This is a genomic window from Ferruginibacter lapsinanis, from assembly GCF_020783315.1.
GTDB classification, from domain to species: domain Bacteria; phylum Bacteroidota; class Bacteroidia; order Chitinophagales; family Chitinophagaceae; genus Ferruginibacter; species Ferruginibacter lapsinanis.
Genome location: NZ_CP086063.1, coordinates 1,720,172 through 1,777,842, shown reverse-complemented (window position 1 = coordinate 1,777,842; position 57,671 = coordinate 1,720,172). Strand labels below are relative to the sequence as shown.

At 36.4% G+C, this 57,671-nt stretch carries 44 protein-coding genes (2 of these 44 running past the window's edge); 16 read left to right on the top strand and 28 right to left on the bottom strand.

The window, feature by feature from the left end; translation table 11 throughout:
• Positions 1 to 7, bottom strand: the start of a protein-coding gene (locus LK994_RS07690; protein WP_229759489.1) for a tetratricopeptide repeat protein. Its footprint begins 1,415 nt before the window's first position; only the first 7 of its 1,422 coding nucleotides appear in the window; its start codon is at positions 5 to 7; its stop codon lies off the left edge, out of view.
• A gap of 157 nt (positions 8 to 164) precedes the next feature.
• On the opposite strand from LK994_RS07690, the gene LK994_RS07685 reads away from it, so the two are divergent.
• Positions 165 to 524 (top strand): hypothetical protein, encoded by a 360-nt coding sequence (locus LK994_RS07685; protein WP_229759488.1) that lies wholly within the window; start codon positions 165 to 167, stop codon positions 522 to 524.
• A gap of 69 nt (positions 525 to 593) precedes the next feature.
• On the opposite strand, the gene LK994_RS07680 is transcribed toward LK994_RS07685, so the two are convergent.
• The 4 genes from LK994_RS07680 to LK994_RS07665 all read right to left on the bottom strand — a co-directional run bounded on the left by LK994_RS07680 (position 594) and on the right by LK994_RS07665 (position 5,042).
• Positions 594 to 1,265, bottom strand: coding sequence for a hypothetical protein (locus LK994_RS07680; RefSeq protein ID WP_229759487.1), 672 nt, complete (start codon positions 1,263 to 1,265; stop codon positions 594 to 596).
• Between the two features lie 126 nt (positions 1,266 to 1,391).
• Positions 1,392 to 3,224 carry a membrane protein insertase YidC gene (yidC, locus tag LK994_RS07675; protein WP_229759486.1) on the bottom strand — a complete coding sequence of 611 codons (1,833 nt, stop codon included), beginning with the start codon at positions 3,222 to 3,224 and terminating at the stop codon, positions 1,392 to 1,394.
• A 108-nt stretch (positions 3,225 to 3,332) separates the two neighbouring features.
• Complete coding sequence (locus LK994_RS07670) at positions 3,333 to 3,959, bottom strand: 50S ribosomal protein L25 (protein WP_229759485.1); 627 nt, start codon at positions 3,957 to 3,959, stop codon at positions 3,333 to 3,335.
• Positions 3,960 to 4,088: 129 nt separating this feature from the next.
• The gene (locus tag LK994_RS07665; RefSeq protein ID WP_229759484.1) at positions 4,089 to 5,042 is read right to left on the bottom strand and encodes a ribose-phosphate pyrophosphokinase; all 954 of its coding nucleotides are present in this window, start codon (positions 5,040 to 5,042) and stop codon (positions 4,089 to 4,091) included.
• Positions 5,043 to 5,112: 70 nt separating this feature from the next.
• On the opposite strand from LK994_RS07665, the gene radC reads away from it, so the two are divergent.
• Together radC and LK994_RS07655 are read left to right on the top strand one after the other, a co-directional pair.
• Positions 5,113 to 5,817, top strand: coding sequence for a RadC family protein (gene radC / locus LK994_RS07660; protein WP_229759483.1), 705 nt, complete (start codon positions 5,113 to 5,115; stop codon positions 5,815 to 5,817).
• A 20-nt stretch (positions 5,818 to 5,837) separates the two neighbouring features.
• Complete coding sequence (locus tag LK994_RS07655) at positions 5,838 to 6,263, top strand: four helix bundle protein (protein ID WP_317206727.1); 426 nt, start codon at positions 5,838 to 5,840, stop codon at positions 6,261 to 6,263.
• 61 nt (positions 6,264 to 6,324) lie between these two features.
• Here the strand turns inward: LK994_RS07655 and LK994_RS07650 are convergent, their stop codons facing one another.
• The 9 genes from LK994_RS07650 to LK994_RS07610 all read right to left on the bottom strand — a co-directional run bounded on the left by LK994_RS07650 (position 6,325) and on the right by LK994_RS07610 (position 22,212).
• Positions 6,325 to 6,639: a DUF3467 domain-containing protein gene (locus tag LK994_RS07650; protein ID WP_229759481.1), complete on the bottom strand. Its 315-nt coding sequence runs from the start codon at positions 6,637 to 6,639 to the stop codon at positions 6,325 to 6,327.
• 84 nt (positions 6,640 to 6,723) lie between these two features.
• Positions 6,724 to 8,382, bottom strand: coding sequence for a RagB/SusD family nutrient uptake outer membrane protein (locus LK994_RS07645; protein WP_229759480.1), 1,659 nt, complete (start codon positions 8,380 to 8,382; stop codon positions 6,724 to 6,726).
• Between the two features lie 18 nt (positions 8,383 to 8,400).
• The gene (locus LK994_RS07640; RefSeq protein ID WP_229759479.1) at positions 8,401 to 11,526 is read right to left on the bottom strand and encodes a SusC/RagA family TonB-linked outer membrane protein; all 3,126 of its coding nucleotides are present in this window, start codon (positions 11,524 to 11,526) and stop codon (positions 8,401 to 8,403) included.
• Positions 11,527 to 11,768: 242 nt separating this feature from the next.
• Entirely contained in the window at positions 11,769 to 13,091 is a 1,323-nt protein-coding gene (locus LK994_RS07635) for a DUF4302 domain-containing protein (RefSeq protein ID WP_229759478.1), read from the bottom strand.
• A gap of 107 nt (positions 13,092 to 13,198) precedes the next feature.
• Positions 13,199 to 14,110 carry a substrate import-associated zinc metallohydrolase lipoprotein gene (locus LK994_RS07630; RefSeq protein WP_229759477.1) on the bottom strand — a complete coding sequence of 304 codons (912 nt, stop codon included), beginning with the start codon at positions 14,108 to 14,110 and terminating at the stop codon, positions 13,199 to 13,201.
• A 27-nt stretch (positions 14,111 to 14,137) separates the two neighbouring features.
• On the bottom strand, positions 14,138 to 15,652 hold the full coding sequence (locus LK994_RS07625) for a RagB/SusD family nutrient uptake outer membrane protein (protein ID WP_229759476.1): 1,515 nt from the start codon (positions 15,650 to 15,652) through the stop codon (positions 14,138 to 14,140).
• A 10-nt stretch (positions 15,653 to 15,662) separates the two neighbouring features.
• Positions 15,663 to 19,067, bottom strand: a complete 3,405-nt coding sequence (locus LK994_RS07620; RefSeq protein WP_229759475.1) for a SusC/RagA family TonB-linked outer membrane protein — start codon at positions 19,065 to 19,067, stop codon at positions 15,663 to 15,665.
• Positions 19,068 to 19,253: 186 nt separating this feature from the next.
• Positions 19,254 to 21,377 carry a ComEA family DNA-binding protein gene (locus tag LK994_RS07615; protein ID WP_229759474.1) on the bottom strand — a complete coding sequence of 708 codons (2,124 nt, stop codon included), beginning with the start codon at positions 21,375 to 21,377 and terminating at the stop codon, positions 19,254 to 19,256.
• The gene (locus LK994_RS07610) at positions 21,364 to 22,212 is read right to left on the bottom strand and encodes a PorV/PorQ family protein (RefSeq protein ID WP_229759473.1); all 849 of its coding nucleotides are present in this window, start codon (positions 22,210 to 22,212) and stop codon (positions 21,364 to 21,366) included. Before LK994_RS07610 ends, LK994_RS07615 begins: the two co-directional genes overlap by 14 nt.
• 86 nt (positions 22,213 to 22,298) lie before the next feature.
• On the opposite strand from LK994_RS07610, the gene LK994_RS07605 reads away from it, so the two are divergent.
• The 9 genes from LK994_RS07605 (at position 22,299) to LK994_RS07565 (ending at position 34,037) form a co-directional block, all read left to right on the top strand.
• A complete protein-coding gene (locus LK994_RS07605; RefSeq protein ID WP_229759472.1) occupies positions 22,299 to 23,174 on the top strand; it encodes a bifunctional 5,10-methylenetetrahydrofolate dehydrogenase/5,10-methenyltetrahydrofolate cyclohydrolase in 876 nt (291 codons plus the stop codon).
• Positions 23,175 to 23,176: 2 nt separating this feature from the next.
• The gene (locus LK994_RS07600) at positions 23,177 to 23,794 is read left to right on the top strand and encodes a 7-carboxy-7-deazaguanine synthase QueE (protein WP_229759471.1); all 618 of its coding nucleotides are present in this window, start codon (positions 23,177 to 23,179) and stop codon (positions 23,792 to 23,794) included.
• 86 nt (positions 23,795 to 23,880) lie between these two features.
• On the top strand, positions 23,881 to 25,818 hold the full coding sequence (locus LK994_RS07595; protein WP_229759470.1) for an OmpA family protein: 1,938 nt from the start codon (positions 23,881 to 23,883) through the stop codon (positions 25,816 to 25,818).
• 26 nt (positions 25,819 to 25,844) lie between these two features.
• Entirely contained in the window at positions 25,845 to 26,945 is a 1,101-nt protein-coding gene (dprA, locus tag LK994_RS07590) for a DNA-processing protein DprA (protein ID WP_229759469.1), read from the top strand.
• A gap of 108 nt (positions 26,946 to 27,053) precedes the next feature.
• A complete protein-coding gene (guaB, locus tag LK994_RS07585) occupies positions 27,054 to 28,550 on the top strand; it encodes an IMP dehydrogenase (RefSeq protein WP_229759468.1) in 1,497 nt (498 codons plus the stop codon).
• A 61-nt stretch (positions 28,551 to 28,611) separates the two neighbouring features.
• Entirely contained in the window at positions 28,612 to 29,763 is a 1,152-nt protein-coding gene (locus tag LK994_RS07580; protein ID WP_229759467.1) for an Lnb N-terminal periplasmic domain-containing protein, read from the top strand.
• Positions 29,753 to 30,553, top strand: a complete 801-nt coding sequence (locus LK994_RS07575; RefSeq protein WP_229759466.1) for an alpha/beta fold hydrolase — start codon at positions 29,753 to 29,755, stop codon at positions 30,551 to 30,553. Before LK994_RS07580 ends, LK994_RS07575 begins: the two co-directional genes overlap by 11 nt.
• 113 nt (positions 30,554 to 30,666) lie before the next feature.
• Positions 30,667 to 33,312 carry a PKD domain-containing protein gene (locus LK994_RS07570; protein ID WP_229759465.1) on the top strand — a complete coding sequence of 882 codons (2,646 nt, stop codon included), beginning with the start codon at positions 30,667 to 30,669 and terminating at the stop codon, positions 33,310 to 33,312.
• 245 nt (positions 33,313 to 33,557) lie between these two features.
• The gene (locus tag LK994_RS07565) at positions 33,558 to 34,037 is read left to right on the top strand and encodes a hypothetical protein (protein ID WP_229759464.1); all 480 of its coding nucleotides are present in this window, start codon (positions 33,558 to 33,560) and stop codon (positions 34,035 to 34,037) included.
• A gap of 132 nt (positions 34,038 to 34,169) precedes the next feature.
• On the opposite strand, the gene sov is transcribed toward LK994_RS07565, so the two are convergent.
• Together sov and ruvA are read right to left on the bottom strand one after the other, a co-directional pair.
• The gene (gene sov / locus LK994_RS07560; RefSeq protein ID WP_229759463.1) at positions 34,170 to 41,417 is read right to left on the bottom strand and encodes a T9SS outer membrane translocon Sov/SprA; all 7,248 of its coding nucleotides are present in this window, start codon (positions 41,415 to 41,417) and stop codon (positions 34,170 to 34,172) included.
• Positions 41,418 to 41,505: 88 nt separating this feature from the next.
• Positions 41,506 to 42,090, bottom strand: coding sequence for a Holliday junction branch migration protein RuvA (ruvA, locus tag LK994_RS07555; protein ID WP_229759462.1), 585 nt, complete (start codon positions 42,088 to 42,090; stop codon positions 41,506 to 41,508).
• Positions 42,091 to 42,219: 129 nt separating this feature from the next.
• Between ruvA and LK994_RS07550 the strand changes: the two genes are divergently transcribed.
• Complete coding sequence (locus LK994_RS07550; RefSeq protein WP_229759461.1) at positions 42,220 to 43,218, top strand: beta-ketoacyl-ACP synthase III; 999 nt, start codon at positions 42,220 to 42,222, stop codon at positions 43,216 to 43,218.
• A 417-nt stretch (positions 43,219 to 43,635) separates the two neighbouring features.
• Here the strand turns inward: LK994_RS07550 and LK994_RS07545 are convergent, their stop codons facing one another.
• Genes LK994_RS07545 through LK994_RS07535 form a run of 3 tightly spaced genes read right to left on the bottom strand, consistent with a single transcriptional unit; the run spans position 43,636 to position 45,984 of the window.
• Entirely contained in the window at positions 43,636 to 44,244 is a 609-nt protein-coding gene (locus LK994_RS07545) for a Crp/Fnr family transcriptional regulator (protein ID WP_229759460.1), read from the bottom strand.
• 50 nt (positions 44,245 to 44,294) lie between these two features.
• Complete coding sequence (locus LK994_RS07540; RefSeq protein WP_229759459.1) at positions 44,295 to 44,789, bottom strand: DinB family protein; 495 nt, start codon at positions 44,787 to 44,789, stop codon at positions 44,295 to 44,297.
• Between the two features lie 13 nt (positions 44,790 to 44,802).
• Entirely contained in the window at positions 44,803 to 45,984 is a 1,182-nt protein-coding gene (locus tag LK994_RS07535; RefSeq protein ID WP_229759458.1) for a THUMP domain-containing class I SAM-dependent RNA methyltransferase, read from the bottom strand.
• 66 nt (positions 45,985 to 46,050) lie between these two features.
• On the opposite strand from LK994_RS07535, the gene LK994_RS07530 reads away from it, so the two are divergent.
• On the top strand, positions 46,051 to 46,806 hold the full coding sequence (locus tag LK994_RS07530; RefSeq protein ID WP_229759457.1) for an NYN domain-containing protein: 756 nt from the start codon (positions 46,051 to 46,053) through the stop codon (positions 46,804 to 46,806).
• A 6-nt stretch (positions 46,807 to 46,812) separates the two neighbouring features.
• On the opposite strand, the gene rfbD is transcribed toward LK994_RS07530, so the two are convergent.
• Genes rfbD through LK994_RS07495 form a run of 7 tightly spaced genes read right to left on the bottom strand, consistent with a single transcriptional unit; the run spans position 46,813 to position 54,076 of the window.
• Positions 46,813 to 47,673, bottom strand: a complete 861-nt coding sequence (gene rfbD, locus LK994_RS07525) for a dTDP-4-dehydrorhamnose reductase (protein ID WP_229759456.1) — start codon at positions 47,671 to 47,673, stop codon at positions 46,813 to 46,815.
• 8 nt (positions 47,674 to 47,681) lie between these two features.
• Positions 47,682 to 48,236: a dTDP-4-dehydrorhamnose 3,5-epimerase gene (rfbC, locus tag LK994_RS07520; protein ID WP_229759455.1), complete on the bottom strand. Its 555-nt coding sequence runs from the start codon at positions 48,234 to 48,236 to the stop codon at positions 47,682 to 47,684.
• A 23-nt stretch (positions 48,237 to 48,259) separates the two neighbouring features.
• Positions 48,260 to 49,267, bottom strand: coding sequence for an SDR family oxidoreductase (locus LK994_RS07515; RefSeq protein WP_229759454.1), 1,008 nt, complete (start codon positions 49,265 to 49,267; stop codon positions 48,260 to 48,262).
• 26 nt (positions 49,268 to 49,293) lie between these two features.
• Positions 49,294 to 50,583, bottom strand: coding sequence for a nucleotide sugar dehydrogenase (locus tag LK994_RS07510; protein WP_229762278.1), 1,290 nt, complete (start codon positions 50,581 to 50,583; stop codon positions 49,294 to 49,296).
• Between the two features lie 30 nt (positions 50,584 to 50,613).
• Positions 50,614 to 51,594, bottom strand: a complete 981-nt coding sequence (locus LK994_RS07505) for a UDP-glucuronic acid decarboxylase family protein (protein ID WP_229762277.1) — start codon at positions 51,592 to 51,594, stop codon at positions 50,614 to 50,616.
• A 16-nt stretch (positions 51,595 to 51,610) separates the two neighbouring features.
• Positions 51,611 to 52,933: a UDP-glucose dehydrogenase family protein gene (locus LK994_RS07500; RefSeq protein WP_229762276.1), complete on the bottom strand. Its 1,323-nt coding sequence runs from the start codon at positions 52,931 to 52,933 to the stop codon at positions 51,611 to 51,613.
• Positions 52,934 to 52,945: 12 nt separating this feature from the next.
• The gene (locus tag LK994_RS07495; protein ID WP_229762275.1) at positions 52,946 to 54,076 is read right to left on the bottom strand and encodes a DegT/DnrJ/EryC1/StrS family aminotransferase; all 1,131 of its coding nucleotides are present in this window, start codon (positions 54,074 to 54,076) and stop codon (positions 52,946 to 52,948) included.
• Positions 54,077 to 54,190: 114 nt separating this feature from the next.
• Between LK994_RS07495 and LK994_RS07490 the strand changes: the two genes are divergently transcribed.
• Complete coding sequence (locus tag LK994_RS07490) at positions 54,191 to 55,447, top strand: 3-deoxy-D-manno-octulosonic acid transferase (RefSeq protein WP_229762274.1); 1,257 nt, start codon at positions 54,191 to 54,193, stop codon at positions 55,445 to 55,447.
• Here LK994_RS07490 and LK994_RS07485 read toward each other — a convergent pair.
• On the bottom strand, positions 55,420 to 56,148 hold the full coding sequence (locus LK994_RS07485) for a hypothetical protein (RefSeq protein ID WP_229762273.1): 729 nt from the start codon (positions 56,146 to 56,148) through the stop codon (positions 55,420 to 55,422). The two genes, LK994_RS07490 and LK994_RS07485, sit on opposite strands and share 28 nt — an antisense overlap.
• A 111-nt stretch (positions 56,149 to 56,259) precedes the next feature.
• Between LK994_RS07485 and LK994_RS07480 the strand changes: the two genes are divergently transcribed.
• Positions 56,260 to 56,832: a thymidine kinase gene (locus LK994_RS07480; RefSeq protein ID WP_229762272.1), complete on the top strand. Its 573-nt coding sequence runs from the start codon at positions 56,260 to 56,262 to the stop codon at positions 56,830 to 56,832.
• A 6-nt stretch (positions 56,833 to 56,838) separates the two neighbouring features.
• Here the strand turns inward: LK994_RS07480 and LK994_RS07475 are convergent, their stop codons facing one another.
• A protein-coding gene (locus LK994_RS07475; RefSeq protein ID WP_229762271.1) for an MBL fold metallo-hydrolase RNA specificity domain-containing protein crosses the window boundary here: on the bottom strand, positions 56,839 to 57,671 show its 3' portion. 571 nt of this gene lie beyond the right edge of the window; the window shows 833 of its 1,404 coding nt (coding positions 572–1,404); its start codon lies off the right edge, out of view; its stop codon occupies positions 56,839 to 56,841.

Below are 57,671 nucleotides of genomic sequence, written 5' to 3'. Positions count from 1 at the left end.
TACTCATTCGCTAATAGGTTACTGTAAAATACATCATTTTATATTAAAAATCAAGAAATTATATTTTTAACATATAAAACAGTTAAAGAAATGTAAAAAATAGATGCCCATGTTTTGTTTTTTTTATAAAAATTCTGTTATATTTGTACCGTAAACTCTTTACAATGAACAAATTCGCTAAAAGGCTGCTTATATTGACTGTACTCTTCAGTACGGTGAATGCCGTATTTGCCGATAGAGGGTTTGGCAAACGTAATAAGAACAGAGCTACATTGAACGTTAATACAAGCCCTTCTGTATCTTTAAGAAATGCAATTTCTTTTAACTTGAGAACGGGGCTTTCTTACAAAGGTTCATTGCTGACTTCCGTTCAAAGATCCGGTAATTTTATTACTACTAATTCTATTGTTACTTATCAAAAAGGAAATACTACTTACATCATTCCTTATAAAAATAAGTTTGTGATGCCTGAAATGCGTCAAGGTTATAGCGGTGTTAAGCTTGTTATCAAATCCAGAAAATAAAAACATTACGATATATAAAAAAAATCCCGATCAAATGATCGGGATTTTTTTTATATCACTACTTATCATTTAATTTTTATTCCCTAGTTGATTTTCCTGGTATGTCATTACTCTATACCCAGATTTTGGGAATTCAAATATCGAAGTTGATAAAGGATTAAAATCAATTTTTGCAACAGTATATTTAAACTTTAACTTCCCTGATTCGTATTCATATTGCATTGCCAAACCAGGTAAGTTTTTGAAAGTTTGATCATACTCTTTGTTGATCAAATTAATATCAGTTGTATAATATACCGTAAAGCTGGTTCCATCTTTCAATTTTGCAATAGCCTTTAAACAATTATATCCAGCTATAGTAGCTGTTTCGCCTGTTGTTTCAAAAACAGCTCCTTCATATTTTTTATTCTTTAGATCCCAATCGGCTTTGGTAAGAGTGATCATTAATTTCTGACCACTATATTCTTTTAGAATGACTGCTATAGTCTGGTTGCCTGTTTGTGTATTGTGAATGGTTGACTCTACCCCTAAAGCACTTGTCATAGAAGTACGGCTTAAGCCTCCCTTTAAATAAACAATTGAAGTGGCTCCATCTAATGCATCTGCCATCTGTGGCTCTTTATTGTTCGTTTGTATAACTATGTTATACGTTATTGTACCTTCTGATAATACTTTCTGAGCAAAGGCAGAAACACCACTTAAAAGCATTATTGCCAGTCCAAACATCTTTATCGTTTTCATTTTCAGATTTCTTTAGTTAAAGATAATAAAATCTCATGCCAAACACACGCTGCCACATAATTAAAAGACCTGCAACGGATCAAAAAGGTTGCAGGTCAATTTAATTTAACTATACTTTACAGTAATTTAATTTTGATTTCGCTTTTTCAAATCCTGTACTTTTTGGTTTGCTTCCTGCATTGCCTGAATTTTTTCCTGCAGTTTGCTTTGTTTAACAGGCTTTTTCCGATTCTCTTCTATCTGTGCTAATATTTTATCGTGGTCAATGATATACTTCTGAATTACTATCTGTAATATCAAGGTGATTGTATTAGAAACAGTATAGTACCAGGTAAGTGCTGCAGGTAAATTATTGAACACACCTAATAACAATACCGGGAAAATATATGGCATATATTTCATTACGGGATTCGAATCATCCTGCATACTGCTCATGCTATATATTGAGATAAGCAAACTTGTAACTACCGCTGTTAATGTAAAAAGACTTACATGATCGCCATAAAAAGGAATACTAAATGGTAAATTATAGATTGAATCATGAGCAGCTAAATCTTTTGCCCAAAGAAAATTCTGTCCTCTTAATGAAATATTAGACTGGAAGAAATAATAGAGTGACATGAATATTGGTATCTGTAATAATGCAGGCAAACATCCACCCAATGGACTAACTCCAGCACTTTTCCATAATTTCATTTGCTCCATGCCAAACCCTTGTTTATCCTCTCCGAATTTTGCTTTTAGTTTATCAATCTCAGGTTTCAATGCTTTCATCTTGGCTCCACTAACATAACTCTTGTATAATATTGGAGAAGTAAGTAAACGAATGAACAACGTCAATAATAAAATCACTATTCCTAAACTTGCAACATTTTGTCTCAAGAAATCGAATACCGGTAACAGTAAGTGACGGTTAATATATTTTACAAATGCAAAAACACCGCTACCATATGGTACAATATTTTCCATTTGATTATTGTAAGTTTTCAAAACATTGTAATCGCTGGGACCGTAGTACAATTGTAATGGAACCTGGGATTTTCCAGCCATATCAATTCTGCAATACGCCACTGCCTCTGTTAAAATATGCTTAGCTGTATCGGCTGGTATTGTCCATTTGATCTGTGCAGATTGAAATTTATTTTTAGCTGCCAATGTTGTAATAAAAAATTGTTGTTTAACAGCTAACCAATCTACTGCTTTATCAAATTTTTTCTCATCTCCATTACCTAGCATTGAAAAATCATACTTACTATCATCTACATAACAAATATGTGTTTGCTGTTTTTCGTATTTAATATCCTTTTCAACCTGCGGAGTTTGAGTTTGCCAAAGCAGGTTAATAGTATTTTGATTAACCAGTTTATCGGCACCATTCATAATGATAGCAAAATCTACCAGGTAACTATCCGGATGTATCGTATATTGATGGATGACTTCTTTACCTAAAGAATCTTTGATACTAAAACTTATCGTCTGACTTTTGTCTGCATTATCAACTTTAGCAGCAGCTGTAAAATTCAAATCTGCTGTTTCTGCGGTTTTATTTACCCCGGAATTTATTTTGTAAGATATTTTATTAAAATCTCCACTTTGTAATATCAATGGTTTCGCATCAAAGGTTTTAAACTTTTTTAATTCAACTGATTTCGGTTGTCCTCCCCTATTAGTAAATGAAATTTTTAACACTTCATTTTCTACAATAGTTAATTGTTCCGGAGTATTTAATGCTTGTTTAAATTCTGCTGCCGATTCGATTCTTTTAGCAGAATCTAATTTCAATGAGTCAAGTCTGGCCAATATTGTATCAACCTTTGGTTTAGCTCTTTCTATTGAATCAGCAATTCTTTTTTGCTCTGCCTCTAATGCCTTACTACCTCTGCTGTTGAAGTAAAACATTCCCATCATTAATAACCCTATCAACACAAATCCGATAACCGTATTTCTATCCATTCCCATAATATAAATTTAAAGTTGCAAAGGTATGTAAAGTTTATAGTTGTTTCTTATCGTTACAAAAAATGCCCCGTTTGATCGGAGCATTTTCTATATAAACATATTTTCAATTTATTTTTTTGCAGCAGCAGCTGGCGCAGCAGCAGCGGCTTTAGGTGCAGCAGCTTTAGGAGCAGCAGCCTCTTCTTGTTTCAACTGACGAGTCATTGTAACTGATGCAATAGGAATACGTGGAGAGTTCATTATTTCCATGTTTTCAGCAATAACATCTGATACTCTGATATTACCATTTAATTCAAGAGAAGAAATATCCAATTCGATATTTTCACGTAAATATTTAGGTAATAATTTCACTTTTACGCTTTTGATTTTCGTTACCAGTTTACCACCAGATTTAACTCCGGCAGGTACACCTGTAAATTTAAGCGGTAACGTTACAGTCACTTTTTTATCTTCTACCAGTTCCAGAAAATCTACATGTATTAATCTGTCACTTACTTTATCAAATTGTAAGTCTTTTAATACACATTTGTATGATTTGCCATCAACTTTTAATTCTACCACCATAAAATCAGGGGTATATACTAAATGTTTAAAAGCTGTTGCAGGAGCAGCAAAATTGATTTCGGTAGCACCTCCGTAAATTACAGCTGGCACTTTTTCCTCAAGGCGAAGTTGGCGGGTGGCTGATTTGCCAAATTCGGTCCTGATTTGTCCTTCGATTGTAATTGATTTCATTATTAAATTTTTTATGAGCGGCGAAGGTAAGAAAAAACGGGCAATTCGCAATAGACAATTTGCAAATTAATTTCATCAATACAAAATTCTTTGCCTCTTGTATTTTGTCAATTGCCAGTAACTTATTGTTTATTTCTTATTAGCGATCCTGCTACGCAGAAAAAGACTATTTATACTCTTGTTTTCCAATGCATTACGTATTGCGATAGCAAATAATTCTGCGGTTGAAACAACCTTTATTTTATTACTTAGGTGTTTTACCGGGATGGTATCGCAAACCACCAACTCTTCCAATACACTACTATCTATATTTTCATAAGCTTTTCCGCTCAAAACAGGGTGTGTACAAAACGCTCTAACGCTTCTGGCTCCTTTCTCCATCAACAAACCGGCACTTTTAGCTAATGTTCCGCCTGTATCACAAATATCATCTATCAATACTATATCCCTGTCCGTTACATCCCCAATTACCACCATACTGGCTATTTCGTTCGCTCTTTTTCTATGTTTATCACATATTACCATTTCGCATTCAAAATAAGTAGCAATTTCTCTTATACGGTTAGCACTTCCTACATCCGGAGCCGCAAAAGTTAAATTTTCAAGGTTCAGACTCTCAATATATGGAATAAAAATAGCAGATGCATCCAGGTGATCAACCGGAATATCAAAATATCCTTGAATTTGTGGTGCATGCAAATCCATGGTAACCACTCTGTCGGCGCCGGCAGCTGTAAGCATGTTGGCAACTAATTTTGATCCGATTGCAACCCTTGGCCTGTCTTTTCTATCTTGTCTTGCATAACCATAGTAGGGCATTACGGCAATTACTTTATAGGCTGACGCTCTTTTAGCAGCATCAATCATGAGTAATAGTTCCATTAAGTTATCTGTAGGAGCAAAAGTACTTTGTATTAAAAAAACAAATTGTCCACGGATACTTTCCTGAAACTCAACGCCTATTTCCCCATCGCTGAATCTTTGAATATTTACTTTACCCAGAGGTTCTCCGAATTTTTTGGCAATTGCTTCGGCAAGATACTGTGAGCCAGTGCCAGAGAAGATTTTAGCGTTGTAGTCCATGATTATTGGTTGATGGTGATGTTAAAAACTTTTGCAAAATTAATCTTTAATAACTGATGATAAACTTTATATGATAGAAAATTTCAACAAAGCATCCACGTCTATAAAAAATTGGGCTGAAGATGACAGGCCAAGAGAAAAATTAGCAATCAAAGGTTGCGAGGCATTAAGCGATTCTGAATTACTTGCCATCCTTATAAATAATGGCACTAAAGAGAAGTCAGCAGTAGAACTGGCTAAAGATATCTTACAACTTGGGAGTAACAACTTAAATGAGTTGGGAAAACTTTCTCTTAAAGATTTTACCAGCATAAAAGGCATAGGCCAGGCAAAGGCAATTACCATTGCTGCTGCATTGGAACTTGGCAGAAGAAGACAAGCTGCCAATGCTTTAGAGAAAATTGTAGTAAGAAAAAGTAACGATATCGCTGAATTTTTAAGAGCCAAGATAAAAGATTACAGCTATGAAGTTTTTGGAGTGTTGTTCCTGAATCAGGCCAATAAAATAAATCATTTTGAAATCATCAGTTCCGGCGGTATCACCGGAACTGTTGCCGACCCAAGAATTATCTTAAAAAAAGCTTTAGATGCTGATGCTACTTCGCTTGTGCTATGCCATAATCATCCTTCGGGAAATTTAAAACCAAGTCAGGCAGATGAAGCTATCACTTATAAAATAAAAGAAGCCGCAAAATACTTCGACATTAAAGTAATTGATCACATTATTGTTAGCGAAGATGGGTATTACAGCTTTGCGGATGAGGGGTGTATTTAGTTTTAGTGAATAGTTCTTAGTTGATAATTGATAGATTAAATATATGGCGACGATTCGAAGATTTGAAAGTCTGGCAAAAGGCTAAATCACTGTGTAGTGAAATATTCGAAATGACATCAAAAGGGAAATTCTCAAACGATTTTGCTTTGATAGATCAAATCAATAAATCATCCGGGTCAGTGATGGATAATATAGCCGAAGGTTTTGGACGAATGGGCAACAAAGAATTTATTAATTTTCTCACTTATGCTAATGCGTCATTACTAGAATGCAACTCTCAGGTTTATAGAGCGTTTGACAGAAACTATATTATACAAGAAGCCGGAGAACGGCTATTCAGGCTTATTGAGGAGATTGGCAAAATGATAAATACTTTAATTGTATACCTAAGAAAGTCTGATTTTAGAGGACAAAAATCCAAAGAGAGACCTACGACAAAAGAGTAACTTACAATAGAAGATAGCATTGATAAAATACGTCAATAAAAACCATAAACTAAAAACTATCTTACGCCTGTGCTGGTGGTCCTCCAAAAGTAAATGGCAATTCTACCTGATCCATATCTTGTATGTTACCATTAGATGCTTCAAACTTTTTAACGTTCTCGATCATAGCTTTCATAAACCTTTTTGCATGAAATGGAGTGAGTATGATACGGCTTTTAACTTTACTTTTCGGAGTACCGGGCATTACATTCACAAAGTCTATTACGAACTCTGCATGACTATGGGTGATGATGGCAAGATTGGCATATTCTCCTTCAGAAACCTCTTCACTGATCTCGATATTTAATTGATTGGGCTGTTCTAATTGATTACTCATTGAATTATTTTTTACAAAGATAATAGAATAAAAAAAGACAGTCACTGATATCAGTGACTGTCTTTTTTTATTCTATTAAAATTATTACGGATTCTTAACTATTGCAGAACCAGTTGCAGGAACATTGAAATCCAACTCATTTTGAGGCACATCCCAATAATCCATGTAATTGTATTCCATAAAACATGGTTTAGGTGTATCAGTAGCTGTTCCGGCTACTGCACTAGGCAAATACACTATTGCATTTGCTCTACCACCACCAGCTGAAGCAGGAGCTGTTACGCCCCATCTTCTTGCATCAAAAAATGCCAGTCCACGTATAGCTAATCCAATTCTTCTTTCTCTACGTAACTCTTCTTTGGCTTGAGCTAGGTTTAGACTAGTACCAGCAACATGAGCAAGTCCGGAATTTTGATAATCCCTTACTGCATCAATATATGCCAATCCGGTTTCAATCTGCGATTTGTTAATATAAGCTTCTGCCAACATCAATGCATTTTCTTCATAACTACAAGCAAAAGGAGTAAAACCTTCATTTGCAGCTGTAGTCAGAGAACCTCCATCTTCAATAGGAATAGCTCCCCATCTTGTTCCGAATTGCAAACCTCTTGCTCTTAGATCGGTAAAAGCACTCAGGTCATAGTAAGCATCGGTAGCAGGAGGATAAGGCAGTTCAACAACGTCTCTGGTAAACCTTGCATCACCAACTTTATAATCCTGAACAAACCTTTCACTTAAGAAAGCAAATTGTACATTAGGACCATGAAGTAAAAGCGGATGTAAAAAACTATTAGACAGATCGTTGTTACCATCTGATGTCATTCCAAATTTGAAATAATTGTCTGTAGATTTTAACCCGTTACTTGCCAAATCAATGATAGCTTGCCAATCGCCGGCAGTCATGTCAGCAGTCTTTTTATTTACTAATAAATTACGTGCCTTGTATGAATTAATTGCACGTTTCCACATTGCAGGTGACACAATATGACTATTATCATTAAAAGATAATACCATTTGACTCATTAATAAATCATAATCTTCATTACCGTCATCAGGCAGTGTAGCCAATTCTGCAGCGCATAAGTCAAAGTTTCTGTTTGCTTCTGCAATAATTGCATTATGATCAACATAATTATTGTTAACATCAATGGTATTGTAAATTAAACCTGCAAGATATGTAGAGCCAATTCTTGAATAAGACAATCCTTTCCACCAATAAGCCCAGGCTTTAAAAGCTGCTTTCTTAGTAGCTGCATCTCCTGATAATCCAACACCATCAATAGATGATAGCATAGTATTTGCCTGATTGATGAATAAATAACAAACTGTCCATTCATATAAGAAAGCGTTTCTATCCCCGGCAGCTCTACTATTAAATCCTTGTAAAGATACTTGTTGAGTTACACCAAAAGGATTGGTAACGACAGTTGAATTGGGTAAAGTAATTCTGTACACCTGATCAACCCAGCGCCATCCAAAGTTACCATAAGGTACAAAGGTTTCATCCCCCAGGACACTTTGTGTAGACATGGCAATCGCCAAAATGTTAGAATTACCAGCGTTAGGCACATCAAATATTGTTCTTTGAAGAATACCTGCTGCATATGAAATCATACCTGATTCCGTAGCCAATGATCCGGATGGAGTAGGATTATTAGGGTCATTTTGATCCAATAGTGACTTTTTACACCCACTAAAAATCAGCATGTTGATGGCTAATAAACTTAAAAATATTTTTTTCATAATTTAAATTTTTAATTGTTAAAGACCAACTCGTAAACTGATTTGGTATGATCTTAAATTTGGTACAGCAAAATAATCAGACCCATTGATTGCACCTGAATAGCCATCACGAGCCTCGTTACCTTGAGAATCGGAAGTTGTAGTTGCCTCAACATCTAATCCTGAGTATTTGGTTATTGTAGCCAGGTTTCTTCCTGAAACAGATATTGATAATGCTTTAACCCAATTCAGATTTAAAGCATTTTTCAAGTCGTAAGATACCGACACATCTCTTAATCTCAGGAATGAAGCATTTTCAACAAACCATGTAGAAGGTGAAACGTTATTATACAAAGAGTTGTAATATGCAACATATGCACCACTTGCTCCATTTACAGTAACTGCTTTGTCGTAGTCTTTAGATAATCTATCTCTGTATAACCACTGACGTGTAGTGTTGTATATTTTACCTCCATAACTCCAATCCCATTGGAAAGAGAAGCTAAGGTTTTGTTTGAAAGTAAATTCATTAATGAATGAAGCTCTGAATTTAGGAACTGAAGAACCAGCTGTTTTAGCATCGCTGGCATCAGTCATTTGAGCTTTTGCTGTAGCTTTTTCAACTACTATTCCGTCTACTAATTCGTAGTTTCCTTTATCAGCTTCTGCTATATATCTTGATCCATTAGGACGAGTTTGATCCAAACTGCTTAATGGAGCCTGGAAACTAAACAGACCTAATTCCTGTCCTTGTCTTACAGTAAAAATCCCTTGTACTATATCTGCACCACCTGCTATTTTAACAGCTTTGCTTTTTGCAGCACCCATTCTGTATCCAAAATTCCAGGTGAAATTTTTCTTAGACAATACATCTGCATCGATTGACAGGTCAAAACCTTTAGAATCAATATCAGTTAAGTTATCTAACTTTTTAGCATACCCTGAAGAAAGGGGTAAATCTTGATATTGTAAAGCTCCAACAGTTTTACGTGTCCAATAACTGAATGAAAGGCCAATTTTTGGGAAAACTGATGAAGATTTTGTTTTAAAAATCATATCTGTTCCAATCTCAAATTCTTTAGATCTTTCAACTGTTAAATTTGGATTTGCGTAAATAGAACTTGTACTGATAGTAGATAGATCACCCAATTGAGCAACAATAAATGTATTTTGTCTGCTATAGGTTGATGGCTGGATACCGGCTTCAGCATAAGCAGCTCTCAATTTCCACTCTGATACACTTTTTAAATTCCAAACTTCGGTAGGTCTGAAATAAATAGCTCCTCTAGGGAAGGTTGCTGCTTTTTGTCCAGCCCCAAAATTTGAAGAAAAATCAGAACGGAAACCTCCAGAGATACCTATCATATCTTTATAATCAATACTTTGATTGAACAATGTACCAAAGGTTATAAAAGTAGAATAGAAATCCAGCGCAGTTTTTGTAGTTGCTACTCCAATATTATAAGGAGGATACGCAGGCAATTCTGAACCTTTTGCATAATATTGTCTTTCATCATATCTTCTGTAATCATAAGATACCTGAGTTACAGTTTTGATTGGAGTCTTTAAATTAAAATCCTTTTCAAAATCGGTTTTTACATAAACTGTAGCTAATGAGTTTTGTTGTTTGTGATTAGTATAAGTGTTAGTGATCATACCCTTAACAGTTTGTCCCCAATAAGCGGTACCAGCCTGTAAAGAAGATTCTTGATTGAAATAGAAACTTTTATCATCAATATTTCTGAATTCAACACCATATTTGTAATCCAACTCAACAAAACGAGGGAATTTATAATTGATGTTTGCGTTCTCAATAATTCTGTAAGTTTTAGATGATCTGTCTCTCCATTCATTTTCAGATAATGGATTTAAAGAACCCGGATCATCTGAACGAGGTAATACTACCAATTTACCGTTAGCATCTCTATTTAAGAAATCGATATGAGGAAATGCAGTTACAATACTAAAACGTTCAGGATTAGTGGCTCCGATACTTGCATCGGCATCGCCACTTGCTAAATTTTCATTGGTGAAAATTGTTTGTAGATTATTTCTTAGCGTAAGACCTTTAGCCAATTCAAATCCAAGATTTGCAGAAACGTTTGTTCTTGAGTATTTATTACTCATTACGTTCTGTTCGTTGTATTGAGATACTGTAAGAGAATAATCTGTTTTATCGCCACCACCCAAAATATTCACGGAATTATTAAAGGTATAAGCAGGATTATATGCTTGTTTTAAATGATCATATGTCTTTTCAGCATATGGTTTATCCTGTTTCAACAAAGGATCAGTACTAGTAGAGATAAAATCTCCTTTTGGCCAGGCTCCTGTAATAGGATCTGCTTCAATTCTAACACCACCTTGAGTTATATACCCATCTGCATTTGTTTTAAAAGAATGGTGATCTGCGATGATATCTTTATCTCTGATAATTACCCCTCTGCTCGCTTGAGAAAGAACATTGATCTCCATCTTTTTATTTTTAGCGCCTTTTTTGGTAAACACCTGGATTACACCATTAGCTCCCTGAGCACCATATAACATACCACCTGCAGCACCTTTCACAACCTCCACTCTATCTACGGTACTTAGATCCAAGCCACCAAGGCCCGAAACTTCAATACCATCTACCATGATCAATGGTGGCAAATAGCTCAATGTGTTTATTCCTCTTAGAATGATCGTCGGATCAGCCCCCGGAGTACCACTCTGGAATTGAATGTTTGCACCAGCAATTTTACCTACCAAAGCCTGTTCCACATTACCAACCACACTTTTCGATACATCTTTAGTGGATAATGTAGCAACATCAATCGCTACTTTCCTCTTACTGGTGGCAGAACCAACCCCTGTGACAACCACTTCACTCATACTTCTGGTATCCTGCTTAAGTGATATTGAAGCAGTTCCTCCCGAAACTCTTGCTGAGGTACTTTCGAAACCAACTCCCGAAAACTCAAGAATTGCATCGCTTTTGCCATCTAACGAAAAAGAACCATCCGAGGCCGTGCTGGTACCTGTATTGGTTCCCTTTATTTTAACGGATATGCCCGCCAATGGAGCTCCGTTTGCATCTGTTACTTTCCCGGTAAGTTTTTGTTGGGAAAACACAGATAGTGTGCTTATTAAAAGCACTGCCAAGACTGCTGTAATTTTTCTCATAGCTTAGTTTTGTGTTATCAATAGTGAATTTAAAAATAAGAAATATTTAACAATTAACAATATACTTTGACAAATGTTTTGTTCTATACGCTGCTTATTTTGAAATAATGTGCTAAATACACATTAAAAAAGAATTATTGAAATTTAAGAAAGGCGTAAATTCTTAATAAAAATTAAACAGTTTTTATTTATTCAATAAAAACTGTTTAATAAAAGAATATATTTTTTAGAAAGTTTGATTTTTAGAAAAACCAGGTGATCCATGCTTTACCATCTTTTGCACTCACCATATCATATGTAGTAAGACTCGTTTGCACAAGGTAATACCCTTCAGGTATAACCAATTGATTTCTTGATAATCTTGCAGGCCCAGTTGTTGGATAAGACCCATAATTGCCTAATAATGTGAATTTAATTAATCCATCGGTTCCAATAGAATGCGTAATTGCTGCACCATATTTAAGCGTAAGCGCTGTATTATCAGCATTTAAGAATATTGGTGCAAAAAAATCATTCCCGGGGTCATATTCCGGCCAGTAAACAAGATAGTAATATTTAGATAAAGAGTTGATTGCATAAGCATCGTCCACCCCATTTACATGAAAACCATCCCAAGCTGCCCAGTAGCCATCATTATCGATCACATATTGGATCCAACGATTAGGTGCATCTGTATCTATTTTTACCGGAAGTATAGTTTCTTTAATTTCACCGGTTTTGTCGCCCGATTTTATTGTTAAGGTTTGTGTAGAAGCATTCCAATTATCTACATTTAAAGAACTTATTGTTTGTGAACCATTTTGTACCGGAGATATTAATACTAGCCCAGCTGTTGTGTTATAAAACCCGGTAGTATGACTTTGTAAATTTCCTCCATCTAACCAACTAAAAGTAATGGTTCTATTCTGTTTATCCAGCCGTATATCATAACTTATACCATCAATCGTTAAACGTTGATAATAAGTAAGAAAATTACTTATATATTTTGCTACAAGATTTGTCCATTGTCCTCCCGTGTAGAAGTCTGCCTCAGTTTTAGTCGCTCTGATCAAGGTAAGTTTAGCTCCATTTACTTTACCCACCATTTTTAAAGTATCCGTTGTAATGCTGTCTCTATCAAATATAAATTCGAAATCAGATAATAAGCCCTGACCTACTGGTCCACCATTAACATTTGAAACCACTCCTAAGTTATCTTCATTAGGATCAGCCAATACATGAACATATGAGTAAGTATCAAAAATAAGTGTAGGCTGTTGCTGTTGTCTCAGCCTATAGCTACTTTCCTGCAATGTTTTAGCTGATGTAGTATCAAAATCCGATACCATCGACACTCTGTTAGTGTTGGTAAATTTGAAATAAAATCCATAAACAGATTTTGCGTCATTTGCTACTGTGATGTAAGCTTTCCATCCATTTTCAGCTCCTGTTAAAATTGCCTGATATTTCGCCAGGGCAGCATTAATACGTTCATCAGGAGTTTGATCAAATATATAATCGGTTTCCTTTTTACATGCTGATAACAGTAATGTTATACCAATAAAAAACAATGCAAACTTCTTCATGTTTTCTTTTTTATAAATTTATATTCCTTCCTTTATAGTGATCAAAAGAAGTAAAATATTCTAATTTGATTCAAACAATGACAACGATTTTGTATTAGTGTCATTCATTAATAAAATTCGTTAGCCACCGCTGCTCTAACTCTTGTTTGTAAACTATTAAAATCTATCCCCCAAGAATCTGCGAAGTATTTACGTATTTCATCAGCCTTGGTATTTAATTTTATTCTTGCATTGGCAGCAGTTAAACCACTTGAGCCAGTTCCTGAAATTCCGGCCAATAATTTTTTCCAACCCGGATCACCGTATACCAATAAGAAAGAAATCATTTCTGCAAAATCCTCCCCTGCTGCACTGGAAGCATATGCTGTAATAAAGCCATTTTTTCTTGCCTCAACATCATCTGTATTGATCCAATCACTGGAGTAGCCTCCTGAAGTAACCGCATCAAAAGAGCTTGGTCTTCTTTTTGTTTGATCGAATATATGGCTGAACTCATGATGTACAGTTAAGAAAAGATCTTTTTGTAAAGTAGTATCAGCCGGTACATAGCCAGGATATGTTTTGTTTTTATAATAATTTAATTGAAACAAAGATATTTGTCTGCCACCTCCAGCTACTCCCACCGTTGCACTACCGTCAGGATTGGCTGCAGAGCTACCTGCTAACACAAAGTATTTGGGCGTATATTTATTGAAGAAAGTAAGACTGGTTTCCTGAATATACGGCTTAGCCCAAATTCTACGAACGGCATCCATTACCGGCACTACCTGTGATTCATTTGGAGGTACAACATTTTTTTCTATTTGATTAACAGAAAACTGATTCCATTTATACTTTACATCAATATTGTAAGGCACAACTAAACTATCATATATCCATTTATCTATTGCAGACGGAGTCCACACATCGCCTCCCAAGCCAGGAATGTTATCTACATTACCGATAGCATCATCTTTTCTACAAGATGAAAAGAACAGTACTAGTGCTACACTGTAAACGGCAATTTTTAATATTTTCATTTTATTACTTTTAAAAATTATTATCAATTATGGTCGAGGGTTTGGTGCTAATCCCGCCTGAATTTGAGCTGTCACAGGTATCTGAAATACCTTATGAGGATCATCTGCTGTAAGTGTTTTAGTTCTTACAACATGTTGCCCGGTTGCATCCAACTCCTCATGTGTCACTTCAATACCATATCTTATTATATCAAACCAACGCATCCCTTCCTGTAAAAATTCTGATTGCTTATAATCAAGGATTGTATAGATCAAACCCTCCTGTATATCTGTGACACCATAATACCCCTTAATTGATGCCTCGTCGATATTATATCCTGCAACATATCCGTCAATACGTGTACTAAGATAAGTATTCAACAAACTGATCGCTTTGGCCGTTTCACCCTTATAGGTATACGCTTCGGCAAGGTTAAACAGTACTTCTTCTGTGGAAAACAACGGAACCATTTCCCAGCCATTTCCAATTCCGCTTCCAATAGAGGTTTCTACAAAATATTCCTCGACTTTAGAAAGTACGGGATGTCCCTGAACATAACTGCCTGTACTGAAAGACCATGGTCCGCCTGACACTGGTACATTTGAAGTAAGGCTGCTAGCAATATCTGTTGTTAAACTAAATCTGCCAAAACTACTTAACCTCCACCACCATGAATTTGTTTCAACCAAAAGAAGGTTGGCCTTTTGATCTGGTTGAGTATAAACAACACTTAAGCTATTGTTTCCATTTAAATCTAAGGTGGTATAACCAACACCAACAGTTGTATTATTCCAGGGACGAAGATTTGCAGCAAAAGAATTCTCAGCAATTGAGGCGGTAGCATATTTTATAACACTATCATACTCTTGTTTGTACAAATAATATCTTGCGGCAAAAGCATTGGCAGCCGTTTTAGTAAAATGATATTTTGGTTTTGCGTATGCTTCATTTACTATTAAAGGTATTCCGGCAAACAAATCCTTTTGAATCATATCATATACATACTTCACCGTTTTACGGTCGTATTTCTTTATTGACACATTTTCCGGCTCGGTAACATAAGGTATACCAGGATCTGTATCAGCCGTAGATTCATTATAAAATTTTGCGAAAAAATTAACCAACATAAAATGAGCATAGGCTCTTGCTACCAAGGCTTCTCCTTTTTGTGCCTGATAATTTTGTGGATCCGGAACTTTAGCAATTGTTTCTAATGCCAGATTTGCTGCTGCAATTGCCTTGTAACAACCAAACCAGTAACTTTCAGGACCATCTTCGTCTACTCCTTTATTATCTTCATAAAAATAAAGGTTGTTAAGTAAAGTGCTCCAACTTGGAACTCCATTCTCATCGGTGATACAATCACCTACATTATCCGATGATACTTCTGCCATTGGATAATAATTATTTTGCGGATACGCAGACGCCAATAACTGTGACACCTTCTCAGGCGAATTTAATTTAGCCCTGTTATCGGGTTCTTTATCTAAGAATTTTTTACACCCTGCAGATGTTACCAATACTGCAAATACGCCGGATATAATTATCAATTTTTTCATCATTTCTACTATTTTAAAAACCAGCTTTAATGGATAATGTTATTTGTTTTTGCAAAGGCTGTGCTACACCTCCTGCATTAAAGAACTCAGGATCCTGCCCTTTCAGTTTTTTGTCAGAATAGATCAACCAAGGGTTTGTAACGGCTGCTGTGAACGACAAGTTCTTTACAAAATCTAATTTTTTTAACGAACTACTACTCAATTGATAAGATAATGAAACTGTTTTAAGTCTTATGAAGCCGCCATCAGCAACCTGCTTATCGGAATAGTTGTAATTATTATATGGATAAAAAGATTGCGTTCCCACTTTGTAGCCATAAAACTCATCACTGATCTGTGGTATATAGGTCAACTTCTCATCTCCCGGCTCCAACCATCTATCATGAAATTCTTTCGGTAATGCATCAAAATCTACATAAGAACTTCTAAATGCAGGGTATAAACGAATTTTATTTCCACCCTGATAAGTAATAAATATGTTCAATGAGAAATTCTTGTAATTAAATGTATTATTAAAACCTCCGGTAAATTTAGGATCAAGTGTACCTGAATAAAGCAGATATTGAACACTATCAGATTGAACATCCACACCTTGACTTGGTTTTCCATATTCATTGATAAAATATGGTATCCCTGTAAGATGATCTAACCCCTGATAATTTATTGAAAAGAGGCTATTTACCGCATACCCTTCCCTGTTACCCCCTTCTGGTTTTACCAGGTCGTAAATAATAGGTACATTTTTAGCATAAGTAATTTTATTTACGTTATAGCCATACGTAATGTTAGATTTCCAGTTCCAGTTTTTCTTTTTGATGATAGTACCACCAATCATGACATCAATACCATGTGATTTCATATCAGCATAATTGATCGCTTTATATCCTTCGCCACCAATACCAGCTGTTTTGATCAAACTGATCAAATCAAAACTATTTCTGTTATACCAGTCAAAACTAAAGTCTAATCTTCCGTTAAACATACCAGCATCAATACCGATATTTAACTGATGATTCTTTTCCCAGGTCAGATCAGCATTTTGAAGATTGATCAACTGCAATACAGACTCTCTTTCAGATGCAGGAAACCTGTTAGGAACAGCACTTTGTAATACTACATTTGAGTTTGTCACAGGGCCTAAACTTGCTGTAAGACCATAACTGGCTCTCAATTTCATATAGTCTACTTTACGAACATTCTCGAAGAATTTTTCCTGATCTATATTCCATGAACCACCAAAACTCCAGGTTGGTAACCAACGAGCTGTTTTAGATGCACCTAATTTGTTTGACCCATCATAACGAACAGTACCATATATATTGTATCTTCTGTCGTAAGTGTATTGCGCATTTAAATAGTATGCAACGAAACGATCATACGTTTTACTCATGCCATAATAAGGGAAGTTAGCTTCAATCGTTTTTTTCAGGATATGATAATCCGGAAATGCCACACCGCCATTATCATACTGATAACCATATCCAGTACTATTGTAGTTTTGACGATCAGTGTATTTCACCTGTTGTCCCAATAAAATTGCAATAGTGTGCTTGTCGTTGAAAGTGTTGTTATAGCTCAAACTGTTTCTTACATCATAGTTCGTTAAGAAATCTTCAGAGCGATTATAAAATCCGCCGTAAGGAAGAACACTTATCTTTTTTGTAGGATCTTCTCCATCAGGATCGAGGTATAAGAATTTATTACCGTCAATGATAACTTGCGTACCCATAGAGCGGTAAGCATTCGCCATGTTTGAATTTTCTGTGATCTGATGTTCTAAAGTAGATTTCACATAACGAAGTGCGCCAACAAAATCATACCTCAAATGTTTAGTGATCTTATAACTGATATCAGTTTGTAGTTTCAGGTCAATTACATTAACATCGATGTAATTATTTTTCAACTCGTCAATAATATTAAAAGGAGCCCAGTTTCTTCTGAAATATTCCAGATTCCCATTTTCATCATATGCTGTTATTGCTCTGCTGGTATTCAACGCATAACTGAAAGGATTGATATCAAATTCTCTGTCGTATTGACCAGAAACCACGTTGTCAGTACGTTTTAATGTACCGGGCGCTCTTTGCTGACGAACAGAACCATTGGTCAAAAATCCTACCGATAATTTATCACTGATATTATAGTTGTTTCTGAAATTCAGCGTATAACGTTTTACGTTATCTGCGATGGTCCAGCCATTGTCTCTGTAATAACTTGCTGAAAAGAAAGATTGTGATTTATCAGTACCGCTTGAAATACTTAGAGAATGCTCCTGAGTTAAAGAATTTCTGAACAAAATATCAAACCAATCCGTATTTGCTTTTGCATACCGTAACAGAAATGCATTTCTACCCTGCGGTGTATTTACAACAGGGAAATTTCCATTGGCATCGCCATTTAACAGATCATACATTTTACCATATACGCCATAATCTGCTCTTGATGCCAAAGCTCCCGGCTCTAAGAAACCATCTCTTTCCAGCGAAGCCAATGTAGACATCTGCTCTGCAGAGTTCATGATATTATATTCACCATAACTTGGTTTTAGCTGGGTACTGAAATTTACCGAATAAGCAATACTTGGTTTACCCTGCTTACCTTTTTTGGTAGTGATTACTACCACGCCATTCATTGCTCTTGCACCGTACAAAGCCGTAGCAGCAGCATCTTTCAGGATATCGAAGGTTTCGATATCATTTGAGTTTATCCCTGCTACTGATGAACCTAACAATGTAGTAGGATCTCCACTCGATAACTGGTCGTTTGAAATATTTACCAGATCCTCTAACACCACACCATCCACCACCCAAAGAGGTTTGTTATCGCCATTTATAGAAGTAGCACCACGAACTCTTACTTTTGGTGCAGAACCAAATGTACTTGACACGTTTTGAACAGTAACTCCTGCAGCACGACCTTCCAACATACGACTTACATCTACCACACCTGCAGTTTTTATCTCATCCGCTTTAAGCTTTACTCCGGCACCTGTAAATTTTTTCCGGTTGATCTGTTGAAATCCTGTTACAACAACTTCATCCAATGTATTATTGGCTTCAACTAATTTTATAATGAGATTTTCTCCGGCTTTTACTTCAATCGCTTTATATCCAACCATTGAAACACTGATCTTTGCATTGTCTCCTACATTACTGATCTCAAATTTTCCTTTATCATTTGTACTAACGGCCTTGCTGGCACCTACTACTTTAACGGTAGCACCCGCCAATGGCTTGCCCTTAGAATCTTCTACTGTACCCGATGCTGTTTTTTGAGCAAAGGAACCAATACCCAACAATATACCTATTACAAGTAATAACAGACTTCTACCATTCATTTTAAAAGGAGTTTTAGCAGTATAAATATTTAGCTTCGTAAGTTTAAAATACGAAAAATTACTAAAAGTATTAAGCAACATAATCTTTTGGTTTAGCAGTGTTGTTCCGGATAATTTCTGGAGAAATTTTACCAAAACTTTGGCAAATATAATGGGAAAGTTAATGAGATTCTTTCAGATTTTTTAAAATTAAGCGTTTTTTTTGTCGTTTTTTTTAGTTAATGGAGTAAAAAATGCGATTATTGCACAGCCTAAAACCAGCATTTATTAAAACAGATACTGTAACTGCAGCTTAACTTCTGTTTTCCTGTTTCCTTTTATTTCATCCAATCCGGAACCTACTGTACTTTTACCTTCATTGATCGTTTGCGCCAATCTCAACCAGAAGGAAAGCTTTTTACTGAAGTCATAATTGACGTTCACATAATACCTGAAACCCTTCTCATAGAAAACCGGAATAGAAAAACTGTATAGAACATCGTTTTCATATGCATACAGCCTACTATTATAATCATCAGTTTCAAAATATTGCAGCCTTATATTACCTGAATATTTTTTCATCATTGGTTTATAAATAAGGTCTGCATAAGATAAGAATCCATTAGAAGCTTGTGGTCCACGTTTATCAAACCACACGATCTCCACTCTTTGGCGCATAGTGAATGTAGGACTAACCTTGTAACTTATTTGTGTACGTAGATTTTGCTTAGGTTCAGGAACTACCGGACGAAACGTTAGATCAGATGGATTGTAATTACCGGATTTTGTTTCAGTTCGATAACGCAAATACATTTCTAGTTGCTTGTTAGGTTTGTAAGTCGCCTGAATCAAATAATCTGCACCTGTAGAAGGCGCATCTACCTGAAATTTTAACCACGGAAATTTGTAAAAATCTGCATATGCATCAATTCTCCACATGCTGTTAGGACGTATGCTGATACCCGTGTATAACCCTTTTTCATTGGTAGGAAAAGTGCTTTCTGTAAAGGCATTGGTATAAAGAGATTGATATTTTTTAGAGATGTTTCTATATAACATACTCATATCAATATTATTGGCAACACTCAATATCATTCCATTAACGAAAGCTGTTGCAGATTTACTGGTAGTAGCAGCCTCACCGAAGAAGTGCAGGTTTTTATAAGTATAGCTATAATCAACACTATAGTTACCAAAATTGCTGCCGCTCAATGCATACATATTATAAGGGTCATCTGCTTTGTTTATCGGAAACTCAAAATTATATTGTATCCCATTTACACCAACATGGAATTTATCTTTATTGTAAGCAACATTTCCGCCAAAAGCAATCTGACGTTGTGCTCCCTTATCTTCCAATTCGCTTGCTGTTCGATGGTAGCCCGATGTTTGTAATGAAGAAATAAAATCTTCGTTATTAAGTGTGTCTACATTAAAATTGGCATCGATCTTTCTATATGATGCAAACACCGTTGCCTCAATATTTCTTTTTGCAACAGTAATACCAATACCTCTATGAAAATTGATCTCTCCAGCAGAATTATAAGGACGCAATACAGGCAACTGCCTTTTAATATTAGTAACATCTACACTTTTTTTGAAAGCGAGGTTTTGCCATTGTGTTAATCCCTGGCCAAGATTTACTGTAAAATCACCTAAAGCCAACGCTTTCACAATTCCGATATTTCTAACAAAAAAATGTGCTGAGTAAAAATCAAACCCTTGTTTTTGTCCTCCTTTAAAAAACTGTTCCCCGGCATCTTTTTCTCCCACTATTCCATATTGCAACAGGTTTTTATAATGATACCTATACCTTACGAACAATCGTTGAGGACTGCCGGGGTAATAATTTTTTGTTGTAGCCGGATCTACTTTATACCCCTTTGATTTTTCTAAAATCTGGGTGGCTCGTATCAAAATACTATGATCACCGCCAGAGAGCCGATCGCCTATTGAACCAAATACATCCGCCCTTTCACTAACGGAAATGTATGGACGGATTTTATCGATCGTGTAGATATCCCACGCCGGAATGGCTTGCAGTTCATACAAATCAATAAACTTTCCAAAAAGATTTCTATAGCTAATAATATTTTGTATTTGTGCCGGAGAAAGTACAACCAGTTCTTTTAACTCTGTTTCATCTGCATAGTTAAGATTGACCGGGTTTTTAAGAAACTCCTGTAATTTCAACAAATAAGAATCATCTTCTGTTTCAGCATCTTCATTTACTTCTGTTATTGCTTCCAATTGCTGTTCCGTGGTATTATTTACAGGTGGCGCATTGGTAGGATCCTGCGCATTGGAATCAGTAGAGAAAAAACATACTGATAAAGGCAAAAGACAATACATAAGTAATCGCCTCAGGTCATCTTTTTTAATATCTAGAAACATCCTGTTACTTAATGTCATTATTAGTAATCTTTTCTTTTTTGCCAAAATTCATTATCAATAACAATCCCGGAGACCATCCCAATTGCGGATGATAACTACCGCTAACATCTAAACGAAAATTATTCCACGCCAACCCTACACCAGCATATGATGCAGAAGTAGCAGAAGAAATACCTGCTCTTGCAAAAAGTTGTTTCATGAACCTGTATTGAATACCGGCATTCACATTAACCGGAAAATCTTCCTCTTTTACAATTTCTGCTCCGACAAAGAATTTATCAGAAGCATCGTACCCCATCCCTAATTTGTAAGCAGCAGTTAATTTTTCATCTGTTTTCGAAAATTTTCCCCCAATAGGATTATACACATGAATACCTGCATTCAGCTTATCTGTAAGATGGGTGATCAACCCGATCTCAAAATCTACTGTGCTGGCACTATTATAAGACGGCACTTTATAACCGTAATAGTTAAACTGAACACCAACATCTACTTTACTACCAAGGCTTCTGGCATAAGCAAGCCCTAATTGATTTTCATTGTAATTCTTAAATCCAAAATATTTCATATTTACTCCGAAATTGCCCATTTTGCTGGGAATAGCAACAGATGCGGCATATAGGCTTGTTTCATTCAGCATGAATCGTCTTTCGCCATATACACCCACCCCGGCTGTTTCAATCTTTGCTAAAGAGGCCTGGTTCCCTAAATAAGAGAACACATCCTGATGTTGTGTACTATATGCTCCTAAACCAAGATAAGAGGCTGACAAAGGTTGACGAAGGGCTTGTGAAAAAGTTTCAGTCTGCAGCAGCAGAAAAAATCCAATCACCAAAAAAGTAGTTTTTTTCAAAGCAGTTTTTTTTATAAATCTATAACAATATAAAGATAAAACTTCAATTGGACCCACAATTTAGCAATTGTTAGTAAATTTGCGGCATGCAAATACTTGATGGAAAAATAGTTTCTCAGGCCGTAAAGGAATCTTTAAAACAAAAAACAAAAGAACTAATACAATCGGGCAAAAAAACACCACACCTTGCTGCAATATTAGTTGGAAATAATGGAGCAAGTGAAACTTATGTAGCAAGCAAAGTGAAAAATTGTGAGGAGATCGGCTTTAAAAGTACATTGATCCGTTTCGAATCAACAGTTGATGAACAAATGATCATGGACGCTATCAGGAAATTGAATACAGATGATGATGTGGACGGAATATTAGTGCAACTACCTTTACCAAAACATATCAGCGAAGAAAAAATAATTAATCTCATCAACCCTGATAAAGATGTGGATGGATTTCATCCTGTCAATATCGGCAAAATGATACAAGGGTTACCCACCTTTTTACCTGCTACCCCTTATGGTATTTTATTGATGCTTGAACATTATAAAATTGAAACAAAAGGAAAACATGCTGTAGTTATAGGTCGCAGTAATATTGTTGGAAGACCGATCAGTATTTTATTAAGCAGGAATACATACCCCGGCAATTGCACTGTTACCATTTGTCATAGCCATACACACAACCTAAAAGAAATTTGTTTACAAGGTGATATCATTGTAGCAGCCTTAGGCAAGCCTGAATTTTTAACTGCCGATATGGTGAAAGAAAATGCAGTGGTAGTAGATGTTGGCATCACCAGGATACCTGACGCCAGCAAAAAGAGCGGTTTTGCAATAAAGGGAGATGTGGATTTTGCTAATGTATCGCCTAAATGCAGCTACATAACCCCTGTACCAGGAGGTGTAGGTATGATGACCATTGCCGCCTTACTTATGAATACCTTTGCTGCTTCGCAATTAAAAAACTAAACGTGACGACCGAAAAAAAAATAACCACATTGCCCGTAATGGAGCATTTTTATACATTACAGGGAGAAGGCTTTCATCAGGGAAGAGCTGCCTATTTTATCAGATTGGGCGGATGTGATGTTGGCTGCGTATGGTGTGATGTAAAAGAAAGTTGGGATGCAAATAAGCATGCAATGTTGGATATTGGAAGTTTGAGGTTAGAAGTTGAAAAAACTCCGGCAAAACTGGTTGTTATTACTGGCGGCGAGCCACTCATGCATAATTTAACTGGTCTTACCAAAGAGTTACAGGATGCAGGATTTGAGACAAATATCGAAACCTCAGGAGCACATCCGTTGAGCGGCAACTGGAACTGGATATGTCTTTCACCCAAAAAATTCAAAGCTCCACTACCCGAGATCATTCCATTGGCAAATGAACTGAAAATAATCGTGTTCAATAAAAGTGATTTTGATTGGGCCGAAAAATATGCAGCGTTGGTATCACCCCATTGCAAACTTTATCTGCAACCGGAATGGGACAAAGCCGCTGAAATAACTCCCGTGATAATTGACTATATCAAGCAACATCCGCAATGGGAATTGTCCTTACAAATACATAAGTACATTAATGTTCCTTAAAATGGGAAGTTTTAACGTTCTTCTAATTATTACAGTATAATTATTGCCGCAAAACACATTATCTTCAATTCCTCTTTTGAGCCATCATGAAAAGATATTTTGCTATATATATAAGATTTTACTTCATCGTTAGTTGCCTGTTGCTTATTGCCAATTTCACTAATGCTCAGTGGTACGATCCTGAGAAAGTAAATAAAAAAGCCGGAGACATTTATGCTCAAGCCTATCAAAATGGTGTAGATGAAAAATACGTTGAAGCCGTAAACAACATAAAGAAAGCAATTGCAATCGACCCTAAGTTTGTAGATGCCTATTTAACATTGGCAGGAATATATGCCAATCAAAAAAAATACGATTCATCTGTAATTACTTTTGAAAAAGCATTAGAACTGGATTCTGTTTACTCCCACACCTATTTGCTACCCTATTCTATTTCATTGGCAGGAACAGGCCAGTTTTCCAAAGCGCTTGTAGCTATAAACAAATTCTTAACGATCCCCGTTTTAAACGAACGAAGCATTAAAGCCGGGCAATACAGGAAAAGTGTTTATGAATTTGCGATAGATTACGAAAAAAAACATTCAGCAAAAGATTATGTATTTGCTCCAAAGAATCTGGGAGATAGCATTAATTCGCAATACTCAGAATACTATCCCTCGTTAACCATTGATGGAAGCAAGATGATCTTTACAAGACGTGTACAGGATGACGAAGATTTTTTTGAAACAGATCTTACAAACAAAAAATGGATAAATGCCAGCCCCCTGCATGGCAAAGTCAATACCACATTTAATGAAGGCGCCCAAAATATTTCTCAGGACGGCGAGTGGATCGTATTTGCCGGCTGCAATTATCCAAACGGAAATGGCAGTTGCGACATCTACATAAGCTATAAAACAAACTCCGGTTGGAGTGAAGCGGAAAATCTTGGACAAGGGGTAAATACAGAATATTGGGAATCCGCTCCTTCTATCTCTCCTGACAAAAGAGATATTTATTTTAGCAGCAGTCGGCCAGACGGATATGGCGGAAAAGACATTTGGGTGACACACCGTTTGTCCAATGGCAGGTGGAGTGAAGCAGAAAATCTTGGAAATACTATTAATACAAATGGCGACGAAGGCTGTTCTTTTATTTATGCAGATAACCAAACATTATTTTTCAACAGCAATGGACATCCGGGTTATGGACAATCTGATCTGTTTCTATCAAAGAAAATCAATGACAGCACCTGGAGCACTCCACAAAATCTTGGATATCCTGTAAACACCATAGATGAAGAAGGGTCTTTAATTGTAGCTGCTGATGGCAAAACAGCCTATTATGCAAGCGATGGGGTGGATAGCCGTGGAGGACTTGATCTGTATAGTTTTCAATTAAGAAAAGATATTCAGCCACCAAAAACACTTTGGGTAAGGGGAAAAGTTTTTGATGCAAATACCAAGCAAGGACTTCCATCAACCATTGAACTAACTGACATACACACCCGAAATGTGATCAGCAAAGTACTTACAAATGAAGTAGGTGATTATTTAGCTACTTTACCCGTAGGAAAAGACTATGCTTTTAATGTAAACAGAAAAGGATATTTATTTTATTCTGAAAATTACAATATAGATATCAATAGTATCGACACAGTGTATACAGCTGACATCCCATTACAACCACTTGAAGCAGGTGCAGCAGTAGTTTTAAAAAATATTTTTTTTGACAGCAAACAAACCGCGTTAAAACCAGAATCTATCATTGAATTGAACAAAGTGATTCAATTAATGAATGACAATCCAAAGCTTACCATATTGATAACCGGACATACTGACAACGTAGGCAAACCCGCCGACAATTTGCTATTGTCGAATAACAGGGCCGCAGCGGTAGTTAATTATTTACTTGCCAGCAGACAAATTTCGAGAGCCCGCCTGCAAAGCAAAGGCTTGGGAGCCACTAAACCTATTGCAGACAACAGGACCGAAACAGGCCGATCCCTTAACCGCAGAACAGAACTTTTTGTCATTAGCAACTAATTTCGCTTTTTGTTCATCTATACAGTATGAACAAAGATCTACTTTACCAAATTGCATTAACATTAGTACCTAACATAGGGGACGTTCACGCTAAAATTCTTGTAGGTATATTCGGAGATGCCGAGTCTGTCTTTAAAGCAAAGAAAAAAGAGCTTGAATGTATTGAAGGCATCGGAACCATAAGAGCAAGTTGCATAAAAACATTCGACAATTTCTTAAGCAGTGAAGAAGAAATTAAATTCATTGAAAAATATAAGATCAGTCCATTATTTATTACTGACAGCCGATACCCTCAACGGTTGCTTAATTGTTATGACAGCCCCACTCTCTTGTATTATCGTGGCAACGCAGATTTAAATACGTCTAAAATAGTATCAATAGTCGGCACAAGGAACAATAGCGAATATGGGAGAAATATTTGCGAAAAATTAGTGGAAGATCTACAGGAAGAAAATATATTAATTGTAAGTGGCCTTGCTTTTGGGATTGACACCATAGCTCACAAAGCCGCGATAAAAAATAATTTGCAAACAATCGGTGTATTAGCACATGGGTTAGATAAAATATATCCGGCACAAAATAAAATATTGGCAAAACAGATGATTGACCAGGGAGGATTATTAACAGATTATTTAAGCAATACCAATCCCGATAAACAGAATTTTCCCAAACGAAATCGGATCGTTGCCGGTATGTGTGATGCCTTGGTAGTTATAGAAAGTGGTAAAAAGGGCGGATCACTGATCACCGCGGAATTAGGTAATGGTTACAATAAAGATGTTTTTGCGTTTCCGGGGAAAACAACCGATACAAAAAGTGAAGGCTGTAATTATCTTATAAAAAATAATAAAGCGTTCCTAATAACCGATGCCGAGGATCTGCTGACACTAATGAACTGGACACATAAGAAAAAGAAATCTCCGAAAAAACAACGGGAACTTTTTATAGAACTGACAGATAATGAAAAAATAATAGTCGACATACTTTCTCAAAATGAATCTTTGCAAATTGACGAATTATATATCAAATGTGGATTGAGTAGCAGCGCAATGGCGGCCGCATTATTACAACTTGAGATGCAACAGGTTGTAATTACTTTGCCTGGAAAGATATATAAGTTAAATTAGTTTTTAGGTCATAGTTTTTAGTTGCTATGTTTTCCGAACTCCCGACTATAAAATATGACCTAAAAATCGAGAACTTTGTATTTTGAAGTCGTCATTGTATCTTTGCACATGGCTACAAGAAATAACTCCTCCAATCTACCAAAATCAAAAAAATTTTTCGGCGAAGGCTTAACATTTGACGATGTGTTGCTTATGCCTGCCTACTCACAGATTTTACCACGTGATGTAGATATCAGTACAAAACTTACCAAAACTATCACGCTGAACGTACCTATGTTGAGTGCTGCTATGGACACCGTAACAGAAGCTGCATTAGCAATAGCTATCGCAAGAGAAGGCGGATTGGGTATTTTGCATAAGAACATGAGTATCGAACAACAGGCAGAGCAGGTTCGTAAAGTAAAACGAAGCGAAAATGGCCTGATATTAGACCCTGTAACACTTAGCCCGGATGCCACCATTGGTGAAGCTCTTCGTTTAATGAAAGAAAACAAGATTGGCGGTATTCCTATTGTAGATGCACAACATAAATTGGTAGGTATTCTTACCAATCGTGATCTTCGTTTCGAAACAAATTATAAAGAAAAAGTATCTGTTGTAATGACCAAGGATAATCTCATTACAGCGCCTGAAGGAACTGATTTGAAAAAGGCAGAACTTTTATTTAAGAGAACAAAAATTGAAAAATTACCGGTAATTAATAAATCAGGGAAATTGATCGGCCTGATTACTTTCAGTGATATATTGAAATTAAAAAGTCATCCGAATGCAGTAAAAGATTCATTTGGAAGATTATTAGTTGGTGCAGGTGTTGGCATTACAAAAGATTCGCTGGACAGAGTTGCAGCGCTTCACCGTGTAGGCGTAGACGTTATTTGCCTTGACAGTGCTCACGGGCATACAAAAGGTGTAATGGATACATTAAAAGCAATTAAAAAAACTTTTAAAGGGTTACAGGTAATAGCAGGCAACGTTGGTACTGCTGCCGGTGCAAAAGCATTGGCCACAGCTGGAGCTGATGCTGTAAAAGTAGGCATCGGACCAGGTTCTATCTGTACTACCAGAATCGTAGCAGGAACAGGTGTTCCGCAAATTACCGCTGTTATGGAAGCTGCTGCTGCATTGAAAAATACTAATGTGGGAATCATTAGTGATGGAGGCATCCGTTATACAGGCGATATGGTAAAGGCTTTAGCAGCAGGTGCAAGTTGTGTAATGATGGGAAATGTTTTTGCAGGTACAGAAGAAAGTCCGGGAGAAACGATCATTTACGAAGGAAGACGCTTTAAGCAATACAGAGGCATGGGCAGTTTGGGAGCAATGGCTGAAGGCAGCAGCGACAGATATTTTCAGGACCCAGAAGCTGATATCAAAAAATTTGTACCGGAAGGAATTGAAGGAAGAGTAGCATTTAAAGGACCTTTAAAAGAGGTCGTACATCAATATGTTGGCGGATTAAGGGCAGGAATGGGTTACTGCGGTGCTAATACAATTAAATCGCTGCAACTAAACTCAACATTTGTAAAAATAACAAATGCAGGCATGAAAGAAAGTCATGCACATGATGTGGCTATCACTAAAGAAGCTCCAAATTACAGCAGGTAGGTTAAAAAGTTTAATGAGTCTAGCTCCTTTTAAACTTTATATTCACATTGAATTATTCTCAATGAAAAAAATATTACTGCAATTTTTCTTCATTTGCATTTTTGCTCATTCGCATTTTTGTGCATCAGCGCAGGATTCATCACATATACGTATATCACTGCTTACCTGTACTCCCGGAGAAGAACTGTATTCAACATTCGGACACAGTGCTTTACGCATAAAAGACAGCAGCAACCTGAGTGATATTGTATATAACTACGGTACTTTCAATTTCGATGACAAAGACTTTTACCTGAAATTTGTACGTGGCAAATTATTGTACTATGTTTCTACAGAATACTTTGAAGATTTTAAAGATGCTTACCAATCTACCAACAGAGGTATAACCGAACAGGTGCTAAATTTTTCTCCGGAAGAAAAACTCAATATACAAAAAGCTCTTTTTGAAAATATTAAAGAAGAAAACAAGTATTACAAATACGATTTCTTTTTAGATAATTGTACCACACGCCTGAGAGATATCATCGTTAAAAACAAAAGTGATCGTCCATCCTTCAAAGCCGTGATGCCAAAAAATACCAGATTCAGACAGGCAATACATAGTTATCTTGATAAGGGAGAGAAATACTGGAGTAAGCTAGGCATAGATATATTATTGGGCCAACCAACTGATGCCATCATGAGCATCGAACAATCTCAATTTTTGCCAGATAATTTGATGAAGTCTTTGGACAGCAGTAATCAAAACCATCAAGTGGTATTATCTGAAACAAATTTATACCCCATTGAAGAAAATGAAAAAGGTAGTTTTTTATTTACCCCATTAAGCATTTTTTCTGCTTTATTGATAACTGTTTTTTTAATCAGCCTTTCTGCAAACAAATGGGCTACGATATTTTTAAAGGGATTTGATGGCATCTTATTTTTTACAACAGGGGTACTGGGAATTGTTTTAATTTTTATGTGGACAGGAACAGATCATGCAATGTGTAAAAACAATTTTAATTTACTCTGGGCAATTCCTATGCATGCGGCAATGGCTTTTTTTATTGGCAGTAAAAAACAATGGGTTAAAAAATATTTTGCTTTGAACGGCATATTTCTTGCATTGGTGTTATTAAGTTGGTTTTTTTTACCCCAACAAATGAACAATGCTTTACTACCTTTAGTGCTACTATTAATTTACAGAAGTCATACCATATATGCTCACTAAAACGCTGACTTACAACAATGCAATTGTATCATACAAAACTATTGGTGCCGGCACTACTGTTATGCTGTTACATGGATTTGGAGAAGACAGTGAAATATGGAAACACCAGATCAGTTATTTACAAAAAAATTTTCATTTAATTATTCCGGATATTCCCGGAAGTGGAAGTTCTGCATTAATACCTGATGCCGATATAGATACTTATGCTGAAGTAATGAAAGCCATATTAGATATTGAAAAGATCAATCAATGTGTGATGGTGGGGCACAGTATGGGTGGCTATATTACTTTAGCTTTTGCTGAAAAATATTCGGAATATTTAAAAAGTTTTGCCTTGTTTCATTCAAGTGCTTTTGCCGATAGTGAAGAAAAAAAACAAACACGAGAAAAAGCCATCGCATTTATAATGGCTAATAATGCGTATAATTTTTTAAAAACGAGTATCCCCGGCTTGTTCCGATTTCAGGAAGGCCCCAATGCATTAACTCCCTGTATCAATGAGCTGATTGAAAAAGGTAAAAATTTTACTGCTGCCGCATTGATACAATATTACAGAGCAATGATCGGCAGACCGGACAGAACTGATATCTTAAGGAAAACTTCTTTACCTGTATTATTCGTCATTGGAGAGTTCGACAATGCTATTCCTCTTGAAAGTAGTCTGAAACAATGCTACATACCCAATAAATCACATATCCATATTTTACACAACTCAGGCCATATGGGCATGCTTGAAGAAACGGAAAAAACAAACAGCATTTTATTTAAATTCCTAAACAGCACATCGTAATCAGTTCATATGCGAATTAAACAGGTTATTTATTTAGCAATTCTTTCATAAATAATCCTGATAATGGACAGCGTTTTAAACTACTTTTGAGTCTTCATTATCTGTGTATTACGATGAGGAGAGTTATCTATACCATATTATTCCTGTTTATATTTACCAACGTTTCTGCCAGACATATAAAAGGTGGTTTTTTTAGCTATAAATATTTAGGCGCAGGCATTACAAACCCTTCCTATCTCAGATATAAAATTACACTTACTGTTTTTATGGAGTGTCATCCTAGCGACCAACAATTAAATGCTAATATAAATTTCACCATTTTTAATCCCAGAACATTTCAGCGTTTGGCTAATCCCGGGGTGACGATCACGAGAGAATATGAATTAGAGAAAACATATGATGAACCTTGTATTTCCGGCGATCAGAGAGAATGCTACTATACCATTGCAGTTTATGAATTAAATAATTACGAGTTACCTGTATCTGCAGATGGATATATGTTTGCCTATCAGAGATGTTGCCGGATAGAAGACATGGATAATATTATTAATTCCGGAGATGTTGGCAATACCTATACGATTACAATACCCGGTACATCTTCCACAGTTGTTGATGCAAATAAAAATAATAGCCCGGATTTTTTCATCAATGATACTGTTGTCGTTTGTCAAAATAGTTTTTTCAGTTATCCATTTAAGGCTACCGACATCGATGGAGATTCATTATCATATAGCTTATGTAGCGCTTACCTGGGTGGCGGGGCTCCTCCCAATGGACAGCCAGAACCTAACCCTGCAGCAACTCCTCCTTATAATATGGTGCCCTATAAATCTCCTTACAATGGAAGTAGCCCGATGGGATCAAAAGTTACAATTAACTCAGTTACCGGCATGATCAGCGGCATTGCCCCTCCTATCGTAAACACAGGCGAATATGTAATTACTGTATGCGTTTCTGAATATCGCAAAGGAATTTATTTTGCAGAATCAAGAAAAGAATTACATATTAGAGTCAGAAACTGCGATCCTATCAAAGCATTTTTAAACCCAAAACCTGTAACCTGTGATGGGTTCAGCGTAGATTTTTCAAATGATATCTTTACACCTTCCGGCACTGTTTATAATTGGAATTTTGGAGACCCTAATTCTGGCATTGCTAATACATCCACTTCTTCTAAGCCAACGCACACTTTCACTGATACAGGCATTTATACAGTAAAATTAAAGATATCATTAAACGGTCTTTGTGCAGATTCTACAACATTAAAAGTTAAAGTGTACCCTGGGTTTTTCCCAGGATTCCGTACCACTTCACCATTGTGTAAAGGTCAACCCATTCAATTTAGAGATACTACTAAAACAAATTACGGAACTGTTACCGGCTGGCGCTGGGACTTTGCAGATGCAGCGGCAACAAATGATACCAGCCATCTGAAAAACCCTTCATATACATATACAACAGCAGGCACTATACAGAATGTACAATTCATAGTAGCCAACACTTTTGGGTGTATTGATACTGTGTATAAAGACATCATAATTTCAGACAACCCGTCTATACAAGCTATGAATGACACCCTCATTTGTTCCATAGACAACCTTAGACTAACAGCAACGGGTAATGGAAATATAACATGGACTTCTGATAATATATTCGATGGGGTGAATGGTCAAGGTTCAAACCCAATTGTCAGCCCCAATTTCCCAACAAAATATTACGCTACAGTTATGGATGCTTCGGGTTGCAAGAACACTGATTCCGTTTTTGTTGATGTAAGAACCTTTATAACAGTAGATGCAGGAAACGACACCACCATTTGTAAAGGTGATATAATTTCTCTGCATCCAATTAGCGAAGCATTGCAATATAAATGGTTACCAGCTGCAGACATAGATAACGCATTCATAAAAAACCCTTCGGTTAGTCCTTTATCAACTACAACTTATCGTGTTATCGCCAACCTTGGATTGTGTCAGGCTGAAGATATTATTACCATTAAGGTAGTACCTTATCCTGCTCAACAGGTAGTAAAGGATACGGGAATATGTTTTTCTTTTTCTGCAAAGATATATGCCGCTGGAGGTAGCAATTACAGTTGGTCGCCGGCTACATTTTTATCTGATGCAAATATTGCTTCACCGGATGTACTTTTTCCTACGGCAACAACAACATACATTGCAACTGTTACAGATACACTTGGTTGTCCAAAACCTACTTACGACACGTTTACAGTAAGAGTGATCCCGAAAATTATTGCAGATGCAGGTCCACGTGATACAGCAATTGTAATAGGAGAAACGCTGAACCTACATGGTAGTGGTGCAGAAATTTATTCATGGTCACCTGCTACAGGGTTAAGCGATCCGGGAAGCCAAAACCCGTCTGCTAATCTTGATAATAACATGGAATATGTACTATTGGCTCAAACCAAAGAAGGTTGCAAAGGCAGTGATACGATCAGTATAAAAGTATATAGAGTTGACCCTGACCTATATGTACCTACCGCATTTACTCCAAATGGAGATGGGATGAATGATGAGTTTAAGCCCATCTTATTAGGCGTAAAACATCTCGACTATTTCAATGTATTCAATCGCTGGGGACAATTAATATATTCATCTGTTAGTACCAAAAAAGGCTGGGATGGTACATTTGGGGGAAAGCCACAGGATCCCGGCACCTATGTTTGGCAGGCAAAGGGGCTTAGTTTTGAAAATAAAATATTAAGTAAAAAAGGATATGTTATTTTGATCAGATAAGATATTTTTTATGCACACAATCAAAACTAAAATAAAGATTTACATATATTTATTTTTATCAAGTTGTATATTCGAAAAGAGTGTCTGATCAGTATACTAAACAGATACATTTATTCGTTTAAAGGTTTATCCAGCCGGAGAGTTTGGCATGAATTTGGACTCTTGTAGCTGCATAACACCCGTATTCCCTTTAACGATAAGTTAGTGCGGCTGTTATAAATCCAATAAATCTAATCGAACAACGGATGAAAAACCGCTTACTACTACCTTCTGTATTGATAATGTTACTATTATCATCTAACAACCTGAGGTCTCAGGATGTTATCAGGCAAACAGCCTGTTCAGATCTCAACATATTACGACAAGCGGATAGTATCAAACACGAAATATATAAGCAGGGATTTATTCTGGTTAAAGAAAATACCATGCTCATGGAAAGTGAGTATGAAATGCCAATCATTGTTCCATTAAATGCCGGCACCTGGTATCAATTTGTTTTTATAGGTGAATACACTTCAAAACTATTTGAACTTAGAATGTATGATTGGGACGAAAAAGAAGTAGCTTATATAAAACATCAATGGGGTGATATTGATGGGACTGTTATCAGATATTCATACATACCCAAATTTTCTGAATACCATATGTTGAAAGTCGTTCAATCAAACAAATCAAAGAAAAAACTTTGTGGCTTTGTTATGATGTTCAAAAAAGTTGATGGATAATTTGATTCTTCATTTAATAAAAAATAAAAGACACTTCATCTTAAAGATGAAATAAACCCTAACAGCAAACATTAAAAAATCCCCGACATAATCGGGGATTTTAATTTTATGTATACTATATTTTGTAGAACCTTATTGTGCCAATGAAATTCTCACCTGAACTCCTGCCCTTGTATTTGTAATGGCCGCACTTGATTGTACATAAGGCACTACTTTTCTTCTGTCGTAAAAGAGTTTAATATTTACCCTGCTATTCAGGAAATAATCTATTGTTGGCGTAAAGGTAATTTCTTTGCTACCTGCAGTTGGTATCGTATTGTCTTGATCCAATCTGCTATTCGATGTAGCATTATCTCTTATTTTAAAATCAAATCTGAAATTGATCTCATTATCTAATTTACCTGAACCGCTTTTGCTTAAGAATTTAGGGAGTTTAAATCCACCCAATAATTTTAAGCCGCGTTTACGGAAACCTGCGCCAACTGAGAACTCTGTAGATCTCGTTTCACTCAATTGAAAATCGATTAAACTCAAACTTAATGTTCTTGATTTTGCATATTCAAATTTCGCCTGCAGTTGATTAGTGAACATCATATCTACGCCTATCATAGGAGCAAATTGTTCCTGAATAGTAATATTAGGCACTAAGAAGTATGGCACAAAGTTTTTAGAGATAGTATCATAAAATGAAGGATAACCAGTATTGCTTATATCCTGATACAATAATGCTGATGTAAATCCATTCATACTCAAATTACCATTGTAACCATGCGACACTGTGAAGTTGGTAAATATTTTATCCAATCCTTTTATTCTGCTCAAGCCGCTATAATCTATCTTCCAGTTTGGCCTTGGTATGATATTTTTGAAAGGATTAGATTTTATGTTTGGATTACTTTGTTTTATCAATCCAACCTTTTGCGGATCTTGCCCGGTATAAGCAGCAATAAAAGCAGGAATTAACACATCCGTCGCATATTTATTATACCCCTTGTAAAATTCTCCGGGTATTCCGTCTGAATTTGGATTTAACTTACCTAAACGTTCAGATAATATCTGACGGTTATTCTGGAATGTTATAAATGTTTGTGACACTCTGTTAGGATCAAATTTTCCGAACAAGGTTTTGTAGGCAATATAGCTCACATCAAAACCACCACCTGCATAAGGACTTAAATGTCCGAAATTATTTCCGGAGCCAGTAGTGTCTTTGAACAATTCAGAATAATTCTTATTGAATGTTTTGTTCACATTAATACTGATCGTCAGATCTCTTATCGGCTCTAATTGAGCTGTAAAGGTTAATCGTTGATCAAAAGACTGTTGCAAAATTGTGCTGAACATACTGTCTTTTGTTATCAATCCTTTTTTAGCAGCATTATTCAACCAGGTTGTATCCGGTTGTCTACCCAATACAAAGTCCAATCCCGGAGCCATACTCTTCCAGTTTTGTCCTACAAACTGACTACTATCAGTATACCCTGGCAAACGAGTGTTGGCATTTTCAGACAACGATACATTTACCTGTTTCACACTGGTGATCAATTTTCCAAATATTCTACCGATCGTTCCCACATCCGGCATCGCATTTTTATCTTTTATCTTACGAATCTTCAACCGTTTTACTTCTTTAACCTTCACTCCATCTCGTACAACATATTTAAATACAGTGTCTGTTCTGGTAGTAACATTTCTTGTTTGTCCTGTTACTCTAGGTTGATCGATTGCTCTAAAGAATTTCAATTTATTATAGAGTCTGGTAAAATCTAACTGCGCTGTACCTTCTCTTTGTTGACCATTTTCCAAAATATTACCCAGGTTAACCGCTAATCTGGAAGCACCGATCCAACGGTAGGTTGCCTGATATTTCAGATTAACTGTTGTCCAATCCAACAAAGGAAATTTGGATGTAGGTAAAGTGTAAGAAAAATTAGCTGTTTGATTATACAATGTATTTCTTCCCCCTTTAAGGAAGTTAGTACGTACAGTATCTTTCTTTTCTTTGGTATCTAATCTACCGTAAGGCTCATCAATACGAGAGTTATTGGTAGCAGTCAGATCGAAATTAAGTGAACGTGTAAAACCCCAGCGCATGATATAGTCTCTCTGGAAAGTGAAAAACTTATCATAGGTTTCTGGTATCTTATACTTAGATGCACCAATACTTCTCGGACGAACAGCACCAAACTGACGATGGATATCTGCTCTGAAACTTAACTGAGACGGAACCGGATTAAAGTTGAAATCCTTTACCAGGTCAAACCAATGTGTTTTACGTTTTTTAAAAAACTTGATCTTTTTAAATGGTTCAATATATTTTGGTTGCGGCGCAAAATTGTACCCCAATCCTCCTCTATGCCTTGTTACTTCATTATTTTCTATTAAAGGATTATGTGCTCTAATATTGATGTAAGAATAACTGGCATCAAAGTTTGATATATCGTAGATCTTAGGTTTTTTATTCCCGGTTCTGTTTTTTCTTACGTTGGTAAAATTCAATGTTTTGGTACTGGTAAAATCTATCGCATCCCTTCTTATAGAATCTCTTTGCGATGATTGAGCCGTACTCAATTTATCCTTTAAGCGAATATCCATATCATATGGATCATATTCGGGTTTACTGATCGCTTGTGAATAGCTGGCAAATACCGGTATTGAAATTGCCGCTTTTTTAGGTAACAGTTTACCTAATTCCAAATTAGCTGCAATATCAAATTGTTTGTAGTCATCCCTATATCTGTCATTGGCTCTTTGTTCCAATGTTCCAAAGCCCTGACTATGTGTTGATACAGATGCACTAATGGTTCCAAGGTCCGCCAACGTCATATCTACTCTACCCATAGCAGCCCATCCTCCCTTTTCGTCGATAGAGGTTAATCGTAGTTCATTTACCCAAACCTCACCGCATGCATTCAGGTTATTTGAATTTTCTACACTGATCAATACACCTCTTATTTCTCCCAAATTAGGATCACCTAAAATCGAGTATGTTTGACCGTTAGATTGCTGTTGCCTGTAAATAGTAGTTGAAGGGCAGGTAGTACAGAAATTCCTCTCTTGTTTAAGCTTGGTCAATTGAGTCAGATCAACATCCAGATTATTGATGGCCCTCCACAGAGAATCATTGTAAGCATCCGTATCGGGATTAAGATTTCCCACAGAAAGCGGAGTGAGGTAAAGAGGTATTTTGATTTCGTAATAATTATTTACAAAATCAGTACCGATTCTTATCACCGCATTCAAGTCTTTATCTTTTATACCAAAAGGTGTTTTAATATTATTTTCTGCATGCAGGTACATCGACAGGTTTCTGTACTGACGGAGATCTCTGTTGGCAAAAGTTTGAAACACCCCTCTTGTATCGTCTTTTCCTAATCCGCAGAATTTCAATGTCATGCTTTGTTCATTCTGCAAAAGATTAACCCCATTGTTACTTTGAATTTGCTGACGTTGAATATCTTTTGGAGTACGATAAGGTAATGGTGAACGTTTATCATTTTCTTCAATACTTACACCACCTACGCTGAAATCTACACTACTGCTGATAGGATTATAATTACCGGTTGTATCCACTTTGTATTTAAACTGGCGCCATATATTCCTTGTCAATTGTAATTGACCAAAACGCATGGTAACACTATCTTCAAAATCTGTTAAGAACATTCTGATAAAACGAATAGATTTAAAATCAGGAATATTCCCAATTTTTGCATCGTAAGCATTTATCGGAATTCTGAATTGATACCACTTCTCTTCTCTTGTACTGCCATCAGCCGGTTTCACTGTTACAGTTTTCTTATCAACAATAAAATTATTCCCGATCTCCATTTCTGTATTTCCATCAGGCTTGATATCTACTGTATATTGAAAATACTCCTCCACCTCATTGAGTGTATTGTCTCTGTTCAGATCTTCTGCATCGGGATATAATGTTGCAGCAGAAGAAAACTCAGAACCGTCATTTACTTTTGAGTTCCCCTGCGGATTGTTGAAGTTTTTGTACCGTTTTAATATTCCGTCTGCCCCCGTAAAAGTAGCATCCCTGTAATGAACATAATCATCCAATGACGGGTCTTTCGCCACTTTTGCGTATGCATTGGGATTTAAAATTGCCTGTAATTTATTAAGGTATGGCTGACGCTGAACGATTTCAGAATCATCATCCAATCCGTCAAAACCAACATCCTGGTATTGTCTATCATCGGCATTATTACTAAATGCATTTGTAACCTGTATTGGATTGCGTGGCACTTTACCCCAGGTAGATGTATCAATTTGTGCAGGGGCATTAGGAGTTGGTAATCCATTTTCATAAAACCTTCTGCCATCTTTTAATATGTCTTCAGAAATATTTCCAAGATTGAAATACAATTTACCCCCGGTAGAACTGGTTGCATTTGGATTACGAGGAGTATTGATAAATGGATCCTGCAACCAGAATTCGATGAATTCGATATTCGCAGTTTCAAAATCTGTTTGATCTATATTTCTCATTAGCCCACCCCATCTGCTTCGAGGATTTTTCAATCTGCCATCACTACTAACACTCAATGCATCATCATCAAAGTTATATGGACCTTTCTCTGTTGGATAATATGACAGATCGAAAGTCACTAATTGATTTTGTCCAAAACTTGTTGTTCGCTGAGGAAATATTTCGCTTTGATAAATAGTCCTTACTCTCGGGTCGCTAAGCTCTTCTCTGTTAGTCGCTAATGGATTATTATTTCCTTTGTACAATTGTAATGATGGTTCTATCTGATACCAGGCAATTTTTGCTCTGTTCTTACCATAATCAATATTATTGTTAAGGCTTCCTTCCAAAAATATTTTATTACCAAATGCATCGGTAGCTCCTTGCGGTGTAGAAGCCAAAGCCCAACTCACCGCAGGAAAACGCAAATCAATTCCGGAACGACTGCCTTCAAAATCATCAATGTATACTGCTCCTTTACTACCACTACCAATTTGTGGCGCATGGCCCGGCTTCAATACAGCCATTTCGCCATAGGCATTAATTGTTGATGGTACTGTTGTTTGATAAAAAGGAAGTTTATCTAACCATTTTGTTAATCGTGGCATTTCCTTTCTGTAATTCACGTCTAATCCATACATCGTATTACGGATCGGATCTTCATTATAATTTACTTTCGTAAAAAATGGTCTTTCTCCCAAACGTACAACCGTACCGCCTATAGCTAATTGTTCTTTTACAGTATTCTTAGCCATATAATCCAGTCGTAATCCCAGATAATTTCTTTGCTGTATACCAAAGGCTGCATTATTTTCATAATTCACCTGAACCGGCAAGCCTGCATTCAAAACTGCCTGATTGGTAATTTTTATTGTCCCCAGATCATAATTAATGTCATAATCTGTACCTTCTATCAATGTTTGACCACCGGCAGTAACGGTAACGCTACCACGAGGGATATTATATCCGATACTTATATCAGAAGATCCGGAAGTACGGGCAGAGCCCTTCATCACAAACCTGTTTAGGTTAGGATATTGCTGAGCAACTGCTTTTATAGAATCATACAGGGCATAGTACAGTGTATCCTTTACTGTAGGAGGCACAACAGTATATATTTGTTCCGCCAGATCTCGTCCAAAAGGTTGTAACACCGGAAATATGATACGACTGTAATAAGACAATACAGTATATCCTTCTACATAATCAAATACACCATCGGGTTGCGGATCTAACTGACTATTCAACCTATCTAAATTATCCAACGTTAGAATTGGTGTTCCCTGATTTTTATCTCCGAATGGAACATATCTTTTTTCACCTAAACTTGGTTCCTGATACAATAAATTCAATTTAAAATCAGTGGGAGATAATGTACCATACCCTACCGAATAAACATTCTTCATCATCAATCCCCAAATAGGCAGGCTCGTTCTTTGTGAAGTAGCTTTTAATAATTTTAAGAATAAAACTTTTTGGGTAGCAGATGCGCTATCCGGAGGAAGATCCTGTGAGAATTCACCAACCTGATAAATTTTTCCGTTGTAAGAATATTGATAGGCTACTGCTAATACTTCATCTGTTTGAAGTGGCTGACTTAAAGAAATGAAACCAACCTGGCGGTTAAAAATATATTGTGTTGAATCTAGTTTACGTGCAAATGTTTTTTCGAAATCCTGCACCGGGGCAAGCCCAAAACTTTGCAGATTGCTTACGATCATTGCCGGGTTTCTGTTATTGGGATCACTGATTATTTTACTGTATAGATCGTTTGTTCCATTAGAAGGAGGTGCAAAGCTACTCAATACATTCACCAATGGAGGCTGACGGTACGGAGTTCTTTCTCCCAGATCCATCAAGCCCACAACATCCCTAGTATCTGTCGTACTACCATTACGATTAGTAACCCATACCTCTAAACGAAGTATTTGTACAGGAGTAGTTACAGCTGGCAAATTCTTCATCACCTGATTGTAATTATCTTTAAAATATTGCCCTAATAAAAAATGCCTGTTTTCTTCATAATCGTCAGCCTTTAATTCGATTGGTTGGGAGGCTGCCCCACCTTGAAGGTTTACACTTTGTCGTTGTGATTTTTGATTGGCTAAGACTGCTGTAACATTCAACTTACCAAATTGCAATTGTGTTTTTAATCCAAACAACTGTTGGGCTCCGGGAATTAAAGTACTACGTGAAGGAAAGCTTACATTACCCGCCTCTAATCGTTTTATAATTTCATCATCAACGCCGGTATAATCTAATTTCAATTGATTGTCTTGCCCGAAATTAGCCAGCGTATTGTAATTGATAGGAAACTTTAGTTTATCTCCGATATTAGCGTTTACATTTACCTGGGCATTCATGTCAAAATCAAAGCCGCCATTTTTTCTTGCTCTTTCTGGTAACGTTGGATTAGCAATGTTTTGCCCCTGATAACCAGCCGTAACATCAACATTCCCCTGCGGAGTGATCTCTATTTTACCATTGCCAAACAATCTATTAAAAAGATTATCATACAGAGCTAATTTTGGTTTGGTCAATTTGCGATTGAGCAAATTCATTGTATTGGCTCGTTTTCTAAAATATTCTACTTCTGCTTGCCTGCTGCGTAATTTCCAATATTCATCAAAAGTATAAGTAGTAGGTGTACGGTAATATCGGTTACCGATCTTTTCATACACAGTATACAATTGAGTAGTCTGATCATACACTACAGAATCTGTAATATTTGGCGGAAGGTTAAAATCGTAGGTACTTTTTTTATCTCCTGTATAATCAGCCCTTCTGTCGTGGATAGGAAAAAGAAGCCCTCCATCATTTTTCGGCTCTGTAGTATCACCAATGATGAAAGGAAATTTAGTATCTGTATTTTCTGCGGTAGCGGATATCGATACTGTTGTAATCAACAGTAATTGTAATACCCAAAACCATGCCCTCTGTTTTGTGAATTTTTTATTGCTCAACATTCAGTAAATCAATTAATGTAGATTATTGTCAAATGGCTTTTAGGGCTTTTTTAATAAGTGCTTCTAAGTTACTAATATTTGGTTCAGATAAAACAATTTTTTGTATTGCTGTTTCGGCTTGAGAACGGGATATCCCCAATGCTATCAATGCATTTAGTCCATCCTGCTGTAACCCACCTGCTTGTAAAGAAGGAGTATTACTATCTGTAGCAATTTTTCCAACTTTATCTTTTAGTTCCAATACAAGCCGTTCGGCTGTTTTTTTGCCTATCCCTTTGATGCTTTCCAGCAACTTTACGTTGCTTTGCAAAATAGCTCTGCTTATTTCATCGGGTTTCAGACCCGAAAGCATCATTCTTGCGGTAGAGGCTCCTACACCGGATACACCAATTAACTGAACAAACATTTCTTTTTCTGCCTTATCAAAAAAACCAAATAACGTATGCCCGTCTTCCTTTATCTGCAGGTAAGTAAATAATTTCCCCTGATCAAGATTTTGAATATGGGAATAGGTATTCAAACTGATATTTACTTCATATCCAACTCCATTTATATCAATATAAACCTGTGTTGGCGTTTTTTCCGTAAATTTTCCTTGCAGATATGCGTACATAATTCAATATCAATCAATAGCGAAAATAAGGATTATTTTTCAGTGTAATGGTTAAAATGAACCTTACAATATTTCTCGTACTTTTGCAGTCATCTTTTTAACAAAGAATTCATAAATTCCTGATTAACAATGCAAAAAATTAACGCTGCTATTACCGCCGTTGGTGGATATGTGCCTGAATACAGATTAACAAATGCCATTTTGGAAACACTTGTAGAAACAAATGATGAGTGGATCAAAAGCAGAACCGGTATTGAAGAAAGAAGAATTTTGAAGGGTGAGGGGTTGGCTACTTCAGATCTGGCAGTGCCTGCAGTATTGGAACTTTGTAAAAAAAGAGGTATTGATCCTATGGAAATTGACTGTTTAATCTGTGGCACGGTTACACCAGATATGATCTTTCCATCTACAGCCAATTTAATTTGTGATAAAATTGGAGCAAAAAATGCCTGGGGATTTGACTTAAGTGCTGCCTGTTCAGGATTTTTGTTTGCTTTAACTACCGGGGCTTCATTTATTGAAAGTGGCAGATATAAAAAAGTGGTAATAGTGGGTGCGGATAAAATGAGCTCAATTGTTGATTACAGCGACAGAACCACTTGTATTATTTTTGGTGATGGCGCCGGTGCTGTTTTGCTGGAGCCTACTACAGAAGAGGTTGGTGTTAAAGACAGTCTTTTAAGATCTGATGGCGCAGGTAAAGATTTTCTTCACATGAAAGCAGGAGGCTCTTTAAAACCTGCAAGTATTGAAACTGTCACAGCTAAAGAACACTATATCTTTCAGGAGGGACAAACTGTATTTAAAGCTGCCGTGAAAGGCATGGCTGATACAGCTTTTGAACTATTAGAACGAAATAAATTAACGGGTGATGATATTGCCTGGCTTGTACCTCATCAGGCCAATAAAAGAATTATTGATGCTACTGCAAACCGTATCGGTCTTTCTCATGACAAAGTAATGTTGAATATCCAGAAATATGGTAACACTACTGCAGGTACCATCCCTCTTTGTTTATGGGACTGGGAAAAACAATTACACAAAGGAGATAACCTCGTATTAGCTGCTTTTGGTGGCGGATTTACCTGGGGAGCTACTTTGATAACCTGGGGATACGATAGTAAATAATTAACTTCTTCAAAATAAAATTAAAAAGGCCGCCGGTAAACCGACAGCCTTAGAGGTTGACCTTATCCCTCTGTACCAAAAATTATTTTTATCAACGCTAGCTTACCAGCCATTGTTGCATATTTGATTACCACTGAAATACGAATGAAAATGTTACTTGCAAAGAACAAGCTATGCTTATCTACAAAGCAATGAATGCGCAAAAGAAATGGAAATAGTGCGTATAATTGTTTAATAAAATAGATTAATAATTAAATAAATATTAAACAAAAAATCTCCCTACAAACTTACAATCCTTTACAGCAAAGAATTACAACCAAATTTACACCTTGTCAAACTAGAGAAAAAAGCGTTGACAATTATTTGATTAATATCAATATTTTTTTTGAATTAGAGGATATGCCGATCGGCAATTTTTTATCCGGCATCAGAGATCGATAGTTTTTTACGAACCCGACTTAGCGTTTCCAATGTGATACCTAAAAAAGACGCTATATATTTTAGCGGAACCCTATTGGCCAAATGGCTATGCATACGTAAAAAATAGAGGTATTTATTTTCGGCATTTGTTAGACGGGCAATAAGTGCTCTGTTTTCTGCATCACGATAATAGCTTTGATATACCTTTCGTGCCACGATATTATACTCAGGAAATTTAAGATAAAGCTTTTGAAGATTGTTATAAGATATCCCTATCAGATCACAATCTTCCAGTGCCTGAATATTTTCAATAGCAGTCACCTGGAGATCAAAACTGGAAATGGAGGTAACCAGTTCATTATCGATACTGATCCATGTAGTAATATCTCTCGTGTTTTCTTTTATGTAGCCACGTAATGCGCCTGTCCTGATAAAATAAAGGGTTCTGCAAATCTCTCCGGTTTTTAACAGATGTTTCCCTCGTTTACATGTGGTGAAAAAACAATTCGCCTGTAAATAAGCAACTATATCATCCCCCAAAGGATGTATATGATTGATGGCATACACCAATGCCGATATATCATCTTGATCATTCTTACGTCTCATGTTTGTTTCAAAATTATTATCGTCGCCTTCAAGTATCTATCAACAGAAAGCTACTTTAAGTTCCGCATATAAAAAGCAAAATCTGTTTGCGGAATATTATCAATACCCAATTGACGAAACATCGTTACAATTTGGCCACGGTGATAAGTGCCATGATTAAAAATATGCAATAGCACTTCATTCACCGGTTGTTTAAACTGTTCTTTCTTTGAATTTTGATAGGCAAATACATGCTGTATTTGATTATCTGAAGCAGCTTTTACCCAACTTTCCCATTTACCGGATTGCTCATTGAGTTCAACAACTAGATCTGAAAAACTTCCGGTAAAATGCTGGCTTGGAACAACTACCAGCTCAGTCAACTTGATCCGCTGCCACCAGATACTTTCTGCATCCAACAAATGCAATGCTGTTTTGTAAATGCTGGGGAAACTACTGGCAATTTCCTGCCGAACCTGTTCTTCCGTCAATAAACCTGCCCGGTCAAATATTTTTTTATTTGCCCAGGCATTGTAAGATGCATATTTGGATAAGAGTTCTTTCATCTTTCAAATAAAATTAAATATTTTCTGCTTTATCTGTTCGTTTAGTTCCACTATATAATTCATATTCAAATAACCTGCAATCTATTTTACTAGTGTAAAATTCTATTCGTCTTGATGGTTTAAGTCCTATTTTTTTTCCTAACTCCAGATTACCCGTAAATATATAACCTGTGTAGCCCTTGCATTCCTTTTTCATAAAATCACCGATACGTTTATACGTTATTTGCAACTCCGCTTCTACTCCTAATCTATCCCCATATTCCGGGTTAAAGTAAATAACTCCATTTTCATTCTCCGGGATCGGCGTGGTTTCGAAATCTCCTATAGCAAACTGTATCAGGTTCTCAACACCAGCTGCTCCTGCATTTATTTTTGAAATATTAACAGCATCTGTACTGATATCAGTTGCAATAATTTTTAACCCCGGCACTTCAATTATTTTTTCGTCTAACCGTTTACGTTGCATTTCATACATTTCCTTATTGTATCCTACCAAATGCATAAAGGCATAGTTATTTCTGTAAAGGCCTGGTCTACGATTTGTAGCCAATAACGCTGCTTCGATAGCAACTGTGGAAGAACCGCACATTGGGTTAATGAATGGAGATCTCCTATCCCACTTGGTTGCCAGCAAAGTAGCTGCAGCTAGTGCTTCCAGCATTGGAGCCTTCCCTGGTATCTTTCTGTACCCATGTTTAGATAAAGTTTCTCCCGAAGTATCAATGAAGATCTCTGCAATCTCTTCTTTCCAATACAAATGAATGACAGTTTTATCTAACTCCGGTCCGGAGTTAGGTCGCTGCCCAGTTCGGTTACGAAATCTATCTACAATTGCATCCTTCACTTTTACATTCGCAAACAGGCTATTATTAATAGTTTCATTATCTACATTACTGCTGATAGAAAAATATCCATCAGGAGCAATGATATCCTCCCACTCAAAATTTAATAAAGCATTGTACAGATCATCGGCATTTCTTGCATTGAATTCCTGTATTAAAAATAACACCTGACTTGCGCAACGAAGATTTAAATTTAATTGTATACAATCTGCCAGTGTTCCTTTTAATTCTACACCGGTTTTGAAAACACGGACAGGAGTAAAGCCTAATTCTTCTATCTCCTGCTGAAGATAGGGTGACAAACGGTTACTGCAGGTAACGATAATTTTATTGGTAGTAGTAAAGAGTTGCATATTATGTTGTAAAAGTAGTCAATAGAACTGAGTTGAGAATGCCCTGAAAAAAGATTATATTGTGTAATGGATATTCAAAAAGATATCAGGCTTGCTGTATTGATTGATGCAGACAATGTGCCTTATAGTAATGTAAAAGGGGTGATGGAGGAGATTGCTAAATATGGCACTCCTACTTTTAAAAGAATTTACGGAGATTGGACCAGGCCGACCGTATCGGGCTGGAAAAATGTTTTACTGGAAAATGCCATTACTCCTATACAGCAATATAGTTATACCAGTGGTAAAAACTCCAGTGATAGTGCATTGATAATTGACGCCATGGATATTTTATACTCTGGTAAAGTGGATGGATTTTGTATTGTATCCAGTGATAGTGATTTTACAAGGCTTGCAACAAGATTAAGAGAAGCTGGCATGAAAGTATTTGGGATCGGACAAAAGAAAACACCCAATCCATTTATAGTGGCTTGTGATAAATTTATCTATATGGAGATCATTCCTGTATTTGAATCTGTTGAGACCGAAACGCCAAAAACCAAAACACATAAACCTGCGGCTAAGCCAGTTGTAGACAAAGTCAATAAAGAAACGTTGAAATTAATTGCTGCATCGATCAATGATCTTGCAGATGAAAATGGATGGGCTTTTTTAGGAGATGTAGGCAATCTTATATTAAAAAAACAACCAAATTTCGATCCGAGAAATTTTGGGTTTTTAAAACTTACCCCATTGATAAAATCATTACCTCAATTTGAAATAGACAAAAGAGAAACGGATAAAGCCGGCATTAAGCTGGTATATATTCGTAATAAAGAATGATAAACATTACAGCATTTTGGCCAAACATTTTTTCAAACTTTCTTTCCATTCAGGAATTGTAATAGCAAAAGTTTGCTGAATTTTCGAGGTGTCCATTACCGAGTATGCCGGACGTTTTGCCGGTGTAGGGTATTGTGATGAAGGGATTGGATTAACAACACAAGCACTTCCCGACAGTTCTTTTATTGCCACCGCAAATTGATGCCAATTGATCATCCCCTTATTAGAATAGTTATAAATGTTGGAAGTTGGAGGTTGGGAGTTGGAAGTTATTATTTTCATGATCGCCTCTGCAAGATCTGCTGCATAAGTAGGGCATCCAAACTGATCACTCACCACATTGATACTTTCTCTTTCCTTCATAAGTCGCAACATTGTTTTTACAAAATTATTGCCAAAAGATGAGTACACCCAGGATGTACGAATGATAATAGCAGATGGATCATGCTGCAACGCTTCCTGTTCTCCTTTTAATTTGCTGGCTCCATATACCCCAATAGGATTGGTTGTCTGATCTTCTTTTATTGGCTCTGTATTTGTTCCATCAAATACATAATCTGTTGATATATGAATAAGCTGCGTACCCGATGTTTTACAGATTTTTGCCAAATTACCAACTGCATCTGCATTGATAGAATATGCTTTATCAACTTCTGCTTCAGCTTTATCCACAGCCGTATAAGCAGCACAGTTTACACAATAATCTATTGCATGTTGAGAAAAGAAATTCTTTACTGCTGAAAAATCATCAATAGGCAACTCGTTTCTTGTTACAAACAAAAAAGAATATTCAGGATAAGATGCAGCAATAACCTGCATTTCCTGCCCAAGCTGACCGTTAGCACCGGTAACTAAAATAGTAGGCATAGTGAGTATTAAAAAACAAAATTATGTACACAGTCGGCAATAAGCGGATTATGCATATCTTTTTCCGACAATATCTGCTTATCAATAGGAATTCTCCAATCAATACCATGGGCGGGATCGTTATACAATACACCTCCTTCGCTTTCTTTATTGTAAAACTGATCAACCTTATACAATACTTCGGCTGTTTCACTCAATACAGAATATCCGTGTGCAAATCCTTGCGGCACCAGTAATTGCTTTTTATTTTCTGCAGACAATTCTATACTGAAAGATTTTCCAAAAGTTGGAGAACCTTTACGCAGATCCACCACTGCATCTAAAATAGACCCACTAAGTGCTCTGATCAATTTCGTTTGTGCGTAGGGGTTTAGTTGATAATGCAATCCTCTTATCACCCCGTAAGATGATTTAGCCTGGTTATCCTGAATGAATTTTATTTCAATCCCTTCTGCAGAAAATACATTAGCATTATAGCTTTCGAAAAAATAACCTCTGTCATCTGCATGTACTTTAGGTTCAAAAATCACTAACCCGGGAAAATCTGTTTTTATAAACGGCATAAATTAATTGTGATATTATTCTTCTATATAGTGGATGAATGTTTGGCTGTATAAAGGTTCTTAAAATATTCAATGGTTTCAATTAATCCATCGTCAAATTTTTTGGTAGGAACATACCCGAGCATTTTTTTTGCCAGTGATATGTCTGCCAAAGAATCTCTGACATCTCCCTGTCTTGCTTCTCTATATGTAGGTTCAAAATCACTTTCTAAATATTCTTTGCAGGAAGTATACAATTTATTGATGGAAAAATTCTCGCCGATGGCTACATTGTATACTTTATTCATTGATTCTGGATTGCCTGAAAGCATAGCCCGTATATTCATTTGTACAGCATTATCAACAAAAGTAAAGTCTCTGGTTTGTTCTCCGTCTCCATTGATGAAAACCGGCGTCTTTTTAATTATCCCTTTTACAAATAATGGAATGACCGCAGCATATTGCCCATCAGGATCCTGCCTTGGACCAAAAACATTAAAATATCTTAGCCCTATCAAATTCAAACCATAAACACCGGCAAATACTTGTGCATACAACTCATTTGTTTTTTTGCTGACAGCATAAGGAGAAAGACAATTTCCTACACGGCTTTCAATTTTTGGAAGCGATTTTTCATCTCCATAAACAGAAGATGAAGAAGCGTATACTACCTGCTTCACTTTATTATCTACTGCCGCCTTTAACATATTCACAAACCCACTTACATTTACTTCGGTTGAAACAGATGGAAAAGCAATAGAACGTGGCACTGAACCTAATGCAGCCTGATGACTTACATAATCTATACCAATACATGCCTGGTTGCATATTTCTGCATTTCTGATATCACCAGAAATAAATTCAAAACCAGGGTATTGCCGCAGAATATGGAGATTAGACTCAAATCCATTTTCCATATTATCGAGCACACGTACTTTTTTTGCACCATTTCTCAATAAATATTCTGCAATATGGCTTCCGATAAAACCAGCACCACCAGTAACTAAAAAACTATAGTTCGCCAGATCTTTTGTATGGAATATATTATTCATGTTGTTGATACTACCGGGAGTGAAATCTATAAACTCCAGTAAAACCTACCGGTAATTTTATTTCTATAGATACCTTTTAAATCCGCAATGATCGCATTGGGTTTAGTGATGCTTTCAAAATAAGCATTGTCTAATGATTTGTAATCATTGTGGGGCACTGTTATTAACACTGCGTCATAATCATTACTGATCGTTGGAGTTAATTCAAATCCATATTCATGCAACAACTCTTCGCTTTCTGCATGAGGATCTGTAATATCAACATTTAAAGAAAATGATTTTAATTCTTTAACCACATCAGCCACTTTTGAATTTCTTATATCACTTACGTTTTCTTTAAACGTGGCACCCATCAATAATACTTTTGCGTTCTTGACATTTCCATTATTCTGTATTATGTGCTGCAGTATTTTTTTTGCGACATAACCTGCCATTCCATCATTAATAGAACGACCTGCCAAGATCACCTGACTATCGTATCCTAGTTTTTTTGATTTATAGGTAAGATAATATGGATCTACGCCAATACAATGTCCGCCTACCAAACCCGGTTGAAACTTAAGAAAATTCCATTTAGTACCTGCTGCTTCCAATACTTCAAAGGTGTTGATATTCATCCTATCAAAAATCATTGACAGTTCATTCATTAACGCAATGTTTAGATCTCTTTGTGTATTCTCAATGATCTTTGCCGCTTCGGCTACTTTTATACTTGATGCTCTGTGAACACCGGCTGTGACAACAAGTTCATACACTTTTGCCACTACATCCAAAGATTCTGCATCACAACCGCTTACCACTTTTACTATCTTTGCTAAAGTATGTTCTTTGTCTCCCGGGTTAATTCTTTCCGGAGAATATCCCGATTTAAAATCTATCACATTCTTTAATCCCGATAAATTTTCAATGATCGGCAAGCAATCCTCTTCCGTACAACCTGGATAAACAGTACTTTCAAAAACTACATAATCGCCTTTGCTTATTACTTTACCTACTGTTTCACTGGCTCTCTCTACAGGAATAAGATCAGGAATATTATTTTCATCAACCGGCGTTGGCACAGCTACAATGTAGAAACTTGCTTGCTTTAAAACCTCCAGATCATTGGTAAATTCAATATCACAACCATCAAATGCGCTGCTTTCCAATTCCTGACTCGGATCAATGTTGTTACGCATCATTTCAACACGCTTTGCATTGATGTCAAATCCGATCACTTTTATTTTTTTAGCAAATTCCAATGCAATTGGCAATCCCACATATCCCAGCCCAATTACAGCTAACTTCTTTTTTTTGTCTAATAAATCCTGATACATCGTAGGTGATTGAAAAGATTTCGTTGTAAATTATTTTTTGCTCTCGAATTCTTTCGGCATTTTATACAACTCTTCTTTCGGTAAATTTTTAAAATATTCGTACGTTATTTTTAAACCTTCTGCTCTTGCAACTTTAGGTTCCCAGTTCAATAATTTTTTTGCCCTGGTGATATCTGGTTTACGTTGTTTCGGATCATCTGTAGGCAGTGGTTTGTAAACGATCTTTTGATCTGTCCCTGTGAGTTTAATAATTTCTTCAGCAAAATCTTTTAAAGAAATTTCATCAGGGTTGCCAATGTTTACAGGCTGTACATAATCACTCATCAACAATCTGTAGATACCTTCTACCAGATCATCCACATAACAAAAACTTCTGGTTTGGCTGCCATCACCAAAAACGGTCAAATCTTCTCCACGTAATGCCTGGCCAATAAATGCCGGTAAGGCTCTGCCATCATTTAGCCTCATTCTTGGACCATAGGTATTAAAGATCCTTATGATCCTGGTTTCAACTTCGTGATATGTGTGATACGCCATTGTTATAGCTTCCTGAAAACGTTTTGCCTCATCGTACACTCCTCTGGGGCCAACCGGGTTTACATTACCCCAATAATCTTCTGTTTGTGGATGCACCAAAGGATCGCCGTATACCTCACTGGTGCTTGCCACCAATATTCTTGCTTTCTTTTCTTTCGCCAATCCAAGACAATTGTGCGTTCCGAGAGAACCTACTTTTAAAGTTTGTATAGGAATTTTCAAATAATCTATCGGGCTTGCCGGAGATGCAAAATGAAGGATATAATCTAAATCACCGTGTATGTGTATAAACTTTGTTACATCATGATTATAAAATTCGAAATCTTCTAAAGGGAAAAGATGTTCGATATTTTTAAGATCGCCTGTGATCAGGTTATCCATCGCAATTACATGGTACCCTTCTTTAATAAAGCGATCACATAAATGTGAGCCTAAAAATCCCGCCGCCCCGGTGATAAGTATTCGTTTTTTCATTTGAGGTTTTATTATATTATTTTACAACTTTTCTACCAATACTTTCATAATGATAGCCTAGGTCTTCCATTTGTTTCAATCCAAAAAGATTTCTGCCATCAAAAATCACTTTGTTTTTTAATGCTGATGATATCATCTCAAAATCAGGCGTTCTGAATTCACTCCATTCGGTTGCAATTACCAATACATCCGCATTTTCCAGTGCAGCATATTGATCATTTGCATAGGTAACTTTATCTCCGATCAATTGTTTTACATTAGCCATTGCTTCAGGGTCATACACGGCAACAGTAGCTCCTGCTGCCACTAATTCATCAATTATATATAATGCCGGCGCTTCTCTGATATCATCAGTGTTTGGTTTAAATGCAAGCCCCCACAAAGCAATTCTCTTTCCACTTATGTCATTATTGAAATAAGCTTTTATTTTAGGCAACAGATGTAATTTTTGTTTTTCATTTACATCCATTACTGCATCTAATATTTTAAACTCGTAGTTTACTTCTGCAGATGATTTTGCTAACGCCTGTACATCTTTAGGAAAACAACTTCCCCCATATCCTATACCAGGGAACAAAAATCTTTTTCCTATCCTTTCGTCACTACCGATTCCTTTACGTACCATATCAACATCTGCACCCAACAATTCACATAACTGAGCTATTTCATTCATGAACGTAATTTTGGTTGCCAGAAATGAATTGGCCGCATACTTAGTAAGCTCCGCACTTCTTTCATCCATAAAAATGATCGGATTGCCTTGCCTTACAAAAGGAGCATATAATTCATTTAAGATTTCTTTCGCTCTTTCAGATGATGTTCCTATTACCACCCTGTCCGGTTTCATAAAATCATCTACTGCTACCCCTTCTCTTAAAAACTCCGGATTACTTACTACCGCAAACGATTTTTCATCCGCACCATTGGCAATTAACGCTGCATGCACCTTATCTGAAGTTCCAACAGGCACAGTACTTTTATCAATGATAACTTTAAAATCATCAGGTTGAATTAGTTTACCTAATTCTGCAGCCACCCCAAGAATATATTTCAAATCTGCACTCCCATCTTCTCCCGGAGGTGTAGGCAAAGCAAGAAAAATTATCTGAGCACCTTTGATACCATCTGCCAATGAAGTGGTAAAATGCAAACGGCCTTCTTTTTGATTACGCAAAAATATTTTCTCAAGTCCGGGTTCATAAATAGTGATCTGCCCGGATGATAGTTTGTCAACTTTACTTTTGTCTATATCAACACAAGTAACTTTATTGCCAGTTTCAGCAAAACATGTTCCGGTAACTAATCCTACGTATCCTGTTCCAACTACTGTTATTTTCATCTCTAATATTTGTTATTTATTAATAAATTCTAAAACATTTTCTACAATAAAATTCTGCTGTTCTTCGTCCAATTCTGTATGTATGGGCAAAGAGATCACTCTTTCTGTCAACCAATCGGTAATTTCTAAATTATAACTGCTGCCACCAAAAGCCTCAAACATCTGCTGTTTGTGACACGGCACAGGATAATATATCATTGATGGTATACCTCTTTCGGCTAAAAATGCACTTAATGCATCTCTGTCTACCCCTTCCAATACTAATGTGTATTGATGAAAAACATGTTTGCTGTAAGCAGCTCTGTATGGAACTGTTACTTTAGGATGATTGACAAATGCCTTATCATAAAAATCAGCAGCCTTTCTTCGTGCTGCAATATACTCATCCAAATGATTCAACTTTATATCCAATATAGCTGCCTGTATAGCATCTAATCTGGAATTACACCCTACCAGATCATGGTAGTATCTTTTGCTTTGACCGTGAGCGGCAATTTTCCTTAACTTATCTGCCAGAGCATCATCATTGGTAAAGATAGCCCCTCCATCTCCATAAGCACCTAAATTTTTAGATGGATAAAAGGAAGTAGTACCAATATGACCAATACCTCCGGTCTTTTTAACCGTACCATCGCTGAAAGTATAATCGCAGCCAATAGCCTGTGCATTATCTTCAATTACATACAAATTATGCTTGTTTGCAATAGCCATGATCTTTTCCATTTCCGCAGCATGTCCGTACAAATGAACAGGAACTATTGCTTTGGTCTTTGGCGTAATCGCTTTTTCGATCGCCTCCGCATCGAGGCAAAAAGTTTGCTTATCAACCTCTACAAATACGGGCTTTACTTTAAGAATAGCCGCCGCCTCAACAGTAGCAATGTATGTAAACGATGCGCTGATAATTTCATCTCCGGGCTGAAGATCTAAGGCCATCATGGCAATTTGCAATGCATCAGTACCATTGGCACATGGAATTACATGTTTAACTCCATTATATGTTGCCAGGTGCTGAGCAAAGTCATTTACTACCTTACCTCCAATAAATTGAGAACTCTCCAGCACCCCTATAACAGCAGCATCTACCTCCTTTTTTATCTTTTGATACTGTGTTTTAGTATCAACCATTTGTAATGGTCTCATAATATTCAACTTTTTATAAAGCGCCAAAGATAAGATTTGCACGGCTATTTATAAAGGATGATTTCCGGGCTTTTTACAGTGTAATAAGTGTATTTTTGGGTAAATTTCATCATATTGGGTATTTTTCTATATAATTTGTTTGTTTTATTCTATTCGTTGGGAATAAGAATTGCGTCGTTATGGAATACTAAAGCCAAGCTTTGGGTGAATGGCAGAAAAATGTTCCCTGTAGTAAAAGAGCCGATTTCTGTATGGATGCATTGTGCCAGTTTGGGAGAATTTGAACAAGGCCGACCGGTTTTGGAAGAATTAAAAAGAAATGACCCCTCACTAAAAATTGTTCTTACATTTTTTTCCCCATCGGGATACGAGGTAATGAAAGAATATAAAGGGGCTGATCATATTTTTTATCTCCCTTCAGACTCTCCCTTTAATGCAAAAAAATTCATTGACAATATCAACCCATCACTTGTTTTATGGGTGAAATACGAATATTGGTTCTATTATCTGCACGAATTAAAAAAACGCAATATTCCTACACTACTGATATCGGGCATTTTTTTACCAAGCCAACCTTTCTTTAAATGGTATGGCGGATTATGGAAGAGAATGCTCAGCTGCTTTAACCATTTATTTATTCAGGATGAAGAATCAAAAGAACTTCTGAGCACCATCAATGTTAAAGAAAATATTACAGTAAGCGGCGATACAAGATTTGACAGAGTAATAACGATCGCAGAAAAATTTGAACCAATAAGCCTTATCGATAAATTTTGTAAAGACAGTAAAGTAATTGTAGCAGGAAGCACCTGGGAAGAAGACGAGGCTGAATTGATCCATTACGTCAGAATTAATCCCAATATAAAATTTATTATCGCTTCGCATTCAATTGACAGCGAAAATTTAAAAGACGTAAAAAAAGAATTTAAAGGGGCTGTTTTTTATTCTGAATTAGTATTAGCAGACCAACAATTGCAATCAGATAACTTGATACGATCTACCAATATATTGATCATAGATAATATTGGCATGTTATCAAGATTGTATAAATATGCTGATATAACTTACGTTGGTGGCGGTTTTGGTGATGACGGGGTACACAATGTACTGGAAGCGGCCGTGTATGGAAAGCCGGTTGTTTTCGGGCCTGAGTTTGAAAAATATCTTGAAGCTGAAGAACTGATCGAATCCGAAGGCGGTATTACCATCAATAATGCATTGGAACTGGAAAATGTATTTAATAAATTATTTTCAGATGAGACTGAAATAAAAAAGAGAAGTGAGTGTGCAAAGAACTACGTGTACTCAAATGCAGGGGCCACTAAAAAGATCGTTGATCATATTTACAAAAACCGTCTTTTAACCAATTGATCGAATTGCTTCACAGTTTCCTGGCTATCGCTCCACCCCAGTTTTGTTTTTAATTCCCTGCGTATCCAATATTCGGCCTCCGGCCAGATAGAAAAACTATTAATTGTTTTTATGCTACGTTCGTACATAGCCTCATCTCCTCTGAACAATTCATTGATGTATAAGAATCTGTCGTTAACACCGATCGCCTTTTTCAGATCTTTTACCGGCGCATCTGTTAATTTCTCACTTAATTCTATCTTTTCTATTTTTAAAACATCATTAACCGATACCGATTCTTTAGCTACCGCCTGGTTAATCTCTTTCTTTTCAGGCTGTGATTGATTACTATGTTGACGTAATGTAGGAGCCTCCTCGTCTATTGACTCAAATAACAACTGAGGTTTGCTATGTACAGTTATCTGTTGAATATTTGCTGCATTTCTTTTTATCTCTTCCAGTTCCGCTTCAATTTCCTCTTCATTTACCTGTAAAACCTCTACAGTTCTTTCTTCTTCCACAGGAGTTGCCGGCTGCTGAATGGGTTCAGGATTCACTCCTACAGGCATAGACACAGACACAGATTCGCTCACTCCTCCTGAGGTTTGCAGATGCATTAATTCATGCTGCATCATCTGTACAGTAAGCAAAAGCTGAGCAGGCGAAGCGCCGTCCTTAAATTGCTGTTGTAGCTTTTGTAAAAGAGTTTCCACTCTGTCCATAAAACACTGTTAATTGTTTGTTCCAAAATTAGTTTTGGTTAATGAGCCAAAACTATAATCTTTGCAATTATAGGCTTAAAGTTACTAACTGAATTTAAAAAAAATATATAAATGTTTATAGAACCAAATTTAAAAGGCGAAAGACGTGGTTGGATCGAGGTTATTTGCGGTAGCATGTTTAGTGGAAAAACAGAGGAATTGATAAGAAGGCTGAAAAGAGTGAAGATCGCTAATTTGAAAGTGGAGATTTACAAGCCGGCTATAGACGTAAGGTATGATGAGGTAAAGATCGTAAGTCATGATGCCAATTCAATTCATAGCGTTCCTGTAAAAAATTCTCAGGAAATTCTTATGTTGGCACAAGATGTAGATGTAGTAGGTATTGACGAGGCTCAATTTTTTGATGCTGAGATCGCTAATGTGTGTGAACAATTGGCTTCCAGGGGAATAAGAGTGATCGTGGCCGGATTGGATATGGATTACTTGGGTAATCCTTTCGGACAAATGCCTAATCTCCTGGCGAAAGCAGATTATATTACCAAACTACACGCTATCTGCGTTAAATGCGGAAACATTGCCAATATCAGCTACCGTAAGACAGCACAGAGTGGCCAAGTACTACTAGGCGAAAAAGATATTTATGAGCCAAGATGCAGGCATTGTGCACAGGAAGGAATTGCTTAACGAAGTTTAAGTCAACCCTACTTCAAAATGTCTTTCAGGTATAGTAATATCTGTAAAGCCTTTTCTGGCTAGCCTCGTTTTGAAATCTAATTGCACTTCATATTCACCATGTACCAAAAACAGCTTGTCAACTTCTTTAGGATTTTGACAGGCTAAAAATTGGCATAGGTCATCATAATCTCCATGAGCACTCATACTACGCACTGCTCCTATTTCTGCATTCACTTCATGCAATACGCCAAAAATACTCACCTCTTTATTTCCCTGCATCAATCTTCCTCCTAAAGAACGAGGCTCACAATAACCTGTTAGCAAAATAGTATTCCGGCTACTTTCAATATTATTACTGATATGATGTTTGATCCTACCGGCATCAGCCATACCACTTGCAGATATGATCACACATGGACCATTTTTATAGTTAAGCATTTTTGACTCCTCTACAGACTTCACATATTTCAACCCCCTGAAACCAAACGGATCCCTATCGGTCTCCAATACTTTTTGAATTTTTTTATTAAAATATTGAGGGTAATGTTTTACAATTTCTGTGGCTTTTATACTCAACGGGCTATCGACAAAATATTCTAGTTCGGGTAACCTATTCTCCAATTCTAGTTGATTCAGAGCAAATAATATTTCTTGTGTTCGCCCCACACTAAATGCGGCAACGATCAATTTCCCTTTTTTTTGAAGACAGGATCTTTCGATCCACTCCAATAATTGATCAGGAGTGGTGTGTGTTTCATCGTGTAAACTATTTCCATAAGTAGATTCTATAATGATGTAATCTGCCTGTGAAAATTCCTTCGGTGATTTTAAGATCACATCTCTGTATC

Bases quoted from the DNA above. Each gene is read 5' to 3' on its own strand.
- LK994_RS07685 (WP_229759488.1), top strand. From the start codon at position 165: ATGAACAAATTCGCTAAAAGGCTGCTTATATTGACTGTACTCTTCAGT.
- LK994_RS07680 (WP_229759487.1), bottom strand. From the start codon at position 1,265: ATGAAAACGATAAAGATGTTTGGACTGGCAATAATGCTTTTAAGTGGT.
- yidC (WP_229759486.1), bottom strand. From the start codon at position 3,224: ATGGGAATGGATAGAAATACGGTTATCGGATTTGTGTTGATAGGGTTA.
- LK994_RS07670 (WP_229759485.1), bottom strand. From the start codon at position 3,959: ATGAAATCAATTACAATCGAAGGACAAATCAGGACCGAATTTGGCAAA.
- LK994_RS07665 (WP_229759484.1), bottom strand. From the start codon at position 5,042: ATGGACTACAACGCTAAAATCTTCTCTGGCACTGGCTCACAGTATCTT.
- radC (WP_229759483.1), top strand. From the start codon at position 5,113: ATGATAGAAAATTTCAACAAAGCATCCACGTCTATAAAAAATTGGGCT.
- LK994_RS07650 (WP_229759481.1), bottom strand. From the start codon at position 6,639: ATGAGTAATCAATTAGAACAGCCCAATCAATTAAATATCGAGATCAGT.
- LK994_RS07645 (WP_229759480.1), bottom strand. From the start codon at position 8,382: ATGAAAAAAATATTTTTAAGTTTATTAGCCATCAACATGCTGATTTTT.
- LK994_RS07640 (WP_229759479.1), bottom strand. From the start codon at position 11,526: ATGAGAAAAATTACAGCAGTCTTGGCAGTGCTTTTAATAAGCACACTA.
- LK994_RS07635 (WP_229759478.1), bottom strand. From the start codon at position 13,091: ATGAAGAAGTTTGCATTGTTTTTTATTGGTATAACATTACTGTTATCA.
- LK994_RS07630 (WP_229759477.1), bottom strand. From the start codon at position 14,110: ATGAAAATATTAAAAATTGCCGTTTACAGTGTAGCACTAGTACTGTTC.
- LK994_RS07625 (WP_229759476.1), bottom strand. From the start codon at position 15,652: ATGATGAAAAAATTGATAATTATATCCGGCGTATTTGCAGTATTGGTA.
- LK994_RS07620 (WP_229759475.1), bottom strand. From the start codon at position 19,067: ATGTTGCTTAATACTTTTAGTAATTTTTCGTATTTTAAACTTACGAAG.
- LK994_RS07615 (WP_229759474.1), bottom strand. From the start codon at position 21,377: ATGACATTAAGTAACAGGATGTTTCTAGATATTAAAAAAGATGACCTG.
- LK994_RS07605 (WP_229759472.1), top strand. From the start codon at position 22,299: ATGCAAATACTTGATGGAAAAATAGTTTCTCAGGCCGTAAAGGAATCT.
- LK994_RS07595 (WP_229759470.1), top strand. From the start codon at position 23,881: ATGAAAAGATATTTTGCTATATATATAAGATTTTACTTCATCGTTAGT.
- dprA (WP_229759469.1), top strand. From the start codon at position 25,845: ATGAACAAAGATCTACTTTACCAAATTGCATTAACATTAGTACCTAAC.
- guaB (WP_229759468.1), top strand. From the start codon at position 27,054: ATGGCTACAAGAAATAACTCCTCCAATCTACCAAAATCAAAAAAATTT.
- LK994_RS07580 (WP_229759467.1), top strand. From the start codon at position 28,612: ATGAAAAAAATATTACTGCAATTTTTCTTCATTTGCATTTTTGCTCAT.
- LK994_RS07575 (WP_229759466.1), top strand. From the start codon at position 29,753: ATGCTCACTAAAACGCTGACTTACAACAATGCAATTGTATCATACAAA.
- LK994_RS07570 (WP_229759465.1), top strand. From the start codon at position 30,667: ATGAGGAGAGTTATCTATACCATATTATTCCTGTTTATATTTACCAAC.
- LK994_RS07565 (WP_229759464.1), top strand. From the start codon at position 33,558: ATGAAAAACCGCTTACTACTACCTTCTGTATTGATAATGTTACTATTA.
- ruvA (WP_229759462.1), bottom strand. From the start codon at position 42,090: ATGTACGCATATCTGCAAGGAAAATTTACGGAAAAAACGCCAACACAG.
- LK994_RS07550 (WP_229759461.1), top strand. From the start codon at position 42,220: ATGCAAAAAATTAACGCTGCTATTACCGCCGTTGGTGGATATGTGCCT.
- LK994_RS07545 (WP_229759460.1), bottom strand. From the start codon at position 44,244: ATGAGACGTAAGAATGATCAAGATGATATATCGGCATTGGTGTATGCC.
- LK994_RS07540 (WP_229759459.1), bottom strand. From the start codon at position 44,789: ATGAAAGAACTCTTATCCAAATATGCATCTTACAATGCCTGGGCAAAT.
- LK994_RS07535 (WP_229759458.1), bottom strand. From the start codon at position 45,984: ATGCAACTCTTTACTACTACCAATAAAATTATCGTTACCTGCAGTAAC.
- LK994_RS07530 (WP_229759457.1), top strand. From the start codon at position 46,051: ATGGATATTCAAAAAGATATCAGGCTTGCTGTATTGATTGATGCAGAC.
- rfbD (WP_229759456.1), bottom strand. From the start codon at position 47,673: ATGCCTACTATTTTAGTTACCGGTGCTAACGGTCAGCTTGGGCAGGAA.
- rfbC (WP_229759455.1), bottom strand. From the start codon at position 48,236: ATGCCGTTTATAAAAACAGATTTTCCCGGGTTAGTGATTTTTGAACCT.
- LK994_RS07515 (WP_229759454.1), bottom strand. From the start codon at position 49,267: ATGAATAATATATTCCATACAAAAGATCTGGCGAACTATAGTTTTTTA.
- LK994_RS07510 (WP_229762278.1), bottom strand. From the start codon at position 50,583: ATGTATCAGGATTTATTAGACAAAAAAAAGAAGTTAGCTGTAATTGGG.
- LK994_RS07505 (WP_229762277.1), bottom strand. From the start codon at position 51,594: ATGAAAAAACGAATACTTATCACCGGGGCGGCGGGATTTTTAGGCTCA.
- LK994_RS07500 (WP_229762276.1), bottom strand. From the start codon at position 52,933: ATGAAAATAACAGTAGTTGGAACAGGATACGTAGGATTAGTTACCGGA.
- LK994_RS07495 (WP_229762275.1), bottom strand. From the start codon at position 54,076: ATGAGACCATTACAAATGGTTGATACTAAAACACAGTATCAAAAGATA.
- LK994_RS07485 (WP_229762273.1), bottom strand. From the start codon at position 56,148: ATGGACAGAGTGGAAACTCTTTTACAAAAGCTACAACAGCAATTTAAG.
- LK994_RS07480 (WP_229762272.1), top strand. From the start codon at position 56,260: ATGTTTATAGAACCAAATTTAAAAGGCGAAAGACGTGGTTGGATCGAG.